At 43.9% G+C, this 57,671-nt stretch carries 59 protein-coding genes (2 of these 59 only partly in view); 26 read left to right on the top strand and 33 right to left on the bottom strand.

From position 1 onward, the window contains the following. Positions 1-814, bottom strand: the 5' portion of a protein-coding gene (locus L1D37_RS18430) for a M48 family metallopeptidase (RefSeq protein ID WP_017629429.1). Its footprint begins 641 nt before the window's first position; 814 of the gene's 1,455 nt are visible here — the first part of the coding sequence; the start codon lies at positions 812-814; its stop codon lies off the left edge, out of view. A gap of 178 nt (positions 815-992) precedes the next feature. On the opposite strand from L1D37_RS18430, the gene L1D37_RS18435 reads away from it, so the two are divergent. Together L1D37_RS18435 and L1D37_RS18440 are read left to right on the top strand one after the other, a co-directional pair. Further along, the gene (locus tag L1D37_RS18435; RefSeq protein ID WP_017629428.1) at positions 993-1,232 is read left to right on the top strand and encodes a sulfurtransferase TusA family protein; all 240 of its coding nucleotides are present in this window, start codon (positions 993-995) and stop codon (positions 1,230-1,232) included. Further along, entirely contained in the window at positions 1,225-2,301 is a 1,077-nt protein-coding gene (locus L1D37_RS18440) for an AI-2E family transporter (RefSeq protein ID WP_017629427.1), read from the top strand. The genes L1D37_RS18435 and L1D37_RS18440 overlap by 8 nt, the downstream gene beginning before the upstream one ends. A 146-nt stretch (positions 2,302-2,447) precedes the next feature. On the opposite strand, the gene bcp is transcribed toward L1D37_RS18440, so the two are convergent. Both bcp and L1D37_RS18450 read right to left on the bottom strand, forming a co-directional pair. Further along, positions 2,448-2,918, bottom strand: a complete 471-nt coding sequence (bcp, locus tag L1D37_RS18445; RefSeq protein WP_239848737.1) for a thioredoxin-dependent thiol peroxidase — start codon at positions 2,916-2,918, stop codon at positions 2,448-2,450. Positions 2,919-2,930: 12 nt separating this feature from the next. Further along, entirely contained in the window at positions 2,931-3,473 is a 543-nt protein-coding gene (locus L1D37_RS18450) for a glycine cleavage system protein R (RefSeq protein WP_017632494.1), read from the bottom strand. A gap of 374 nt (positions 3,474-3,847) precedes the next feature. Between L1D37_RS18450 and dapA the strand changes: the two genes are divergently transcribed. Then, the gene (dapA, locus tag L1D37_RS18455) at positions 3,848-4,726 is read left to right on the top strand and encodes a 4-hydroxy-tetrahydrodipicolinate synthase (RefSeq protein WP_017632493.1); all 879 of its coding nucleotides are present in this window, start codon (positions 3,848-3,850) and stop codon (positions 4,724-4,726) included. 48 nt (positions 4,727-4,774) lie between these two features. Then, positions 4,775-5,821 (top strand): outer membrane protein assembly factor BamC, encoded by a 1,047-nt coding sequence (gene bamC / locus L1D37_RS18460; protein WP_239848738.1) that lies wholly within the window; start codon positions 4,775-4,777, stop codon positions 5,819-5,821. 147 nt (positions 5,822-5,968) lie between these two features. Here the strand turns inward: bamC and L1D37_RS18465 are convergent, their stop codons facing one another. The 4 genes from L1D37_RS18465 to L1D37_RS18480 all read right to left on the bottom strand — a co-directional run bounded on the left by L1D37_RS18465 (position 5,969) and on the right by L1D37_RS18480 (position 8,488). Continuing rightward, complete coding sequence (locus L1D37_RS18465; protein WP_132941891.1) at positions 5,969-6,178, bottom strand: DUF2897 family protein; 210 nt, start codon at positions 6,176-6,178, stop codon at positions 5,969-5,971. Positions 6,179-6,186: 8 nt separating this feature from the next. Next, complete coding sequence (locus tag L1D37_RS18470; RefSeq protein WP_239848739.1) at positions 6,187-6,861, bottom strand: M15 family metallopeptidase; 675 nt, start codon at positions 6,859-6,861, stop codon at positions 6,187-6,189. Between the two features lie 45 nt (positions 6,862-6,906). Continuing rightward, complete coding sequence (gene dapE / locus L1D37_RS18475) at positions 6,907-8,043, bottom strand: succinyl-diaminopimelate desuccinylase (protein ID WP_239848740.1); 1,137 nt, start codon at positions 8,041-8,043, stop codon at positions 6,907-6,909. Between the two features lie 97 nt (positions 8,044-8,140). Next, the gene (locus L1D37_RS18480) at positions 8,141-8,488 is read right to left on the bottom strand and encodes an ArsC family reductase (RefSeq protein ID WP_017096839.1); all 348 of its coding nucleotides are present in this window, start codon (positions 8,486-8,488) and stop codon (positions 8,141-8,143) included. A gap of 205 nt (positions 8,489-8,693) precedes the next feature. Between L1D37_RS18480 and L1D37_RS18485 the strand changes: the two genes are divergently transcribed. Next, positions 8,694-8,981, top strand: a complete 288-nt coding sequence (locus tag L1D37_RS18485; RefSeq protein WP_004741665.1) for a helix-turn-helix domain-containing protein — start codon at positions 8,694-8,696, stop codon at positions 8,979-8,981. Between the two features lie 68 nt (positions 8,982-9,049). Here L1D37_RS18485 and L1D37_RS18490 read toward each other — a convergent pair whose 3' ends face one another. Beyond that, a complete protein-coding gene (locus L1D37_RS18490; protein ID WP_239848741.1) occupies positions 9,050-9,382 on the bottom strand; it encodes a DUF4156 domain-containing protein in 333 nt (110 codons plus the stop codon). Between the two features lie 12 nt (positions 9,383-9,394). Further along, entirely contained in the window at positions 9,395-9,739 is a 345-nt protein-coding gene (locus tag L1D37_RS18495; protein ID WP_239848743.1) for a DUF2956 domain-containing protein, read from the bottom strand. A gap of 109 nt (positions 9,740-9,848) precedes the next feature. Here L1D37_RS18495 and L1D37_RS18500 point away from each other — a divergent pair, with 109 nt between their 5' ends. From L1D37_RS18500 to L1D37_RS18515, 4 genes are all read left to right on the top strand, one after another. Further along, entirely contained in the window at positions 9,849-10,310 is a 462-nt protein-coding gene (locus L1D37_RS18500) for a DUF2919 domain-containing protein (protein WP_017632486.1), read from the top strand. A 65-nt stretch (positions 10,311-10,375) separates the two neighbouring features. Continuing rightward, entirely contained in the window at positions 10,376-11,299 is a 924-nt protein-coding gene (locus L1D37_RS18505; protein WP_210441524.1) for a Dyp-type peroxidase, read from the top strand. A gap of 121 nt (positions 11,300-11,420) precedes the next feature. Next, positions 11,421-12,554 (top strand): flagellin, encoded by a 1,134-nt coding sequence (locus L1D37_RS18510; RefSeq protein WP_239848744.1) that lies wholly within the window; start codon positions 11,421-11,423, stop codon positions 12,552-12,554. A 296-nt stretch (positions 12,555-12,850) separates the two neighbouring features. After that, positions 12,851-13,984, top strand: coding sequence for a flagellin (locus L1D37_RS18515; protein ID WP_102300543.1), 1,134 nt, complete (start codon positions 12,851-12,853; stop codon positions 13,982-13,984). A gap of 740 nt (positions 13,985-14,724) precedes the next feature. Here the strand turns inward: L1D37_RS18515 and crr are convergent. The 5 genes from crr to cysZ form a co-directional block, all read right to left on the bottom strand. Next, the gene (gene crr / locus L1D37_RS18520; protein WP_004737851.1) at positions 14,725-15,234 is read right to left on the bottom strand and encodes a PTS glucose transporter subunit IIA; all 510 of its coding nucleotides are present in this window, start codon (positions 15,232-15,234) and stop codon (positions 14,725-14,727) included. 106 nt (positions 15,235-15,340) lie between these two features. After that, on the bottom strand, positions 15,341-17,065 hold the full coding sequence (gene ptsI / locus L1D37_RS18525) for a phosphoenolpyruvate-protein phosphotransferase PtsI (protein ID WP_048660880.1): 1,725 nt from the start codon (positions 17,063-17,065) through the stop codon (positions 15,341-15,343). Between the two features lie 136 nt (positions 17,066-17,201). After that, entirely contained in the window at positions 17,202-17,459 is a 258-nt protein-coding gene (locus L1D37_RS18530) for an HPr family phosphocarrier protein (RefSeq protein ID WP_004734263.1), read from the bottom strand. A 302-nt stretch (positions 17,460-17,761) separates the two neighbouring features. After that, positions 17,762-18,730, bottom strand: coding sequence for a cysteine synthase A (gene cysK / locus L1D37_RS18535; RefSeq protein WP_017061934.1), 969 nt, complete (start codon positions 18,728-18,730; stop codon positions 17,762-17,764). Positions 18,731-18,968: 238 nt separating this feature from the next. Continuing rightward, positions 18,969-19,727: a sulfate transporter CysZ gene (gene cysZ / locus L1D37_RS18540; protein WP_132743161.1), complete on the bottom strand. Its 759-nt coding sequence runs from the start codon at positions 19,725-19,727 to the stop codon at positions 18,969-18,971. A 229-nt stretch (positions 19,728-19,956) separates the two neighbouring features. Between cysZ and zipA the strand changes: the two genes are divergently transcribed. The 5 genes from zipA to cueR all read left to right on the top strand — a co-directional run bounded on the left by zipA (position 19,957) and on the right by cueR (position 26,156). Then, positions 19,957-21,000: a cell division protein ZipA gene (gene zipA / locus L1D37_RS18545; protein ID WP_239848745.1), complete on the top strand. Its 1,044-nt coding sequence runs from the start codon at positions 19,957-19,959 to the stop codon at positions 20,998-21,000. A 92-nt stretch (positions 21,001-21,092) separates the two neighbouring features. Further along, positions 21,093-23,105: an NAD-dependent DNA ligase LigA gene (gene ligA, locus L1D37_RS18550; RefSeq protein WP_123301000.1), complete on the top strand. Its 2,013-nt coding sequence runs from the start codon at positions 21,093-21,095 to the stop codon at positions 23,103-23,105. Between the two features lie 523 nt (positions 23,106-23,628). Continuing rightward, positions 23,629-24,768: a porin gene (locus L1D37_RS18555; protein ID WP_239848746.1), complete on the top strand. Its 1,140-nt coding sequence runs from the start codon at positions 23,629-23,631 to the stop codon at positions 24,766-24,768. A 98-nt stretch (positions 24,769-24,866) separates the two neighbouring features. Further along, positions 24,867-25,670, top strand: a complete 804-nt coding sequence (locus L1D37_RS18560) for a DUF2057 domain-containing protein (RefSeq protein WP_239848747.1) — start codon at positions 24,867-24,869, stop codon at positions 25,668-25,670. A gap of 93 nt (positions 25,671-25,763) precedes the next feature. After that, positions 25,764-26,156: a Cu(I)-responsive transcriptional regulator gene (cueR, locus tag L1D37_RS18565; protein WP_061038747.1), complete on the top strand. Its 393-nt coding sequence runs from the start codon at positions 25,764-25,766 to the stop codon at positions 26,154-26,156. Positions 26,157-26,719: 563 nt separating this feature from the next. On the opposite strand, the gene L1D37_RS18570 is transcribed toward cueR, so the two are convergent. From L1D37_RS18570 to L1D37_RS18590, 5 genes are all read right to left on the bottom strand, one after another. Beyond that, positions 26,720-27,169: an NfeD family protein gene (locus L1D37_RS18570; protein ID WP_048660872.1), complete on the bottom strand. Its 450-nt coding sequence runs from the start codon at positions 27,167-27,169 to the stop codon at positions 26,720-26,722. A 3-nt stretch (positions 27,170-27,172) separates the two neighbouring features. Continuing rightward, positions 27,173-28,102 carry an SPFH domain-containing protein gene (locus L1D37_RS18575; RefSeq protein ID WP_017629595.1) on the bottom strand — a complete coding sequence of 310 codons (930 nt, stop codon included), beginning with the start codon at positions 28,100-28,102 and terminating at the stop codon, positions 27,173-27,175. A gap of 209 nt (positions 28,103-28,311) precedes the next feature. Further along, positions 28,312-29,166, bottom strand: coding sequence for a co-chaperone YbbN (locus L1D37_RS18580; protein ID WP_239848748.1), 855 nt, complete (start codon positions 29,164-29,166; stop codon positions 28,312-28,314). A gap of 398 nt (positions 29,167-29,564) precedes the next feature. Next, on the bottom strand, positions 29,565-30,392 hold the full coding sequence (locus tag L1D37_RS18585) for an SDR family oxidoreductase (protein WP_239848749.1): 828 nt from the start codon (positions 30,390-30,392) through the stop codon (positions 29,565-29,567). 43 nt (positions 30,393-30,435) lie between these two features. Further along, positions 30,436-31,350: a TIGR01777 family oxidoreductase gene (locus L1D37_RS18590; protein ID WP_239848750.1), complete on the bottom strand. Its 915-nt coding sequence runs from the start codon at positions 31,348-31,350 to the stop codon at positions 30,436-30,438. Between the two features lie 301 nt (positions 31,351-31,651). Between L1D37_RS18590 and L1D37_RS18595 the strand changes: the two genes are divergently transcribed. Genes L1D37_RS18595 through yfcE form a run of 5 tightly spaced genes read left to right on the top strand, consistent with a single transcriptional unit; the run spans position 31,652 to position 34,514 of the window. Then, the gene (locus L1D37_RS18595; protein WP_239848752.1) at positions 31,652-32,386 is read left to right on the top strand and encodes a DUF1538 domain-containing protein; all 735 of its coding nucleotides are present in this window, start codon (positions 31,652-31,654) and stop codon (positions 32,384-32,386) included. Further along, entirely contained in the window at positions 32,383-33,177 is a 795-nt protein-coding gene (locus tag L1D37_RS18600; protein ID WP_239848753.1) for a DUF1538 domain-containing protein, read from the top strand. The genes L1D37_RS18595 and L1D37_RS18600 overlap by 4 nt, the downstream gene beginning before the upstream one ends. Then, positions 33,167-33,517, top strand: a complete 351-nt coding sequence (locus tag L1D37_RS18605) for a P-II family nitrogen regulator (RefSeq protein ID WP_146490385.1) — start codon at positions 33,167-33,169, stop codon at positions 33,515-33,517. The genes L1D37_RS18600 and L1D37_RS18605 overlap by 11 nt, the downstream gene beginning before the upstream one ends. Further along, positions 33,514-33,921 (top strand): CBS domain-containing protein, encoded by a 408-nt coding sequence (locus L1D37_RS18610; protein WP_017629601.1) that lies wholly within the window; start codon positions 33,514-33,516, stop codon positions 33,919-33,921. Before L1D37_RS18605 ends, L1D37_RS18610 begins: the two co-directional genes overlap by 4 nt. A gap of 47 nt (positions 33,922-33,968) precedes the next feature. After that, positions 33,969-34,514 (top strand): phosphodiesterase, encoded by a 546-nt coding sequence (gene yfcE / locus L1D37_RS18615; RefSeq protein ID WP_161752329.1) that lies wholly within the window; start codon positions 33,969-33,971, stop codon positions 34,512-34,514. Between the two features lie 23 nt (positions 34,515-34,537). Here yfcE and L1D37_RS18620 read toward each other — a convergent pair whose 3' ends face one another. The 4 genes from L1D37_RS18620 to L1D37_RS18635 form a co-directional block, all read right to left on the bottom strand. Next, on the bottom strand, positions 34,538-34,849 hold the full coding sequence (locus tag L1D37_RS18620) for a SelT/SelW/SelH family protein (RefSeq protein ID WP_161752327.1): 312 nt from the start codon (positions 34,847-34,849) through the stop codon (positions 34,538-34,540). 18 nt (positions 34,850-34,867) lie between these two features. Further along, entirely contained in the window at positions 34,868-35,623 is a 756-nt protein-coding gene (locus L1D37_RS18625) for a sulfite exporter TauE/SafE family protein (protein WP_239848755.1), read from the bottom strand. Between the two features lie 114 nt (positions 35,624-35,737). After that, positions 35,738-36,253: a regulatory protein ToxS gene (locus L1D37_RS18630; RefSeq protein ID WP_017629605.1), complete on the bottom strand. Its 516-nt coding sequence runs from the start codon at positions 36,251-36,253 to the stop codon at positions 35,738-35,740. 1 nt (position 36,254) lies between these two features. Continuing rightward, positions 36,255-37,166, bottom strand: a complete 912-nt coding sequence (locus tag L1D37_RS18635) for a transcriptional regulator (protein WP_239848757.1) — start codon at positions 37,164-37,166, stop codon at positions 36,255-36,257. A gap of 271 nt (positions 37,167-37,437) precedes the next feature. Here L1D37_RS18635 and htpG point away from each other — a divergent pair, with 271 nt between their 5' ends. The 3 genes from htpG (at position 37,438) to hemH (ending at position 41,615) form a co-directional block, all read left to right on the top strand. Continuing rightward, positions 37,438-39,342 (top strand): molecular chaperone HtpG, encoded by a 1,905-nt coding sequence (gene htpG / locus L1D37_RS18640; RefSeq protein WP_019820241.1) that lies wholly within the window; start codon positions 37,438-37,440, stop codon positions 39,340-39,342. Between the two features lie 388 nt (positions 39,343-39,730). Continuing rightward, entirely contained in the window at positions 39,731-40,375 is a 645-nt protein-coding gene (gene adk / locus L1D37_RS18645; protein WP_048660860.1) for an adenylate kinase, read from the top strand. A gap of 277 nt (positions 40,376-40,652) precedes the next feature. Continuing rightward, positions 40,653-41,615 (top strand): ferrochelatase, encoded by a 963-nt coding sequence (gene hemH / locus L1D37_RS18650; RefSeq protein ID WP_239848758.1) that lies wholly within the window; start codon positions 40,653-40,655, stop codon positions 41,613-41,615. Between the two features lie 90 nt (positions 41,616-41,705). Here hemH and L1D37_RS18655 read toward each other — a convergent pair whose 3' ends face one another. Then, a complete protein-coding gene (locus L1D37_RS18655) occupies positions 41,706-43,100 on the bottom strand; it encodes a peptide MFS transporter (RefSeq protein ID WP_239848760.1) in 1,395 nt (464 codons plus the stop codon). A gap of 503 nt (positions 43,101-43,603) precedes the next feature. On the opposite strand from L1D37_RS18655, the gene rfaH reads away from it, so the two are divergent. Further along, a complete protein-coding gene (gene rfaH, locus L1D37_RS18660; protein WP_176680254.1) occupies positions 43,604-44,110 on the top strand; it encodes a transcription/translation regulatory transformer protein RfaH in 507 nt (168 codons plus the stop codon). An 80-nt stretch (positions 44,111-44,190) separates the two neighbouring features. Here rfaH and asnB read toward each other — a convergent pair whose 3' ends face one another. From asnB to nagA, 4 genes are all read right to left on the bottom strand, one after another. Beyond that, on the bottom strand, positions 44,191-45,861 hold the full coding sequence (gene asnB / locus L1D37_RS18665) for an asparagine synthase B (protein ID WP_017629612.1): 1,671 nt from the start codon (positions 45,859-45,861) through the stop codon (positions 44,191-44,193). A 233-nt stretch (positions 45,862-46,094) separates the two neighbouring features. Next, entirely contained in the window at positions 46,095-47,681 is a 1,587-nt protein-coding gene (locus L1D37_RS18670; protein WP_176680253.1) for a cation:proton antiporter family protein, read from the bottom strand. Positions 47,682-47,765: 84 nt separating this feature from the next. Next, positions 47,766-48,980, bottom strand: a complete 1,215-nt coding sequence (locus L1D37_RS18675; protein ID WP_017629614.1) for an ROK family protein — start codon at positions 48,978-48,980, stop codon at positions 47,766-47,768. A 2-nt stretch (positions 48,981-48,982) separates the two neighbouring features. Beyond that, positions 48,983-50,119, bottom strand: coding sequence for an N-acetylglucosamine-6-phosphate deacetylase (gene nagA, locus L1D37_RS18680; protein ID WP_239848762.1), 1,137 nt, complete (start codon positions 50,117-50,119; stop codon positions 48,983-48,985). A gap of 476 nt (positions 50,120-50,595) precedes the next feature. On the opposite strand from nagA, the gene nagE reads away from it, so the two are divergent. Together nagE and glnS are read left to right on the top strand one after the other, a co-directional pair. After that, complete coding sequence (nagE, locus tag L1D37_RS18685) at positions 50,596-52,155, top strand: N-acetylglucosamine-specific PTS transporter subunit IIBC (RefSeq protein WP_128644346.1); 1,560 nt, start codon at positions 50,596-50,598, stop codon at positions 52,153-52,155. A 301-nt stretch (positions 52,156-52,456) separates the two neighbouring features. After that, on the top strand, positions 52,457-54,124 hold the full coding sequence (gene glnS / locus L1D37_RS18690; RefSeq protein ID WP_176680251.1) for a glutamine--tRNA ligase: 1,668 nt from the start codon (positions 52,457-52,459) through the stop codon (positions 54,122-54,124). A gap of 118 nt (positions 54,125-54,242) precedes the next feature. Here glnS and L1D37_RS18695 read toward each other — a convergent pair whose 3' ends face one another. Beyond that, a complete protein-coding gene (locus L1D37_RS18695) occupies positions 54,243-54,860 on the bottom strand; it encodes a prepilin-type N-terminal cleavage/methylation domain-containing protein (RefSeq protein ID WP_239848763.1) in 618 nt (205 codons plus the stop codon). Between the two features lie 54 nt (positions 54,861-54,914). Next, the gene (gene fcrX / locus L1D37_RS18700; RefSeq protein ID WP_017630056.1) at positions 54,915-55,364 is read right to left on the bottom strand and encodes a ferric iron uptake transcriptional regulator FcrX; all 450 of its coding nucleotides are present in this window, start codon (positions 55,362-55,364) and stop codon (positions 54,915-54,917) included. Between the two features lie 207 nt (positions 55,365-55,571). Here fcrX and L1D37_RS18705 point away from each other — a divergent pair, with 207 nt between their 5' ends. Then, entirely contained in the window at positions 55,572-56,078 is a 507-nt protein-coding gene (locus L1D37_RS18705) for a DUF4442 domain-containing protein (RefSeq protein WP_004737898.1), read from the top strand. A gap of 96 nt (positions 56,079-56,174) precedes the next feature. Here L1D37_RS18705 and fldA read toward each other — a convergent pair whose 3' ends face one another. From fldA to L1D37_RS18720, 3 genes are all read right to left on the bottom strand, one after another. Beyond that, positions 56,175-56,708: a flavodoxin FldA gene (gene fldA / locus L1D37_RS18710; protein ID WP_004737899.1), complete on the bottom strand. Its 534-nt coding sequence runs from the start codon at positions 56,706-56,708 to the stop codon at positions 56,175-56,177. A gap of 58 nt (positions 56,709-56,766) precedes the next feature. Beyond that, on the bottom strand, positions 56,767-56,985 hold the full coding sequence (locus L1D37_RS18715) for a DUF2788 domain-containing protein (protein ID WP_004737900.1): 219 nt from the start codon (positions 56,983-56,985) through the stop codon (positions 56,767-56,769). Between the two features lie 108 nt (positions 56,986-57,093). After that, a protein-coding gene (locus L1D37_RS18720) for an alpha/beta fold hydrolase (RefSeq protein ID WP_239848764.1) crosses the window boundary here: on the bottom strand, positions 57,094-57,671 show its 3' portion. It continues 184 nt past the right edge of the window; only the last 578 of its 762 coding nucleotides appear in the window; the start codon falls outside the window, past its right edge; it ends in the stop codon at positions 57,094-57,096.

Raw genomic sequence — 57,671 nt, forward strand, 5'->3', positions numbered from 1 at the left:
GGTAATCCAGAGATGGAGCCAACTTCAATGGTGGATAGCTGCGTGCACGAGCTCGTGAATCTGTAATACGATCTTCAGGCAATGGGTGAGTTAGCAACATTGGTGGTGGTGTGCTTGCATAGCGGTATTCGTCTGCCAAACGGCCGAAGAAACGTGGCATTGCATTCACATCAAAGCCAGCTTTTGCCAGCGTGTTGATACCAAAGCGGTCAGCTTCTTTCTCGTTGCTACGCGTATAGTTGATTTGGCTTTGCATGTTACCCGCAGTTGTTGCGGTTAAGGCTGCAATACCTGCTTCAGGGGCTGCAATCGCCAGTAATACTGAAGCCGCAAGTGCAGCGATAGTCGCAGGAGAACGACGAGCTTGGTCTTCCATACTACGTGCTAAGTGACGTTGGGTAACGTGCGCGATTTCGTGCGCTAATACAGACGCGAGTTCACTCTCAGATTGCGCGTGCAGGAATAAACCTGAGTGCAAAGCAACGTAACCACCAAAGAATGCGAAGGCGTTGATGTTGCGATCACGGATCATAAAGAACTGGAAAGGTGTCTTTACATCATTTGCGTTGGCTACAAGGCGATGGCCCAGCGTGTCTATATAAAGGTTTAGAACCGGGTCATTAACAATAGGCTGGCTGCTTCTGATGATGCGCATGTAGGCATCACCATAGATAAGTTCTTGGTCAATAGAGAGTGTGCCGCCAGCAGCGGTACCGATATCTGGTAGCTCCAAACTGTTGGTATTCGCCAACGTTGGGGTGCTTAATGTAGCTGCGATGCATAAGCAAGCAATTGAGCGAGCGCGTTTAAACATATTAGTCAGTAATACTCCGTTTCTTCTGACAGTAAGACAAGTGCGATGCAAATTGGTTCTTTATCTGATTTAACCTTTGCCAAGTGCGTGCGCTATCATGAAGGAAGATGAATGAATGATGGCGCGTTTTCAAAAACAGATTACAATACGACCCTTATAATAAGCATCGAGCTCAAGAATGACACCTAATATTCTAGATTTACGCCAAGAGCGCTGTCCAATGGCGCTATTATTAGCCAAGCGTCACAGTGTAAAGTTAGAAGTAGGGCAAACATTGTCAATTTATGTCTCTGACATCAGCTCGATGAAAGATATTGTTACGTTTTTATCTAAGCAAGCCTATGTCGTCGTCACTGAGGTTTGTTCTAATTACCACCATCTCCTCGTCACTAAAAAGGAATTGCAGTCAAATGCTTGAAATGGTCAATCGTTGGTATAAACGACGTTTCTCTGATCCCCATGCTGTCAGTTTGGTTGCCATCATTCTATTCGGCTTTATTACCATCTACTTCTTTGGTCACCTTATAGCACCATTATTGGTGGCTATCGTGTTGGCTTACTTGCTTGAGTGGCCTGTTACCCAACTTCAAAGACTCGGTGTTCCAAGAACCCCATCTGTGATGTTGGTGATCATGATGTTCTTTAGCGTGATGTTACTTGCGCTGTTTGGTCTAGTACCAACGATTTGGGAACAAGTAGGTAACCTTATCAATGATATTCCAAGCATGTATGGTGGCTTACAGAAGTTCATCGCAACCATTCCTGAGCGTTACCCTGAGCTAGCAAACCTGCAGATCGTTGAGTCGATTGTGTCTAACGCGAAAAACAAAGCACTAGGCTTTGGTGAAAGCGTTGTGAAAGGCTCTTTAGCTTCATTAGTGAGCTTGGCAACGTTAGCGGTTTACCTAATTCTTGTACCACTGCTTATCTTCTTCCTTTTGAAAGACAAAGAAGAGATGATCAGAATGGCAAGTGGTGTTCTGCCTAAGAACCGTCGTCTGGCGACCAAGGTTTGGGTTGAGATGAACCAACAAATCTCGAACTACATTCGAGGAAAAGTGTTAGAAATTCTAATCGTTGGTGGTGTGAGCTACGTGACCTTTGCGATTTTGGATTTGCGTTATTCTGCACTATTGGCTGTCGCGGTGGGTTTCTCGGTTCTAATTCCGTATATCGGTGCTGCGGCCGTGACGGTTCCAGTGGCGATTGTAGGCCTGTTCCAATGGGGACTAGAGCCTCAGTTCTATTGGCTATTAGTTGCTTACGGCATCATTCAAGCTCTAGACGGCAACGTGTTAGTGCCGGTTCTGTTCTCAGAAGCTGTGAACCTGCACCCAGTCGCGATTATTGTTGCAGTATTGGTATTTGGCGGTCTGTGGGGATTCTGGGGCGTGTTCTTTGCTATCCCACTGGCAACGCTAGTGAAAGCGGTTTGGAATGCCTTACCGAGTCATGCATTAGACGATGACCCTGAGCACTCGCACTAATTAGTGTTTTCGTTTAAGCATTAACGAATACCCATTATCAAGAAGGCCGAATCTCAGTGAGATTCGGCCTTTTTAATTTGGGTGTTGCTGAGGTTTATTCAGTTAAAAAGCTTTCTTTAACTTAGTGCTTCAACCAGAATCGACGATTAAGCTTCTTGATTGAAGTAATCGAGAACCACTTCGTGGTGAGTCTTAGTTTTGAACTTGTTGAAGACGTGTTCAATCTGACCTTCTTCATCAATTAGGAAGCTAATACGGTGTAGACCATCGTATACCTTGCCCATGAATTTCTTCTCACCCCAAACGCCAAACTGCTCAGCAACGCTGTGGTCTTCGTCAGACAGCAGTGTGAAGTTTAGAGATTTCTTCGCAATGAAGTTTGGTAGGCGTTTTACTGGGTCAACACTCACACCTAAAACAACCACATTCAGGTCATCAAGCTGTGCTTTGATATCACGCAGGCCTTCTGCTTGCACAATACAACCTGGAGTCATTGCTTTTGGGTAGAAGTAGAAAAGTACTTTTTTACCTTTGAAGTCACCAAGAGATACGATATTGCCATCTTGATCTGGAAGAGAAAAAGCAGGTGCTGGAACACCAGCCGTTAGCGTATTCATGACATTTCCTTTTTAAAGACTGTTTTTGATAAAGTTGAGCGAGCCTTGGACTGATAGGCTCTGACACAGCGAATTGAATTCTTCTTGTAGCTGCATCAAATTACATTCTGATTGCACAGAAGCGGTAATAGAGATATGGAATTGGTCGTTATCGAGCTGAACCTTGGACTTATTGATGGTTTGCGCGCTAAGCGAATCGAGGCCGATGTTTCGGTCTGCGAAGAACTGAGTGAACTGCTCGGTTAGGCCGAGTTTGTCGTCTGACTCAACGAAAACTTCTAGCGTGTAGGAGTTCTCAATAACATCATGAGGCGAGGTTCGCTTCATAATCGTAATCAAGTCGTGCTCTTGGCCAAGCAAGGGCAGGGTGGTTTCAACGCGGGTAATGTTATTTGCCTTTCCAGACAGTAGCATGATAAGCGTAAATTCTTCGCCAAACAGAGCGATACGGCTATCAATAATGTTACAGCCTGATTGGGTGACTAAATGAACCACTTGGTTGCATACACCTGGGCGATCAGTGCCCACAGCTGTGATTACTAGATGTTGAGTCATAAAATCACGTCTCTATATATTCCATTGATGCTTGCATGTTAGCACAGTTAGCCTGAGGAATAAGCGTATGGACGGGGCTTTTTATGAGGCACCTTGCGTCTAGTTGGTAACAAATGATAGGAATATCGAGAGCGTTAAAAACAGAGATAGCAAAGTGAGGCGACAGCTTACTTGTTACTGACATCCGGTGATGCGCTATCCGCTAGATTGAGCGCAGGTTACCCAAATTACAGGTATAACGCCGTTAGAAGTCGTTTTACCTCAAACATACGACAATATTTACTGCAGATGTTGCCGCTAAGCCACTTTAATGTCTTGTGTTTATTGATGGGCTTACAGTAACATGCAAAAAGAATAAATTAAGGGAGATAGACATGTTTTCAGGAAGTATCGTTGCGCTAGTTACGCCATTTAACGCAGATGGCGAAGTGGATTTCGACAGCCTTAAAAAGTTGGTTGATCACCATGTTGCTGCAGGTAGTGATGGTCTGGTTGCGGTTGGCACAACAGGTGAGTCTTCAACACTCACAATTGAAGAGCATGTCAAAGTCGTCAATAAGATCGTTGAATTTGCTGATGGTCGTATTCCTGTTATCGCTGGTACGGGTGCAAACGCAACTCACGAGTCTGTGCTATTCAGCCGTTTACTTAATGGTTCTGGCATTGCTGGTTGCCTGAGCGTAACGCCTTACTACAACAAACCGACTCAAGAAGGTTTGTACCAACACTACAAAGCAATTGCTGAAGTAAGTGACGTTCCTCAAATCCTATACAATGTACCGGGTCGTACCGCTGTCGACTTGTTACCAGAGACAGTTGCTCGCCTTGCTGAGATCGAAAACATCGTTGCACTTAAAGATGCGACGGGTGATCTCGACAGAATTGCAATTCACCGTGAACTTTGTGGCGAAGACTTTATCTTACTAAGTGGTGATGACTTAACAGGTCTAGAATTTGTTAAGCGTGGTGGCGATGGCGTGATCTCTGTAACTAACAACGTTGCAGCCGCTGATATGGCAACCATGTTCAAACTAGCGAAAGAAGGTAAGTTTGAAGAAGCAGAAGCGATCAATGAGCGTTTGATGCCTCTACATAAGAATTTGTTCGTTGAGTCTAACCCTATTCCCGTAAAATGGGCGGTTCATAAAATGGGTCTGATTGCTGAAGGTGGCTTACGTCTACCGCTGACTGAACTGTCAGAACCAGCTCAACCTGTTGTTGCTCAAGCAATGACTGAAGCGTGCATTTACTAAAACGTATGAAGTGATGCCGAAGCGAACCTTCGGCATTTAGGAGTATAAATGAAGTATTCTCACCAGCTAGTGATTGGGTCACTGGCTGTTTTCGTTCTTACAGCATGTTCTGGTAGCCCGACTCAACGTCGCCAAGCCAAAGATGATTTCGAATACTTAGAAACACCTGAGTTTTCACAATGGCAGTTGCCTGAAGATGCTCAGCCTCAGTTCTACCCAAATTTTGACATCCCAAGCGGTGAATTCAGTGGTGGTACAGGTCGTGAAGTGGATATTCGTCCACCGCAACAAGTGCTTGAGCTGATCCCTGGAGCTCGTGCTGAGCGTCAAAATGGTGAAGTGACACTATGGCTTCTTCGTGCTGAAGAGGCAGACCGTGTATGGCAAACCGCTGTAGACATGCTAACTCAGCGTGGCATCGGCATTCGTGAGCAATCAGAGAATGAGATTGAGACTGATTGGGTAACTTGGGTTTCTGAAGATGAAGATGTAGAGATTGGCAGCCGCTACTCTATCTCTCGTTTCCAAGCGAATAACCGCCACGGCTTCAAGATTAACCTGATTGATTGGCGTGAAGGCTCTGAAGTGAAGCCGGTAACAGCTACTAATAAAGAGCGTTATAACGCGTTCCTAACTAACTTAGTAATGGCTAAGTACGATGAAAACCTTCGTGCTGAAGCGGCGCTGAAAGCGCAAGAGTTGGTGAAGCGTATTCCAATTTCAATGGGTGCTGACCGTAGTGGTTTCCCTGTGATTATTGCTCGAACACCATACAATGTATTCTGGCAGCGTCTGCCAAGCTTGTTGCCAGCTATGGGCTTTGAGCTTGAAGAGCGTAACCAGTCTCAAGGTACAGTGAAAGCTAAGTACGCCGCGCCAGATGATGAGTTCTGGGAAGAAATTGGCCTACAGCCTATCGATTTAGCGCCAGGCACTTACAACTTCCTATTTGGTGACCTTGGCAACCGTACGTCGATTAACGTAACGGATGCATCGGGTAAACCAGTAGAAGAAGAGCTACTTAAGTCAATGGTTCCGGTACTCGCGCATATCGCTGACCAAACCAAAGATGACAAAGAAGCGAAAGCTGAGTAGTCGAACTTAAGCCGTTTCAGAGCTGAGTAAAACCAGCTCTGTGATGAGCTAAAGCCAATAAAAAAGAGGACACACTGTGTCCTCTTTTTTTGTATTCGTTTTCAGCAGTCTATTGGTTAAGTCGGCGAGTTTACCAAAGTAAAAAGGCTAAACGTCTTTGCTGTCTTTAGACTCTTCTTTTTGAGCTTTCTCTTGATTCTGTTTATCCAAGCGATTGAGCTTATCTAAGTCTCGCTCTGTTTTACCACGACCAGTCAGATCCATATTGGCGGTCTGTTTAAGAGCTGCGATGTTACCCACCACAACGCTAACCACGATGATGATGATAACCCAAGGGTTTGTAAGCCACTCCAACATAAGCGCTCCTAATGACTGATATTCGCTACGAAGCGGGCGTAGATCTCGTCTAGCTGCTCCATAATAATCTCATACCCTAATATTGGCTTAGATTGGAGTTGCTTGCCAAGTAAAGTGGGAGATAACTGTGATAAACACGACTCCGAAACGTTACGATGGCTAATATGCCAAGGTTCTATCGCTACACCACCCAAATCTTGGCTGTAAGGAAAGAAGAACCCAAATTGCGCAGCATGAGCCGATAGCCATTGGTAAAACGCTTGCTGGTGGCCAGTAAAGTATTCCCATGGTTCTAATTGCAGCTGTATGCCTTCAGGTAAGTGGTTACGAGCAAAAACATCGAAGTCACAACCCCAATGATGACGACTCGCACCGGGAAGAGCAGACCATCTCAGAATAGCCGATAACTTTTGATGTTCAGTCAGTGTTGATTGATCAAGAGGTTGGCTTTCTGAATCTAATATCGGTGCTTCGCCAGAAAACTTACGGTTCCAAATCAGAGATTGCCTTTCATAGTCGCGAAAGCCACTGGCAATCTCCATTTTAAAACCAGCGAGTTGAGCAGCTTCAATCAAATTACTCAGGTCATTCTTAACCTCACTGTGGACCAAGAAGGTCTTGGTGCCGATCAGGCTAGGCTCTAGGTGAGAATCTGATTGTCCGGTAAGCTGCTCTGGTGTCATAACGAGTCTCTCAATAATTAGATGCTATGAATCGCTGATGAAAGACTATTTAGCGAATAGGTTCACTAATGTTCTTTCGTACATGTCAGTTAGCTTTTCTAAATCGGCTACCTTCACGCATTCGTTAACCTTGTGAATCGTTGCATTCACAGGGCCTAGTTCAACCACTTGTCCGCCCATACGCGCAATAAAGCGACCATCAGACGTACCGCCAGTCGTTAGCAGAGCTGGTTTCACATCATTGACGTGACCCACAGCATCAACAATAGCATCAAGCAGTGAACCTGCATCTGTTAAGAACGGGTCGCCATTGAATGTCCATTTTAGGTCGTATTCGAAATCATACTTGTCGAGTGTTGTTGTGATGCGCTCAACGATGATGTCGTTGCTTAACTCGGTGCTAAAACGCAGGTTAAACTGAACATTAAACTCACCAGGAATTACGTTTGACGCACCTGTTCCCGCACTCACATTTGGAATCTGGAAACTGGTTGGTGGGAAGTAATCATTACCTTTATCCCACTCAGTTGTTGCTAGCTCATTAATAGCAAGCAGAGAACTGTGTACTGGGTTGTTTGCTAGGTGAGGGTAGGCAACATGGCCTTGTGTACCTTTAATCGTTAGATCGCCTGTGATAGAGCCACGACGGCCGTTCTTCACAACATCGCCTACGAACTCAGTGCTTGATGGTTCACCAACAATACACATGTCGATGTTCTCACCACGTGCCATCAGAGTTTCAACAACACGTACGGTACCGTTGATGAACGGACCTTCTTCATCCGATGTGATAAGGAAACCGATTGAACCTGTGTGGTCTGGATGCTCCGCAATGAACTGCTCGACTGCAACAATCATCGAAGCCAGAGAGCCTTTCATATCCGCTGCGCCGCGGCCGTGTAGGAAACCGTCTACGATAGTCGGTTCGAATGGTTTAGTGTTCCACTGATCAATCGGACCAGCAGGAACAACATCAGTGTGGCCAGCAAAGGCAAACAGAGGCGCTTCAGTACCACGACGAGCCCAAAAGTTCGTTGTATCTTCAAATACCATTACTTCGATTTCAAAACCGAGTGCTTTTAAGCGATTAATCATCAGCTCTTGGCAGCCAGCATCTTCAGGGGTTACCGATTGGCGGCTAATGAGGTCTTTTGCCAGAGCCAAAGTTGGGCTATCTGTCATCCTTGAATTCCTTGTTTAAATAAAACGTCTAGTCATTAATTTCAGGCGTTGAACAGAGGGAAGTTCAACGCTTTGTTATCTGTTCTAATATTTCTTATTACGCAAAAATAGCAGCGTATTGGTCTGCTTTGAAGCCAATATGAAGCTTGCCATCGACTTTCAAGATAGGGCGCTTAATCATTGCTGGTTGTTCAACAAGCAGAGCGACGGCTTTTTCTTCCGTTAATGTGTCTTTTTGCTCTTGAGAAAGTTGGCGATAAGTCGTACCACGTTTGTTTAGCACAAGCTCCCAACCAAGCTCTGAACAGAAGCTTGTTACTAGCTCTTCAGTGATGCCTTGTTTGCGATAATCGTGAAATTCGAACTCGATACCTTCAGCTTCGAGCCATTTCTTTGCTTTTTTGATGGTGTCACAATTTGGGATACCAAACATAGTGATAGTCATTATTCTTCCTTTGGGTGATTTTATTTCATTGTTATGAGTTGAATCCTATCAGGAAGAGGCAATTCAGACAAAATAGAGTGAGGAATATTTCATTGAGCGAAAAAAAACAGTAAGAAAATGTCACTATTGGAGACTTATTGATCAGCCTCAACATGTTGTCAGCGAAAAAAGAAATAATTGAGTTGCACATATATAGGAGGTGTCAATGGAGTTGAGTCCTGTTTTTGCAAGGCGGCTATATTTAGCATTGTTAGTCGAAAGCCTTGATAGGCCAAATGTGCCTAAACTCATCGAAAAAACGGGTTGGCCTCGTCGTACTATTCAAGATGTACTCAAGGCGTTACCGGGGATCGGTATCGAACTTATGTTTGTTCAAGATGGGCGACGTCATAATGATGGTTATTACCAGTTATCCGACTGGGGACCATTTGACAGTCAGTGGGTTCTAGAACGTAAAGGCGATATAGCAACAAGCCTTGGATTTAGTGCATAAGCCAGCGAAAGCTGGCTTTCTTTTGGGCGTCATAAAATCAAAGCATATCGATATGCCGCTTTATTTGCTTACTCACATAGGTAGGCTGTGCCGAGCATAGTCACGGAAGTGCTGAAGTCTTGGGGAAGGGTAAAGATAACGGTGTCTGCGCCTAGCTCAATGGCATTCGACTTAAGCTCATTGATAGCACCTTGAATCAGGGTGTCATTGGGGAAGAACAAGTAGCTGTACCAGTGACCTTCGCTGCCAGTGACTTCCCCTTTATATTCACATTGCTCGATGTTAATCAGACCGTGGTAATCCATTTGTACCTTGTCCGCTTTACTATGAGGCGTTGATGTGGGCGTTGTACATCCCAGTAACATGCCACTCATAGCCAAAGCGACTAATTCCTTTTTCATACGTTTACCCTGCTATTGCATCAAATAAATCGCGAAGCCTATCCAGCTTGCAATCAGTAGTAACCACGGCAGTTTAGTGGCGTGATTTGATGGTGTTTCAACACTTGTTTCGATCGTGTCTTCTTGGTTTTGACTAGCTTGTTGAGTCTGCTTCTCTTTCTGTACGCGCTTCTTCGCTTTATCGGCTTGGCGGCTGCGCTCTTTTTGCTGCTTCTTATACAGTGCGATGCCTTTCTCGATACCCTGAGCAATCAGTTTAGTTTGTTCTTTGGTTTGAGCTGGCTTTTGAGTCGCTTTGGCTATCTTCAGTGCTTCTTGTTGAGATTCAACAGACGGCGTATTAGTTTTCTTTTTCATACTGAGTTCGATAATTAAAACGGATTGGCTACTAAGATAACGCAAAGCTAGTTAAGTATGAATGATTTGCGTTAAAGTGTTGGTTTGAAAATAAGTGAAAGTGAGATTTGTGCGGTACTCCATAGAACAATACGACAAGCACGGCTTTTTGAAAGCCCCAATCTTGCTCTGGTTAGGTTGGCTGTTCCTTGCGAAAGCCTTGGTCGTTTTCATTGTTGCAGGCGCAAGCCGAGAATCGGGAACCGATATTCTTGAGATAATCTACCCAGACCATCAGATGTTTTATGTTGGAATTGCGTTGAGTGTTCCTAGTTTGCTACTGATGTGGTTATTTGGGCTAAGATCTCCAGATAGAAAGCGCCTTAACAAAGTCGTGTCATGGGGGCGCGGGGTGACCATGATGGCTATCTTGGCACAAGGCTCCCATACGATTTATTTAATCTATTTGGATAACGGATGGTTCCGTTGGTCAAATGGCATCACCCTATTGTTGCTGCTTTGGTTAGCGCTTTATCTAACCAATAGCCATGCTGCAAGGGATTGCTTTAAAGTGGTTGAGCTCGAAGACTGATTCTCATCAAAACATTTGTCCCATTCACAATTATACTTAGAAGCTAAAACTGGAAGGAATAATCTATGCTTAATGTTTCAAATGAGCAGCCTAACGTTCAAAGTGCTATTTTGCCTGAAGCTGGGCCTTTCGCTCTTTACGTTCAACTTAAAGTGAACGCTAATACTGCTAATGTACTAGCAGAAATTCAAAAGCTTCCGACTCTAATCGACGAGCTAAACCAAACTCAACCTGATGCAAACCTAACGGCGTCGGTTGCGTTCTCAAAAGCTTTTTGGGATAAGTTCGAGCAAGCTGCTCCATCTGACCTAATTGATTTCCCTGCGCTTGGCGAAGGTGATGTGACAGCACCAAGCACACTGTCTGATGTTTTGATTCACTGTCACTCAAACCGACATGATCTGCACTTCTTCATCCTACGTAAATTGCTATCTGAAGTAGCTGCGGACGTGGAAGTGGTTGATGAAACTTACGGTTACCGCTTCCTAGACTCTCGTGACATGACTGATTTCGTTGATGGCACTGAAAACCCGAAAGACGCGCAGCGCGCTGAAGTGGCGATTGTGCCTGAAGGTGAATTCGCGGGTGGTAGCTACGTGATGGTGCAACGCTTTGTGCATAACCTACCTGCTTGGAACCGATTAAACGTATCGGCACAAGAGAAAGTGGTTGGCCGCACTAAGCCAGACTCTATCGAACTAGATGATGTTCCAGCGGCGTCTCACGTTGGCCGTGTGGATATCAAAGAAGAAGGCAAGGGCCTTAAAATCGTTCGTCACAGCCTGCCTTACGGCACAGCAACGGGCGATCACGGCTTACTGTTCATTGCTTACTGTAACGTTCGTCATAACTTTGATGCGATGTTAGAGAGCATGTATGGCGTAACCGATGGCAAAACAGACCAACTGCTTCGCTTTACTAAAGCCGTTACTGGCGCTTACTACTTTGCTCCTTCAACTGAGATGTTGAGTGCATTAACGATTAAGTAAGTCGTCTCAAATAGAATAAACAAAGGGAGCCTCAGGGCTCCCTTTTTATTAAAGCTTTATCTGAATTGGTCGATATAAGAGCAATCGTGAGTTTTATTCGTCTTTTTGTAAGTGAAGGTCTATGGCTATAACTGTTAATACAAATGTCTCAGCGCTGGTGGCTCAGAGAAACCTCTCTAATGCCAACAACATGCTGAACCAATCTTTGGAGCGCTTGGCTTCAGGGAGCCGTATTAACAGCGCTAAAGACGACGCTGCAGGCCTACAAATCTCGAATCGACTCGAAGTGCAGATGAGCGGTATTGATGTCGCAGTTCGAAATGCGAATGATGGCATCTCCATTATGCAGACCGCAGAAGGCGCGATGAATGAAACCACCAATATCATGCAACGCATGCGAGACCTGTCACTGCAAGCGAGCAATGGTTCAAATAGCCAGTCGGAAAGAACAGCGATTCAAGAAGAAATTACTGCCTTAAACGATGAGCTAAATCGTATTGCAGAGACTACTTCTTTTGGTGGCAAAAAACTCCTCAACGGTAGCTTTGGTAGCACGTCATTTCAGATTGGTGGCAGTTCTGGTGAAGCAGTGCAGATTGGCCTGAAAAGCATGCGTACTGATGACATCAACATGGGCGGTTTTAGTTATGTCGCGAATGGCATGGCCAATGACTCGTGGGAAGTGAAATCCAATCAGAATGATATGACGATGTCGTTTACCGACCGTTTTGGTCAGCCTCAAGAGATCACCATTAATGCGAAAGCAGGCGATGACATTGAAGAGCTGGCGACTTACATCAATGGTCAAACGGATCTGGTTTCGGCTTCCGTCAATGATGACGGTCAGCTTCAGATTTATATGTCTGGTGAAGATACCGCGGGCACTATCTCTTTCTCAGGTTCTTTAGCCAGTGAGCTTTCGATGTCGGCGGGTTATTACGAATCAGTCGATGACATCAATGTGGCCGATGTGGGTGGTGCGCAACGTGCTGTTTCTATCTTAGACACAGCCATGAAGTATGTGGACAGTCATCGTTCTGAATTAGGCGCAATGCAAAACCGCTTCGATCATGCGATTAATAATCTCGAAAATGTTCATGAGAACTTGGCGACATCAAATAGCAGAATCAAAGATACTGATTACGCCAAGGAAACCACTCAAATGCTTAAGCAGCAAATACTGCAGCAGGTGAGCACCACAATACTGGCTCAAGCAAAGCAGGCGCCGAACCTTGCCTTAACCTTGTTAGGCTAATAAATTAGCTCAAATCTTATAAAGTTATTTCAGCTTAATCAGTCTATTTGGTTAATTAAAATACAAATTATCGCTCGACTGACTTCTCGGCAACTTTAGCGTTTTTCTCATCTTTTTTTGATAATTTTACTGCCAGTCACGCTTTCTTCTCCTTTATCGCTATTTCTTTAATTTTGTTGTTTTTTTCCTAAAGGTTTCGTCAATCACGCCGTTATTAAAAGTAACTTAGAGATAACTACTTGGTTTTCCGAGACGTCGGAAACCGCTATATCGGAAAATCAATTGGAGAAATCACCATGGCAGTGAATGTAAATACAAACGTTTCAGCGATGACAGCGCAACGTTACTTAAACAACGCAAACAGCGCACAACAAACATCAATGGAGCGTCTAGCTTCAGGTTCTAAAATCAACAGCGCAAAAGATGACGCTGCAGGCCTACAAATCTCGAACCGTTTGAACGTTCAGAGCCGTGGTCTTGATGTTGCTGTACGTAACGCGAACGATGGTATCTCTATCGCACAAACTGCTGAAGGTGCAATGAATGAGACAACGAACATCCTGCAACGTATGCGTGATTTGTCACTACAATCTTCAAACGGCTCAAACTCAAAATCTGAGCGTGTAGCGATTCAAGAAGAAGTGACCGCACTGAACGACGAACTAAACCGTATCGCGGAAACGACGTCTTTTGGTGGTAACAAACTGCTTAACGGTACTCACGGTACTAAATCATTCCAAATCGGTGCAGACAACGGTGAAGCGGTAATGCTTCAACTGAAAGACATGCGCTCTGATAACGCTCAGATGGGTGGTAAGAGCTACCAAACTGAGAACGCGAAAGACAAAGACTGGAACGTTCAAGCGGGTTCTAACGACCTAAAATTGTCGTTCACTGACAACTTCGGTCAAGCACAAGAAATCGACATCAGCGCAAAAGCGGGTGACGATATCGAAGAGCTAGCGACTTACATCAACGGTCAACAAGATTCTGTTAAAGCATCTGTTACTGAAGACGGCAAGCTACAAATGTTCACAGGTAACAACAAAGTGAGCGGCGATGTGTCTTTCTCTGGCGGTCTTGCGGGTGAGCTAGGTATTCAAGCAGCTAAAGACGTAACGGTTGATACTATCGACGTAACATCTGTTGGCGGCGCACAAGAGTCTGTAGCAGTAATCGATGCGGCACTTAAGTACGTAGACAGCCACCGTGCTGAACTGGGTGCTTTCCAAAACCGTTTCGACCACGCTATCAGCAACTTAGACAACATTAACGAAAACGTTAATGCATCTAAGAGCCGTATTAAAGATACCGACTTCGCGAAAGAAACGACTCAGATGACTAAGTCTCAGATCCTTTCTCAAGCTTCAAGCTCGATTCTTGCTCAAGCGAAGCAAGCTCCGAACTCGGCACTTAGCCTACTAGGTTAATCGATTAAAAAGCCACGTTGACTATAAGCGTTGTTGAGACAAAGCGTTGACGTAAGGCTTCCACAAATTAGCTCGTGGTGAGAGATGAGCGCTAAACAGACCCAGCTTCGGCTGGGTTTTTTATTGCCTGTTATTTGGCAAAGTTAAGAATTTAGGTCAGTGGTAAAGGTTAAAAGCGAGATTCCCTATCACGTTCGTTCCTCACTGTAGGGAATGACGGGAATAGGGCGATGATGATCCTATTGCTTTGCAATAGTAAGTGCGATGGTCGTCGTAAGTAACGACTCAGCTAGAATAAAGACTTTTACCGTCATTCCAGAACCGAGTAGAACAAGGTATCAGGAATCTGTTCTCTTGGGGGGAGCTTCTCGCGAACCGATGTTTGTCATGAAGGAAAAAAATGACTATCTGCAAACCAGAGCGAGCGCTTAGCGTCATCCCAGAATCGAGTAGAACGAGATATCAGGGATCTATATCTGCTGAAATTCACACAGAGCACTCAATATGCAGGGTTAGTGTCTGGAATGGATTCTAACACCACTTAACTAGAAGTTAGCTAGAGACAGACATCCGTTATTTTTACGTTTGTGTAGGCAGTTTTGTGAGGATTAATAGTGGGGTTGTAGTATCTTACGGAAGAAGCACTGAGAAAGGGTAAGCCGTGAATAGAACAAATACAGCAGGCACAAAAAACGCCACCCTTAGGTAGCGTTTTAATTAAAGCAGATAAGTAATCGAGATTACTTAGTTACTTTAAGAACTGGAGTTTCGCCAACAGTTACAGAACCAGAAAGCTTGTTCAGCTCTTTGATTTCGTCCATGTTAGAGATAACAACTGGAGTAAGCGTAGATTTCGCTTTCTCTTCTAGAAGCGCTAGGTCGAAAGTGATGATAGTGTCACCAGCTTTAACAGATTGACCTTCTTCAGCTACACGAGTGAAGCCTTCGCCTTTAAGTTCAACAGTATCGATACCGAAGTGAACGAAAAGCTCAACACCGTCGTCAGACTCGATAGAGAATGCGTGGTTAGTTTCGAAGATCTTACCGATAGTACCGTTAACTGGAGCTACCATTTTGTCGCCAGCTGGTTTGATCGCGATGCCGTCACCAACGATTTTTTCAGCGAAAACTACATCTGGCACATCTTCGATGTTTACGATTTCACCAGAAAGAGGTGCGATGATTTCGATTGCACCAGCATCAGCGCTGTCATCAGATACAAGCTTTTTCAGTTTGTCAAACAGACCCATTGTGTCATGCTCCTAACGTTTAGTTTTATTCTGTAGAATATACTATACCAATCTAACAAATTAGACGACTATTTTTAGCCGTCTAACGTTATTAAGCGATTGGCGATTACTGAGTTTTCTCAGCGATGAACTTTTCTACGCAAGCTTCAATTTCAGCAGCTGTTGGTAGAGATAGTGCTTCGTCAGCCATAGCTTTAACTTCAGCGAAGTTAGAGTTACGGATTACTTTCTTAACTTTAGGGATAGAGATACCGCTCATAGAGAACTCATCTAGACCCATACCAAGAAGAAGTAGCGTTGCACGCTCATCACCAGCAAGCTCACCACACATACCAGTCCACTTACCTTCAGCGTGTGATGCATCGATCACTTGCTTAATTACTGTAAGAACAGCAGGAGATAGCGGGTTGTATAGGTGAGAAATCATTTCGTTACCACGGTCTACCGCAAGAGTGTATTGCGTTAGGTCGTTAGTACCGATAGAGAAGAAAGATACTTCTTTCGCTAGGTGGTGTGCGATTGCAGCAGCTGCTGGAGTCTCAACCATTACGCCGATTTCGATTTCTTCATCGAAAGCTAGGCCTTCAGCGCGAAGTTCAACTTTGTACTCTTCGATTGCTTTTTTCAGTTCACGGATCTCTTCAACAGAAATGATCATTGGGAACATGATACGTAGTTTACCGTGTGCAGACGCACGTAGGATGCCACGTAGTTGGTCACGTAGGATTTCACGACGATCCAAGCTGATACGTACTGCACGCCAGCCTAGGAACGGGTTCATCTCTTGTGGAAGGTCCATGTATGGTAGGTCTTTGTCGCCACCGATATCCATAGTACGGATAATCACTGACTCGCCCTCCATTGCTTCTGCTACTTCTTTGTAAGCAACGTATTGCTCTTCTTCAGTAGGAAGCGCGTCACGGTCCATAAATAGGAATTCAGTACGGTACAGACCAACGCCTTCACCGCCGTTACGCAGGATACCGTCACAGTCTTTTACTGTACCGATGTTGCCGCAAACTTCTACACGGTGACCGTCTAGAGTTTCAGCATGCAAATCTTTTAGTTTTGCTAGTTCAGCCGCTTCTGCTTCGAAATCTGCTTTGATTTTCTTAGCTTCTGCTAGTTCAGCTTCAGAAGGGTTGATGATGATCTTGTTGTTCATCGCGTCTAGCACAAGCATGTCGCCGTTCTTAACTTGCTTAGTGATATCGTTAGTACCAACGATAGCAGGAAGCTCAAGAGAGCGTGCCATGATTGAAGTATGAGATGTACGACCGCCGATGTCACAAGCAAAACCAAGAACGTAGTCTAGGTTGATTTGTGCAGTTTCAGATGGCGTTAGGTCGTAAGCAACTAGGATAACTTCTTCATTGATGTCTGCTAGAGAAACAATGTTGATGCCTAGTGCATTTTTAACGAAACGAGTACCGATATCACGGATATCAGTTGCACGTTCTTTTAGGTACTCATCATCAAGAGACTCTAGTGCAACAGCTTGCTCTTCGATCACAGTGTGGATCGCGTTGTCTGCGTGCATCTTGTCTTTCTTGATGAGTGCTAAAATCTCTTCTTCTAGCTCTTCATCTTCAAGCAGCATGATGTGGCCTTCAAAGATTGCTTCTTTTTCTTCGCCAAAAGTTTCAAGTGCTTTTTGCTTAACAACTTCAAGTTGTTGAGAAGATTTGTTACGAGCGTCAAAGAAACGCTGTACTTCTGCTTCAACTTGGTCGTCAGAGATAGATTGAGTGTTTAGGACAATTTCATCTTCTTGAAGTAGTAGTGCTTTACCGAAAGCAATACCAGGAGATGCTAGGATGCCTGAAATCATAGCCTTACCTTAGTTGTTCAACTGTAAACGGGAGAGTGTGTGACTTTAAGTCGTCGACTAATGTCGCGCTTATTCCTATCTATTTCGAACAAAGCCACTTTGCTATGCAAAATGGCTTTGAAAGAAGGAGACCGTATTAGTGTAGTTGATCCATAAGAGCAACTAGGTGGTCTACTGCTTGCTGAGCTTGAGGACCTTCAGCTGAAATAGTAACGTTAGTACCTTTTACTAGGCCTAAAGTTTGTAGTTTGAACAGGCTTTTCGCGCTAGCGCTTTTGCCGTTAGAAGTCACTGTGATGTCAGCGTCGAAAGATTTTGCTTCTTTAACGAACTGTGCAGCTGGACGAGTGTGAAGACCGTTTTCTGCTGTGATTTCTACTTGCTTCTCGTACATTTTATATACCCCAATTAATTTATTTTTTGTAAGTTTGTAACCAGATTAGCTTAACTGCTTTAGCCCAAATGCGCTAGAGGCTAGTACGCCATGTTCGTGTTAGAACTTAGACTGGTTATAAATTTTTATCCAGCCATGGTCGTCTTTTGTTGAGTACTCATGACTTTCAGAATTTGTTTATTGCTTCTTTTATTTTGAAGCGAAAAATAAAACAGACCCGATATTACCAAAGGTGGGGCAGGGATCAACAAAAAAGCCCCTAAACGGGGCTTTTTTGGACGAAAAATTGATTTGACCACATATTATTGTTGGTTCTCTTTTTCCGTAAAGATGCCAGCAAACAGGGCGGTACTTAGGTAACGTTCACCAGAACTTGGTAGTACCGTTACGATAGTTTTCCCTGCAAATTCAGGGAGTTCTGCGATTCTGTTTGCAGCTACTACAGCTGCACCAGATGAGATGCCAGCAAGGATACCTTCTTCTTTCATTAGGCGTTGAGCCATCTCAATCGCTTCTTCAGAAGTTACCGATTCTACGCGGTCAATAATCTCTAAATCTAGGTTGCCAGGGATGAAACCTGCGCCGATACCTTGAATTTTGTGCGGAGCTGGCTTGATTTCTTCACCTGCAAGCGCTTGTGCAATAACTGGAGACTCAGCCGGCTCAACCGCTACTGAAGTGATCGCTTTGCCTTTTTCGCCTTTAATGTAACGACTTGTACCAGTGATCGTACCGCCCGTACCAACACCCGCTACAAACACGTCGATTTCGCCGTCTGTTGCTTCCCAAATTTCTGGACCAGTCGTCTGCTCGTGAATCTGTGGGTTAGCTGGGTTGTTGAACTGTTGAAGTAGTAGGTACTTGTCTGGGTCTGAAGCAACAATCTCTTCTGCTTTAGCAATCGCGCCGTTCATGCCTTTTGGTGCTTCAGTCAGTACTAGGTTTGCGCCAAGTGCTTTAAGTAGCTTACGACGTTCTAGGCTCATTGACTCAGGCATAGTTAGCGTTAGCTTGTAACCGCGTGCCGCAGCTACGAATGCAAGAGCAACACCAGTGTTACCACTAGTAGGTTCAACAAGCTCGATACCTGGCTTTAGCGTACCTGCTTTTTCTGCTTCCCAGATCATGTTTGAACCGATACGACACTTAACACTGAAGCTTGGGTTACGAGCTTCGATCTTAGCTAGGACGTTACCTTTGCTTACTTTGTTAAGGCGGACTAGAGGTGTGTTACCAATCGTTAGGGTGTTGTCTTCGTAGATCTTGCTCATGCGATATTCCTTCATTTAATGACAGAACTAAACGTAGTATATCAATCACTTTACCGTCTAGTGTCTTTCGATGTTTGTTCAGCTTGAATTTAGATTAAACAAGTTGAAAAAAAGGTAAAAGGATTAAAAAGTTATATCATATAGATATGTAGCAGAATTGACGCCTATCTTTATTGAAATCAGAACTTCAAAAAGATAGGCGAAACTAGGGAGTATAGGCAGGGTTAGAGACGAGAACTTATAGACGTGAGCGTAGAGCTTGGTCTTTAAACTCAGCAACCCACATTGCCGTTGCGCCACAAACGGCAACGGGCATAACAATTAGGTTTAAAATTGGAATGGTAGTGAAAACAGAAACAAGCGCACCGAAGCTGTAGCTCTTACCTTGTTTTTGTTTCAAATTGTTTCTCATGTCATCGAACTTGATTTTATGATTATCGAACGGGTAGTCAGCGTATTGAATCGCTAACATCCATGCTGTGAAGATGAACCATAAAAACGGTGCAACGGTTTGTCCTAGTGCTGGAATTAACAAAAGTAGGAATAGACCGATCGCTTTTGGCAGAACGTAGACAAGCTTGCGCCATTCTCTCGCTAATATACGTGGGGTATCTTTGAGAACATCAAGTAAACCATCGTCATTGACTTTTTTACCACTCAGCAACTCTTCCACTTTTTCAGCGAGTAAACCGTTGAACGGCGCGGCAATGAAGTTAGCGAGTGTACTAAAGAAATACGAGAACGTGGCCAAGACGGTTAAGACAAGCAACGGCCATAAAATGTATGACAACCAAGACAAGAAGCTTGGCAATGCACCAATCCAACCTTCAATCCAAGTGTTTAGATTGGAGAAGATATAAAACAAGGCACCACCAACAAGCAACACGTTAGCGATCAGAGGAAGTAGTACAAACTTACGAATGCTCGGTGATAAAGCGATTTTTATTCCGAAAATAAAATAGCCAAAGCCTGAGCGTGGAACAGATTCAATAGTCATATTTAAATTAGGTCACATGTGAATTTGATTAAATAGCAAACATGTCTAGTGTACTCGACCGAAATTAAGAAAAAAAGCGTGGCGAAAATCACACCATGTAAGGAACTAATTGTATTAAGTTGTTCTAAAACAGTGGCTACTTTTGATAGAGTAGTGTGATTGGCCAAATTAACCCAACTTAGTGACAGCGTCTTTATCGCTAGTTGACTAAGAAAGCTGAGAGCGAAAAATGCAGGAATTGCGATTTGTACTCATTATTGTTGGCGCACTAGCTATCGCCGCATTATTGTTCCACGGTCTGTGGACGAGTAAAAAAGAAGGGAAAGCAAAGTTTGGTGATAAGCCGCTTGGTAAGCTTGATAACGATAGCTTAGATGAAGCAGAAACTATCCCAAATCGTTCATTCGCCCCAGAAGATGATTTTGAGATAATCCGAAAAGAACGCAAAGAACCGGATTTTGCTGTTTCGCCATCGGCGACTGATCCTCTTATCGATTCAGATCCACTTACAGCGCCACAAGTGAAAGAAGCTCGCGAAGACGATATCGAATTGAATGACCTTCCTTCTTTTAGTGTTGAAGATCCAATTAAGGTTGAAAGTGAACCGGAAGAGCTTGAGGAAGAGAAGGTTATTGAGCCTGAAGTTCCAAGCTTTGAGTTGACCGACGAACAAAAAGAAAACCATGCAGGCTTTAAAGAGCAGTACGGTTCGTTTGAAGAAACTTCTGAGACGGTTAATGATCCACTTGTTCCAAACGAAACGTTCACTCAAAGTGAGCCTGTTGTTTCGAAAGAAGTGGTTACTCCACAAAGCGCACCTGTTGAAGAAGTGAAGCCAGATGAAGAACTTGGTTTAGATGTGATCGTTCTTAATGTTCACTGTGCTGGAGAGATCCCATTCGTGGGGACTGAGCTGTTCCGCAGCATGGAAAACAACGGGTTAACTTATGGTGAGATGTCTATCTACCATTGCTTTGCACAATCGAGTGACGAACCAAAAGTTATTTTCAGCGTAGCGAACATGATGCAGCCAGGCACTCTAGAACATGACGACCCTGCTGACTTTACCACTAAAGGTATTTCGTTCTTTATGACGTTGCCTTGTTACGGTCAAGCTGATCAAAACTTCAATGTAATGTTGAGTGCGGCGCAGAAAATTGCTGATGATATGGGCGGAAACGTATTGGATGAGTCACGTAACTTAATGACACCAAACCGTTTGTCTGACTACCGTAAGCAAATCAGAGACTTTATGACGGCATCGAATGCCTAGCCGTATTGTTTAGCCTTGTAAATAATCTATATTTATAGAAAAGGGCTCCTAAGGGAGCCCTTTTTGATATTTCAATCACGACAGAGAATGATATGAAAGAATCGATTCAAGTTACCTTAGAGCAGTTAAGAGAAACTCTGCATTATCACGCCGTTCGTTATTACGTAGAAGATAGCCCTGAGATCCCTGATGTCGAGTACGATCGATTAATGCAGCAATTGCTAAAGATTGAAGAAGAGAACCCAGAGCTTGTGACGGTGGATTCACCAAGCCAGCGTGTTGGCGGTCAGCCTTTAGATGGCTTCACGCAAGTAACTCACGAAATCCCAATGCTTTCTCTAGATAATGCATTCTCTGACGAAGACTTGGATGCGTTTAATAAGCGTATGTCGGATAGAGCACCAACCGCGAACCTTAAAACTTTCTGTTGTGAGCCTAAGCTCGATGGTCTTGCTGTGAGCTTGCTCTATGTTAATGGCACCTTAGTTCAAGCTGCGACTCGTGGTGACGGTGCGACTGGCGAAAACATTACAGAAAACGTACGAACGATCAGTTCGATTCCACTTAAGCTGCAAGGCGAAGGTTGGCCCGAGCGTATCGAAGTTCGTGGTGAAGTGTTCATGCCAAAAGCAGGTTTCGATAAGTTAAACGAAATGGCGTTGAAGAAAGGCGAAAAAGTCTTTGTTAACCCACGTAATGCCGCTGCAGGTAGCTTACGTCAGCTGGATTCTCGTATTACAGCGAAACGCCCGCTGGCTTTCTATGCCTACAGTGTTGGTGTTGTAGAGGGCGCTGAGCTTTCTAATAGCCACTATCAACGCTTCTTACAGCTGAAAGGTTGGGGTTTACCTATGTGTCCTGAGACTAAGCAGCTTAGCTCACTTGAGGACGTAAAGGCTTATTACCAAGATATCATGACTCGTCGTGATGCTCTGGCTTATGAGATTGATGGTGTGGTTATCAAAGTCGACGATATTGCCGCACAAGAGGTGCTTGGCTTTGTTGCTAGAGCTCCTCGCTGGGCGATTGCTTACAAATTCCCAGCGCAAGAAGAGATCACTCTGCTTAACGATGTTGAGTTTCAGGTAGGACGTACAGGCGCTATTACGCCTGTTGCTAAACTGGAACCTATCTTTGTTGGTGGCGTGACGGTGAGTAATGCCACACTCCACAACGCAGACGAGATTGCTCGTCTAGGTGTTAAGGTAGGCGATAGCGTTATTATTCGACGAGCTGGTGACGTGATTCCACAGATCGTCGCGGTTGTACAAGATCGTCGTCCTGAGACAGCGAAAGACATAGTTTTCCCTGATGCTTGCCCTGTATGTAGTTCTGCCGTTGAGCGTGTTGAAGGCGAAGCGGTAGCGCGTTGTACTGGCGGTCTCGTGTGTCAGGCGCAGCGTAAAGAAGCACTTAAACACTTTGTTTCTAGAAAGGCGCTAGACGTTGATGGATTGGGCGTTAAAGTAATTGAGCAGCTTGTGGACCGTGAAATGGTAGAAACGCCTGCTGACTTATTTAAGCTTAGTGCTGGCGTGATTACTGTCCTTGACCGAATGGGGCCTAAATCGGCACAAAACGTCGTGAGTGCGCTGAATAAAGCTAAAGACACGACATTAGCGCGTTTCCTTTATTCACTCGGTATTCGTGAAGTCGGTGAAGCGACAGCGATGAACTTGGCGCAACACTTTAAAACGCTAGAACTGGTTCAAGCAGCCACTCATGAACAGTTAGTAGAAGTGTCAGATATTGGTGATATCGTTGCTAGCCACATCACCAGCTTCTTCTCACAAGAGAAAAACAGAGCGGTTGTCGATCAGTTGATAGAGCTTGGTGTGAATTGGCCAATCATCGAAGAAGCTGCCGATGACCAAGAGTTACCATTAGAAGGCAAAGTCGTTGTGTTAACAGGTTCACTGTCGCAATTAGGTCGAAGTGAAGCGAAAGCAGCTTTGCAAGCATTAGGTGCGAAAGTGACGGGTAGCGTATCGAAGAAAACTGATATCTTATTTGCTGGTGAAGCTGCGGGTTCTAAACTAACTAAAGCACAAGATTTAGGAATCGAAATAAGAACCGAAGAAGATCTAATTGCCCTTATATCGTAAGTAAATTCAGATAAAAAAAGCTCAAAGGCACTCCTTTCAAAGGAGTGCCTTTTTTGTGTTTGTTATAAATTCGCAATCTTTTTGTTTGTTGAGAATTTTGTGCCTATACGAAGTCTCAAATCAGGACAGTGATGGTGCTCAACATTAATGAAATGCTGTTCTAGTTGTACTTAAAATGCGAGTCATATCTATTTTTATAAAAGGTGTTTTTGTTTAAATTGTTGTTTTTATTTGGAATTACTGTTTTGGGTTGTGAGGTTTTCATTTTATCGATCTGGATCACTAAGTACCTACTAAATTTGCACCAACTCATATTTTTTTAGATGAAAATTAAGTTCTCATTGATCTTTTTGAGGGCGAAGTTAGTCTTAATGCCATGGATGCACGATGTGTATACCCAGAAAGGAAATAGAGAATTCAGCGTTAAGGGTTCTCAAACAAGAAAAGGTATTTCTCTCTACGGCGGCCAACTTTAGGCGGGAAATATTCAAACAGCTATATCCATTTTTAGGAGTTTTATTCCATGGAAAACAAAATTTTCAAACGTACTCTACTAGGTGCATCCGTTGCACTTTTATCGACAGGCGTAATGGCGAAAGAAGTTGGTATCAACTCTGACTTCAACGTTGACGTATACGGTGTTGCAGCTATCTCTCTAGTGAACTACAACACAACTGACAACAATGACTCTAGCTCTGGCTATGCTGTAGAGAATGAATCTCGTATCGGCTTCCGTGCTCACAAAGATATGTTTGAAGACGTTACTATCACAATGCAGATCGAATCTGGCTACGTAGATAGCACAGACTGGTCTCACGGTGGCGTTTCAGGTGGTGTTCTAGGTTTCCGTGATACGTTCGTTGGTGCTTCAGGCTCTTGGGGTAACCTTCGTGTGGGTCGTGTTCTTACACCACTATACGAAATCGTCGACTGGCCATTCTCTAACCCTGGTCTAGGTTCTGTATTCGATTGGGGCGGCATCAACGGTCACTACGATCGTCAATCTAACCAAGTACGTTACGATTCAGCTAAATTTGGTGGTTTCTCTTTTGCAGCTTCTGTTGGTCGTGATGATAACGACAACGGTGGTGGTGCAGCTACTCGTGATGCAAACTTTGTTGGCGCAAGTGCTAAGTACAGCTTCGAAAAAGTAACATTCATGGGTGCGGTTGAATCTGGTACTCGTGTAGTTGCGGAGACTGGTGGTGAGTATGTTGTAGCTCAAGAAGACATTAAAGATGCAAACGGCAACGTAACTACGCCTAAAGGTGAAATTTACCTAACTGATACTGTAGCTGGTTACGATGACGACACATTCGCATACATCGTTGGTTTTGAAGCTAGCCTACCAGCAGGTTTCGGTTTCGCTGCAGCATATAAAGGCGAAGAGCTAGACAACGGTATCCGTAAAGTGACTCAAGATTCTTACTCTATCATCGGTCAATACTGGAATGGTCCAATCGGTTTCAAACTAGGTTACGCAGCTAACCTTGAGTCTGAAACAAATGGTTCTAAAGATGCTAACTCAGACAGCAACACTATTTCTGGTCAGCTGATGGCTGTTCATAACGGTTTCGTACCTTACCTACGTGTAGCGGGTCGTACTGTTGGTGACGCTGATACAGATATCGTAACTCGCGTTGGTCTTGAATACGGTTTCTAAGCTAGAATCTTTAGCTTAAACAGTTAGATAAAAACCAAAACGCTGGTAAATTTTGTTTGCCAGCGTTTTTCCATAGTGAACATAAGGAATTAGTCATAATGAATAAAGTTAGTGTAGTTGTATTATCATTATTTTTGGGAGCTTGTAGTTCACTCGATTCACAAAGTAATTTTGCAGACTCAGTTGCAGATGTACAGCCAAAAGGTGGTTACATTCAAGTGACTGGACAATCTTATGTAGCGGAAAGTAAAGCGAACGTCGGTGCTGATATCCTGAAATCGTCACTCTACTTTACATACAACAAAGAAGTAACACAGAACTCGGCTCCAGAATCTTCAATTATCATGGATGTGAGTTACTTCCAGAGCTATAAAGAATACGAAACCGTAAGCTTTTTTGGAAAGACGATAGACCTTGAAGAGAGACAGGTTCCAAGAGAGAGCTGCAGCGAACACTGCACAAAGACTCAATATATTGAATTTCCATTGAGCGAAGCTGACATTCAGCAAGCAAGAGAAAAGAACTTAGAATTTACACTTGATGGACAAAACTCAGTAATGAGTACAACTTTCATTGTGCCGAAAGCGTATATCGACACAATCTATAATGGCGCAAATAATCATACAGCTATGGCTGTTGCGCCAGTAGCGGTGCCTGTTGCGGCTGTAGTTGCTGAAGAACCAAAAGCGTCTCAAGCTCAAGAGATGGTTAATTATTGGTACGGTGAAGCAACAAAAGAAGAGCAAGCTGCAGTAACAGATTGGGCATTCAAGAACCGTAAGAACGCGAACCCAGCATCATTAGAAGGCTCAAAAGAGATCGAAATGGTTTCATACTGGTTCAACAAGCTAGACAGTGAAGAAAAATCTCAAACTATGATTTGGTTGTTAGAGCAAGAGTAAGCCTTTAACGTTACGCCCTAACTATGTTTTTCAACCGCAGTATTGTATAACAGCAGTACTGCGGTTTTTCATTTTAGGCTTACAGGTAAGATTGTGAATATTGGTGAAGTAGCGAAGCGTGTTGGTACAACAGCGAAATCCATTCGTTTTTACGAAAGTAAAGGCATGATGAGTCCTCCACATCGTTCAGAAAATGGCTATAGGCAATACGGTGAGATTCACATCGAACAGTTAGAGTTTGTACTAAGAGCTAAAATGGTTGGGTTTACCCTTGATGAGTGTAAATCACTGGTTGAGTTGGCAATGAATCCCAATAGAGAAAGCTACGAGGTAAAAAAGAAGGCAACGCAGAAGTTAGATGAAATAGAGTTGAAGCTTGCTGAGTTAAATAAGATGAAAGCTCAACTGCAATCTTGGGTCCATGACTGCCCTGGTGATGCTTCAACGGAATGTCCTATCTTAAACAATCTATCTGGCCGCAGTTAGGTTGTGTCAGTTATAAATAATCGTCAGGCTGCAATTACATTACTAGCCTGACTTTAGTCTCCTATCACAGCACTTTTCCGCCGTAATGTTTACAAATCAGTAATGGCACGTGAGTGACTGCATTACCATCTGAACATTTTACAATAGGCCCCATGTTTCCGTTACCAGGAGACTGGCTGCTCGCGAGAGCGCTTCCGAATGATAAGCTGAAAATAGCCGTTAGAATTATTAAAAAATGTCTCATACAAACTCCATTAGGTTTATCTCTGATTGAGATAAATGAAAGTATGGACAAGGAAAATAAAATTTCAAAAATTGGACGGACTTAACATTTTTAATAATTATAATTAAGCGAGAGTCAGGCTAATCATTCATATATATCTTGGGTAAGAAATCTGGCTTTCTTATACCTTTTTAGCTTAATCAAACTTTTTAGCTTTACGAAATAAGAACTTATTTTTTTTTCAATTCAATCTATCGCAATGATAATTCTAATATTATTAAGGTTCAAAAATAGAAAAAGCCTGCATTTATTGAAAACACAGGCTCTATATAGCACTTGATTATAAAGGTTCTATTATTAGAACTATTCCGTCTAAAGCGACAATCTTAATTTCGGTGCCAGATGGAATATCTTGACTCGCCTTTGCAGACCAAGAAGAGTCACCGAACTTAATTCGGCAGCTACCTTTCTTTACGTCTTCACTTAGAATAACGGTTTGACCTACCAGTTGCTTTTCTCTTTGGTTTAACTCTCGCCCTGCATCCGATTGTTTGTCATTCGAGAGTTGTCTTCTCCACCACAACCAAGTCGTGATAAGTGAAAAGCTTGCAAAGGATAGCCATTGCATCTGCCAACCAATTGGTAGAGCACCCAAAAGTGCACCGACCAACATGGCAGATATGCCTATCCATAAAAAGTAACCAGCGGTTCCAACCAGTTCAAGTGCAAGCAGCGCTAGACCAAATGCGAGCCAGTGCCAGTGGTTTACTTGTTCTAGTAATTCGACCATAAGTTAGTCCTTACTACCTTTGTCATTCTTATGCGCAAACATCTCTGCAATACCCGCGACAGAACCCATTAGGCCTGTGGCTTCAAGTGGTAACATGATGATCTTACCGTTTTCTGCTTGACCTATTGATTTCAGTGCGTCGGTGTAGCCTTGTGCAATAAAGTAGTTTACGGCTTGCATGTCACCTTGAGCAATCGCCGTTGATACCATTTCTGTTGCTTTCGCTTCTGCTTCTGCAGCACGTTCACGAGCTTCTGCTTGAAGTATCGCGGCTTGTTTTTCACCTTCTGCTTTCAGGATCTCTGACTGCTTGTGACCTTCTGCTTTTAGGATCTCTGCTTGTCTTACGCCTTCTGCTTCTAAGATATCAGCACGTTTGTTTCGTTCTGCCTTCATTTGAGCATTCATCGCGGCGGTAAGATCGGCTGGCGGTTGTACGTCTTTAATCTCAATACGCGTAACTTTTACGCCCCAAGGGTTAGTTGCTTCATCGACGATGTTAAGCAATTTGGTATTGATCATGTCACGCTGGCTGAGCATTTCATCCAGTTCCATAGAACCCAGTACAGTACGGATATTGGTGAGGGTTAAGTTACGGATCGCGTGCTCAAGATCGTTCACTTCATAGGCCGCTTTAGGGGCATCGATAACCTGAACAAAACACACCGCATCAATAACTACGTTCGCGTTGTCTTTAGAGATGACCTCTTGAGCTGGGATGTCGAGAACACGCTCCATCATGCTGATGCGTTGTCCTACTTTATCAATAAACGGAATGATTAAGTTTAAGCCCGGTCTTAGGGTATGTGTGTAGCGACCGAAGCGTTCTACCGTCCAGTTATTGCCTTGCGGAACGGTTTTGACTCCGGCGAAAATAAATAGCAGTGCGACGACGGTAAAGACGCCGATAGTAATTAATGTATCAATAGCCATACAAAATCCTTTGCAAGTTTAAGTTTTTGATAGTTCATTATTGATACTGGCTCATATTTAAAATCGGAGCAAATTTATAAACGAAAAATGGGCCATAAAATATTGATTTTATGGCCCATTTGGCATTCTTACATTCGATAAACTAATTGATTAAATTGTTAGTTTTCGAAGTGTTTTACAACGCTTAACTTAACTGGCGTCGACGATTGCTAATAAAGCAGAGAGTACAACTGTCGACGGTATTTACTCGCAACTGGGTTGCCTTGTCCAAGCGCACTTAAGATATCCATGAATTCTTTCTTCATGTCACCATCTAGAGTATTCAGGTCTTTTGCTAGGAAAGACCACAGTAGCTCCATTGCTTCTTCGCTACGGTTCACTTGGTGGTATTGCAGTGCCAATTCAGAGGCCGTTTTAGCATCGCTTGGGTTTTGCTGAAGAGCGGATTCTAGTGCTTGAATCTCAGGGCTGTCTGCTGCCTGTTTATGAAGTTCAAGCTTCGCAACTAAGCCTTTGTAGTAGTTGTCTTGGTACTCAAGTGGGATGGTTGCTAGCTGAGTTTCAGCAAGGTCAAACTGTTGTGTTTCTAACAAACACTCTGCTATCGCCAGTTTTACTTCACCTTTGTTTGTAAGTTCAGCAGGAAGCTGTTGCATTGCCGCTAGAGCTTGAGTGTGATCGCCTGCTTGCATTAACTCAAGAGCTTGGCGCAGTGCGAGTTCATCTTGACTAGGAAGGTGTTTGCTTAGCATCTCTACAATCGCGTCTAAGCTTTGAGGACCACCCAATCCGTCGACAGGTTGACCGTTAACAAACAGTGCAATCGTAGGCAATGCTTGAACACCAAATTGACTAGCAATCGCTTGTTCTTGCTCGCAATTCAAGAGTGCTAACGTGAAAGCACCGTTGTATTGCTGAGTTAATGTTTGGAGTTCAGGAATGACTTGGGCGCTCTCTTGGCTCATTGGTGCCCAAAAATGGATGAGTACAGGGGTCTGCATCGAACCTTCTAATACTTGACGAAAGTTCTGCTCATTAAGTTCAACAATATGCGGAGATTGCATTTACGTTCCTTGAGGTTTGTTTTGTGGATACGTTGCAAATATGGGGTGAGAAGTCGGTAACTTCAAGATCTAACTCAGTTATCTCAGATAAAAAGCGCCAAAAATAGAAAAACGCCATGCTTCGATGTTGATAGAGTTGTTATCTCAACACGGAAGACACAGCGTTCTCATTGAGGTGGTCAGTGAGGTATTACTTAAGATATTCAAAACAGAATAAACAACGTAATAGCCAAACTCACACCTACCCAATTAAGGCGGTTTAAAGTCATGAAATATCCAGAAGTCGCGTCATCAATTGGGAATAATTGATGAGATAGGCTAAATCATGACATCTTATTGTTACGAATAAATTACATCGTTACATTAAAGTTTGCGACTATGCATTCAAAGTTAGTAATTTATGCTGCTTTTCTCAAAATAGGGTCTAGCAAGCGGCTTGGTAGTAGCCTTTTTAACACTGCGAACACCTTAGTTGGTGTCGTCACTCGGTATCTTAACTTAGGTTTATCGGCTGTCAGCGCGTGAAAAACGGGTTCAATGCAGCTTTCTGCAGGCAAAACAAAAGCGTTATTCGACGACTCTTTTTCAAGTCGGTCTTTTTGCTGCTGGTAAGCTTCTTGATGGACACTGCCCTCGATGCGTATCCACTTATTAAAGGCCTTTAGGGCGTTGGTTCTAAACTGGGTTTCGATAGGGCCGGGTTGAAGTAATGAAATGTGTATGCCGCTGCCATGCAGTTCTAATCGCACTGTATCCGTCCAACCTTCAATCGCAAACTTTGAAGCGTTGTAGGCACCGCGATATTTCATAGCGGCGAAGCCTAATACTGAACTGTTTTGTACGATTCGTCCTTCGCCACGTTCACGCATGTGCGGGAGGATCTGGCAAACGAGATGGTGCCAGCCGAAAAAGTTGGTTTCGAATTGCTCTCTGAGTCCTTGAGTCGGTAAGTCTTCTAGCGCACCTGCTTGGCCGTAAGCGCCGTTGTTGAATAATCCATATAGTCCGTTAGGTGCGAGTTCAATTGCAAGCTTGGCGCCATGTTCAATACTTTCTTGGTTGGAAAGATCGAGTTGAATGCAGGTGAGACCTTCATCTTGAAGGCGTTGAACATCTTGTGATTCACGACAAGATGCAATGACATGAAAACCGCGTTTTTGCAGTGCATGAGCACATGTATAGCCAATACCCGTTGAGCAACCGGTGATAAGAATCGACTTGTTCACGCTTAATCCTTTATTAGAGTCTCTATGACTCTAGAGTAAAGAATTAGTCTTGATGTTGTAACAAGTTTTTTAGTGCAGGCTCGATTCTTGAGTAACTAAAGATGAACCCCATTTCAGTGAGCTTTTTTGGTTTGGATCGGATGCTATCAAACAGCAAACAAGATGATTCTCCCATCAGAAGTGACATTGCCCATTTCGGTGTGAACAAGAAATGCGGACGGCCTAATTGTTTGGCTAACGTGCTACTGAATAGCTTGTTAGTCACAGGGTGTGGCGCGCACATATTAAACTCGCCTTGAGCGTGAGGAATAGACAACAAGTGGTTAATGGCTCGCACCATATCTAGCATGTGAATCCATGGCATGTACTGTTTGCCAGAACCTAGAGGCCCACCTACGCCGAGTTTGTAGGGCATTAGCATTTTCTTTAGCGCGCCGCCATTTTCTCCCAATACAATCCCAGTTCTGAGTAGTATCACTCGCGTGTTATCTGATTGAGCTCGTTTAGCTATCTCTTCCCAGTGAGCACAAACTTTATGAGGGAAGCTCTCATCCTCCACTTGTAATGATTCATCAAACGGATGCTGTTGTTGATCGCCATAATAACCGACGGCTGAACCACTAATGAAAACCTCAGGCGGATTGCTGCTGGCATGAATTAACTCGACCAACTTTTCTGTGATGTGCCAGCGGCTACTGCAGATTCTCTCTTTTTGTTCTTCGCTCCAACGCTTGTCGGCTATCGGTTCGCCAGCAAGGTTAACCACCACATCGAAGTCATTAAGGTTGCTCAGTTCGTCAAGGGATTGAATGTAATGAAGGTTGTTCTGGTTCAGGTGATTTAGATTTTGCTTTGCTTTTTCAGGGCTCCGCGTCAGCAATGTCACATCGTCAGTGTTCCAGCTTTTAACCAATTCAGAGCCAATAAATCCCGTACCACCAGTTAACAATATCTTCATACCAATCTCCTTATTAAACATAATTATAGACATGGCTTGTTTTTAATCGCCAATCAATACGAAAAAATCACTATAACGATCAGTTGGTTTCAATCGTGTGATACCCAAATTACGCCTTTTAAAATTAAAGAATGAGTGAAATAAAATTCATTTGGCCAAGATGTGTACCGTTATCACACTTATGGATTTTACTCGGATATGTTACCAACTGCGTAATATTTATCACATAAGGAATGATAAGGATTTGCCATGATTATTAGTAACTAATAACCCGACACAATTTCAGCGATAAGGAGTGGTGATGGCAGCAGTACTTGCTTTGTTTCGAGCCATGCTAGGCAGCCTCCGAGATCTATTGCCGATTGTCGCGGTGATCGCCTTTTTCCAGCTGGCTGTGTTGCAAGAGCCGCTTCCTCATCTGTTATCAATTCTAACTGGCTTAGTGCTGGTGGTCTTTGGGTTAACCTTCTTCATATTCGGCCTAGAAATGGGCCTATTCCCAATCGGTGAGTCTATGGCTCAAGCCTTTGCTCGCAAAGGGAGTGTGTTCTGGTTACTGACATTTGCTTTTTGTTTGGGCTTTGGAACAACCATTGCAGAACCTGCGTTAACTGCGGTGGCGGCTGAGGCAGCAGAAGTGGCCGCCGAGGGAGGTGTTATCCCCAATACTCTTGATGAAATGGAAGAATATGCAGATGGTCTGCGTTTTACCGTAGCATTGTCGGTCGGTATTGCCATCTTACTTGGGGTATTGCGAATATTAAAAGGGTGGCCAATTCAATACATGATCGTCGGTGGGTATATTGGCGTGGTGGTGCTTACTGCTTTCGCCCCTGAAAATATCATTGGGATAGCGTATGACTCTGGTGGAGTGACAACATCAACCATCACCGTTCCGTTGGTGACAGCATTAGGAGTGGGTTTAGCTTCAGCAATCAAGGGCCGTAATCCAATGATCGATGGCTTTGGGTTGATCGCCTTTGCGTCACTGTTGCCGATGATGTTTGTCATGGTCTATGGGATGGTGGTGACATGATCAGTGCACAGCAGTTTATCGATACCTTTTTAGGTACCGTGATGGATGTGATTCCGATTGCGGTGATCATTTTTGGTTTTCAGCTGGCGGTGTTACGTAAGCCTGTGAACAATTTAGCCAAGGTGCTGATTGGTTTTTTCTACGTCATCCTTGGGTTGTCCCTTTTCTTGATGGGACTGGAACTCGCACTGTTTCCCTTAGGGGAGACCATGGCCATGCAGTTGACCGAACCAAGTTTCCTGACTGAGTTTAAAGTCAGCTCTGGCCTGACATTAGCTTGGTTTGATTATTATTGGGTTTATCTTTTTGCATTCTGCATTGGTTTTAGTACCACGATCGCTGAGCCTTCATTGATTGCGGTGGCTATTAAGGCAAATCAAGTATCCGGCGGCAGTATCAGCGTGAATGGATTGAGAATCGCCGTGGCGCTAGGAGTCGCTATCGGTATCTCGCTCGGAAGCTATCGGATCGTTGCGGGTGACCCAATCCATTACTACATCATTTTTGGCTATGTTGTCGTGGTCATTCAAACCTTTTACGCCCCCAAATTGATCATCCCATTGGCCTATGATTCTGGCGGAGTGACAACATCCACCGTGACCGTTCCATTAGTGACGGCGTTAGGGCTAGGCCTCGCTTCAACTGTACCTGGACGAAACCCTGTGATTGATGGCTTCGGCTTAATTGCTTTTGCCAGCTTATTTCCGATTATTTCAGTGATGGGCTATGCCCAAATAACACAATGGTTAAACCGTTTACACACCTCTAAGGAGAGCAAAGATGCGCTTTAAACTTATCTTAGCGTTTGTAGAAGAGAGCAAGACAGACAGTGTGCTCGATGCCGCGCGTGATGCGGGCGCAACTGGAGCAACGGTGATCAACAATGCCAGAGGGCAAGGTCTAAACCAAAAAACCACCTTCTTTGGTTTAACCTTGGAGGTGCAAAAAGATGTGTTGTTGTTTGTCGTCGAGGAGCATTTGGCGAGACATATTTTAGAAACCATCGGTGAAGTCGGAGAGTTCGACCAAGAGTCAGGGCAAGGCATTGCTGTTCAGATCGATGTTGAAGATGCGGTCGGGGTCGCGCACCAAGTCGAGACATTAACCAAAGTTGTGGAGGATGAGCTATGAATACGGGTGAGACAATTCGAGTCAGCGATGTAATGGCTAACACTTATGTGATTATTGACGGGCTAACGACGGTGTTAGAAGCGATTGAGATGGCAAAAAAGCACAAAGTAAAAGCCATCATCGTCGATAAACGTCATGAGGATGATGAATACGGCATCGTGTTGATGAATGACATAGCTAAGAAAGTGTTAGCGAAGAACCGATCGCCTAAGCGTACTAACGTTTATGAAATCATGACTAAACCGGCTTTGAGCGTGTCTGCCGATATGAATGTGAAGTATTGTGCACGCTTATTTGAGCGTTTTGGTATCAGTCGTGCTCCAGTGGTCAGTGACCATAAGATAGTCGGTATGGTTAGTTACAATAATATCGTGATCAACGGTATGGCGAGAGATGACGTGTAGCCGTTAGATACGTACAATAGGCTCATAAATTTTATGGAGAAGTACGTGTGAAATTATTTTTTGCTTCAGACCTACACGGTTCGCTGCCAGCAACAGAAAAAGTATTAGAGCTATACCAAGCATCTGGTGCGCAATATTTGGTTCTATTGGGTGACATTCTGAATCATGGTCCAAGAAACCCGATTCCAGAGGGATACAACCCGCCGGCGGTTGCAGAGAAGTTGAATGCGTTTTCTCAAGAGATCATTGCCGTTCGTGGTAACTGCGACAGCGAAGTGGATCAGATGCTGTTGTCTTTCCCAATGATGATGGATTACTCATGGGTACTGCTTGAGTCAGGTCAGCGTATCTTCTTAACTCATGGTCACCTGTACAACACAACGAAGCGACCAGCACTGAAAGCGGGCGATATTATTGCTCACGGTCATACTCATATCCCAGTTGCTGAATACCAAGATGACATCTTCATTTTCAACCCTAGCTCGGTGACATTCCCACGAGAAGGGCACGCAGCAAGCTATGGCCTATATGAAGACAACACCTTCAAAGTGATCAGCCTTGAAGGTGACCTGATTGTGAGCGGTCAGCTTTAATTAATAAAATCGGTCGCGTAGCTTTACTTTGAATCCACGTGGCCGAGGTCTTTGTCTGGAGCAATGATGTTTCGTACTCTTTGTTTCAGAACTTTAGCCTCAGGAAAGCCGCCATCTGCTTTTCTTTCCCAAATCTGTGTCCCATTACAAAAGATCTCGAATCGTCCGCCCGTATCAGGGTGTAGACTGACTTGTTCTATCTCCTCACTGAAAGTGTGCAGCAATTCTTGGCACAACCAGCTTGAGCGAAGCATCCAATTGCATTGACGGCAATAGTGTATTGCTATCGTCGCTTTCAATACTGTTGTCGTGGTTGGATTCGATTCCGTATTCATAGTTAATCCTTTAAAATTTTAAATCAATAGCTTGATACCGACGGCAAACGTCAATATTTCGAAGGCCGTTTTGACGAGCTGATTGCTTGAACGGTTGGCAAGAAATGCGCCTAGGCTTCCACCTATAAATGAGCTAAGTAGAAGTATGGGTAGCCACAACCAGTATATGGGTGCGCCAGCTTGTACGATTGCGATACCGCCGATGCCATTCCAGAACAGGCCAACACATATCATGGTGAGCGCCACGGCTTGTTTATAAGTGAAACCAAACCAGCGAACAAGAAACAAGGTCACCAACAGTCCTGAGCCAGCAGTCAGAGAGCCATTGATGACGCCAATCAGCGCAAGCCCAATGCCACCAATAATCCAACCTTTAGTATCTCTATTCTTGGGTTGTTCCTCTTGCCCTAATTGTTTCTTGAGTCGTGAGTAGATGCCAAGCGCTAGGATCATCGCCCCAAGCAGTTTTTGTGCAATATCATCTGGAATCAGTAACACGATATTTGCCCCAATAACAACGCCGACGCTGCCAACAAGGATCAGATAACAACAAATTCTCCAACTGAGCGTGCCGCCTTTAATATGTGTATAAGCTGCGCCCAAACCTAAAGCGACACTGGCGACTTTGTGTGTTGCTAAGGCGACTGAGAAGGGGAGGCCAAGAAAGATAAGCAGTGGGAATTGAAGTAGCCCAGCACCACCACCCGATAAGGAAGCGAGGGTATTGGCGATCAATGAACCAAAAAAGAGGGCAAGTGAGTTTATCCAATCCATAGAATTTCGTACTTGTAAGTTTTAGATAACAAAAAGGGGCATCATGCCCCTTTTCTATTGGTTTACCGTTTCATGGTATTCAGCTATTGATACACAGTAAATAGCTTTCCAATGTTAGTTTGAAAACAATACGGTTGAACCGTGATTTAAGCTAGTCAGTAGCAGTGCTTTCGGGTTAACGATGTCGATGCGTCGGCTTTGCTCTGCATCCATCTTAATAACCTGAGTGATCAATTCGAGCTGCCCTTCCGAAAAATCTTGGCGTTGAGCTGAAGTCACATCTTTAAACTCTGTTGGAGAAACTAATAGGTAGTTGTCGTTGATATCCCACTGACCCGTTTCCGAAATGTTGATGACATTCGCAGGCTCAGTTTGAGTACCATATAGTCTAACCACTGACATTCTCAGGTATGTACCATTTGGTAGGTATTTCGCATTCGAAGACAGCTCAACTTTACGAAGCGGGCCGATTGAGTCCGCTTGCTTGTTGTCGCTGATCAGAGTGACCATCTTAGATTGCCATTCATGTGCAGTAAGTAGGCGCTCTACTTTTGCATCGCTTCCCCAATATAGCCAACCACTCAAAAATGCAGATAGAACCAGTAAAATAATCGATACTTTTAATTTCATGTTACTGACCACCGTTACAAATGTCGTTTACATCCGACTGGTTTGCGTAAATTCTTAGGGTTACATTCTCGCTCGAGTAATCTTGCGGGTGAATGTAGTTGAGGGCAAGGTTGTTGGTTTGTCCACCTGTTGCGATCACTTCAGTCGGCTTAAGCATGCCAGTGTGATTGGTGTTGTAACGTAATACACACTTCTCTATCGCTGGTAGCCAACTGCTGAGGTCTGGGTGGTTAACTGGTGATTGAACCTTTACGCCATCCACTTCAGCCAATGTTTTGAACTCGGATTCTGCCGGGTTAGTAAACGTTAAAACGAGAATCGGCATGATGAAAGCAATAAGTAGCAACCAAAACGTTAACCCCTTATTTGTGCTTTTAGCTGGAGTTGCAGCAGGAGCTCGTGTTGGTTCAGCTTCGACATTGGTTTCTTGAACCTTTGCTACTGGCTCTGACTCAACCGTTTCAGTAACCGTTTCTTCAGTCGCTGCAGGCGTTGCAAACGTCAAGATAGGTTCTACGTCATTTTCGGCAATTTCAGCAGCTACTGGCTGATCATTTGATGAAAGTGGTGCAGAGCGCTCAACGGTCGCAATGAATTGATAACCGCGTTTAGGCACTGTCTTTACGAATTCTGGGGATTTGGTCGAATCTTTCAGCATCTTTCTTAGTGTTGATACAGCTTGCGTTAAGCTAGAGTCATCAACCTCAAAGCCTTGGTCTCGCCAAACATACTCGTGTAATTCATTACGAGTGATAACTTCATTGGGTCTTTCCGACAGCATAAGGAGAATGCGGCTTTCATTGCTGCCAAGGCGTACGACTTCGCCGTCGCTCATTTGGTCAACAAGTGAGTTGCTGTTTGGATCGAAGACGAACCGCTGCGCGAGAATAAACTTTGTGCCGATATTGCTCATTGAATTCTTCTACTTTTGGATGATTTGGGGTGCGAAATAGACAAATCTCAGGTGAAGTTCAGTTAATTCTTCACCAAATCATGGCTTCTTTTATGTTCTTTTATATTTATCAGACTCAAGGATAATAAAAACAGATCAAAAAAACAGTGTTTTTATGATTTTTGACCTTGAATTTACATTTGTCATCCTCATGTTAATGAACATAAGAGTGGCATCAAGTGTTACGCCCCTATGGTTATTCAACATAAAGTATAGATGTTTTGGAGTAAAAATGAGCGAAACGGCAACGCAAAATAAAGAGACTCGTGGCTTTCAATCTGAAGTAAAACAACTACTTCATCTAATGATTCACTCACTGTATTCAAATAAAGAAATCTTCCTACGTGAGCTGATCTCTAACGCATCTGACGCGGCTGACAAGCTTCGTTTTCAAGCCCTATCTAATGGTGACCTTTACCAAGGCGATGCTGATTTAGGTGTAAAACTTTCATTTAACGCTGAAGCAAACACTTTAACTATTTCTGATAACGGTATCGGCATGAGCCGCGACAACGTTATTGAGCATTTAGGTACGATTGCTAAATCAGGCACTGCAGACTTCTTCTCAAAACTGTCTGAAGACCAAAGCAAAGACTCTCAATTGATTGGTCAATTTGGTGTTGGTTTCTACTCAGCATTCATCGTTGCAGACGCGGTAACCGTTCGCACTCGTGCGGCTGGCCTAGCAAACAATGAAGCCGTTCAATGGCACTCTGCTGGTGAAGGCGATTACACAATCGAAGACATCACAAAAGAATCTCGCGGTACTGACATCATTCTGCACATGCGTGAAGACGGTAAAGAGTTCTTAAATGAATGGCGTCTGCGTGAAGTGATTGGTAAGTACTCTGATCACATCGGTATCCCTGTTTCTATCTTCACAGCTGTGAAAGATGACGAAGGTAAAGACACCGAAGAGAAGCACTGGGAACAGATTAACAAGGCGCAAGCGCTTTGGACTCGTAACAAATCTGATATCGAAAAAGAAGAGTATCAAGAGTTCTACAAGCACGTATCTCACGACTTTGCTGATCCACTGACGTGGAGTCACAACAAGGTTGAAGGTAAGAACGACTACACAAGCCTGCTTTACATCCCAGCTAAAGCACCTTGGGACATGATGAACCGTGACCATAAGAGCGGCTTAAAGCTTTATGTACAGCGTGTATTCATCATGGACGATGCTGAACAGTTCATGCCATCTTACATGCGTTTCGTTCGCGGCTTGATTGATTCAAATGATCTGCCTCTGAACGTGTCGCGTGAAATTCTTCAAGATAACAAGGTGACTCAGTCTCTTCGTGGCGCATGTACTAAGCGTGTTCTAACTATGCTTGAGCGCATGGCGAAGAACGACAACGACAAGTACTTAGAGTTTTGGAAAGAGTTTGGCCTAGTAATGAAAGAAGGCCCAGCTGAAGACATGGCGAACAAAGAGAAGATCGCGGGTCTACTTCGTTTTTCATCAACGGAAGTGGATTCAGCTGAACAAACTATCAGCCTAGAATCTTACGTTGAGCGCATGAAAGAAGGTCAAGATAAGATCTATTACCTAACAGCAGATAGCTACGCTGCAGCTAAGAACAGCCCGCACTTGGAGCAGTTCAAAGCAAAAGGTATTGAAGTGGTTCTAATGTACGATCGCATTGATGAGTACGTAATGAACTACCTAACTGACTTTGATGGCAAACAGTTCCAATCGATCACAAAAGCGGGCTTAGACTTAAGCAAGTTTGAAGGTGAAGAAGAGAAAGAGAAGCAGAAAGAGACTGAAGAAGAGTTCAAGTCTGTTGTAGAGCGCACTCAATCTTACCTAGGTAGTCGTGTAAAAGAAGTTCGCACAACATTTAAGTTAGCAACAACACCGGCTGTGGTTGTAACTGACGACTTCGAAATGGGTACGCAAATGGCTAAGCTTCTTGAAGCTGCAGGTCAAGCGGCACCTGAAGTGAAGTACATCTTCGAGATTAACCCTGAGCACGCTCTGGTTAAACAGATGGCCGACGAAGCAGACGAGCAAGCGTTTGGTCGTTGGGTTGAGTTGCTACTTGGTCAAGCGATGCTGGCTGAAAAGGGCTCAATGGAAGATCCGTCACAATTCTTGGGTGCAATCAACGAGCTACTGACAAAGCGTTAGTCTTTCGACTTTAGGTTAAGCCAACAATTGTAATAAAAAGCTCGCAAATGCGGGCTTTTTTTATGAACGTCGCTGAAAATCTATTAAACGTGGTCAACGTCACCGTTATCGTAACAACAAATGTTGCCGATACATTCTTTAGTCGTAAATTCAGCCAAATTGAATATTAATGTGATAGAATGCTCGACCTAATCAGCTGGAGCTAGGAACTCATTCCTTCCAGTTGTATGATTTTTAAACGTTATACCGAAACTTACCGTTTTGCTTCTGTTTACAGTTTTGCTTAACCTCAGCTGTTACCTAACTTTTCCTGTTTATCTTAAATATGAACGAGGAAGGTGGGATAGTGAGCTTCGGTATAAATCATAATTTTATAAGAGGATTAAACATGCGCATCATTCTTCTAGGTGCTCCTGGCGCGGGTAAAGGTACTCAAGCTAACTTCATCATGAACAAATTTGGTATCCCTCAAATTTCAACTGGTGACATGCTACGTGCTGCTATCAAAGCGGGTACTGAGCTTGGTAAGCAAGCAAAATCAGTAATCGACGCTGGTCAGCTAGTTTCTGATGAAATTATCCTTGGTCTTATCAAAGAGCGTATCGCTCAAGATGACTGTGAGAAAGGTTTCCTACTAGACGGTTTCCCACGCACAATCCCACAAGCTGATGGCCTCAAAGAAATGGGCATCGCTGTTGATTACGTTGTTGAATTCGACGTAGCTGACGATGTGATTGTTGAGCGTATGGCTGGTCGTCGTGCTCACCTTCCTTCAGGCCGTACATACCACACTGTGTACAACCCGCCTAAAGAAGAAGGTAAAGATGACGTAACTGGCGAAGAGCTAGTTGTACGTGATGACGACAAAGAAGAAACAGTTCGTGCACGTCTAGGCGTATACCACGATCAAACAGCTCCGCTTATCTCTTACTACGGTAAAGAAGCTGAAGCAGGCAACACTCAGTACCTTAAGTTTGACGGTACTAAGCAAGTTGCTGAAGTTAGTGCAGAACTTGAGAAAGCACTAGCATAATTGGCTAACAGCCAGTTTTAGAATTTGATATATTGGAAGCGACCTTAAGGGTCGCTTTTTTTGTTTCAATTTTTAGTACGATACCAATCTAGATAATTCGATTACACATCGTTCAAAACGAAACCGTTTTTGATGAAGATGGCTCATAATCGAGAGTAGATGTTGCGATCCCATTTAAAGAATGATTATTCAGACATTTAGTGGGAAGCAATGATCTTAAACTTATGCAGATTAGTATATTACTTTCCAGAAAATCACATATTGGTCTCAGGTATCTATGGAAAATAATAAAAAGCAGGGCGTTTTACTGGTGAACTTAGGTACGCCAGATTCTGCGACCCCAGCTGGCGTTCGTCGATTTTTGAGTGAGTTCTTGCATGACAAGCGAGTAGTGAACCTAACTCGTTGGCTTTGGTGTCCTATTCTGCATGGGGTGATTCTTCCTATTCGTTCACCTAAGGTCGCGAAGCTATATCAATCGGTTTGGATGGATGATGGCTCACCACTGCTTGTTTACTCGCAAAGACAAGCGGAAAAGCTAGAGAAAAAATTAGAGATGCCGGTTGCATTGGGAATGACCTATGGTAACCCAAGCCTTAAGACGGGTATCGAGCAACTGATGGAGCAGGGCGTAGAAGACATTATCGTACTACCTTTGTACCCTCAGTACTCTGGCACAACGACAGCGGCTGTTTCTGATGGCTTAACCAAAGCTTTTAAGCAGATGCCTGTAATCCCGAGTTATCGCTTTGTTCGTGACTACTATTCACACCCGAGCTATGCCAAAGCACTGGCTGAAAGCGTTCGTAGCCATTGGGATCAAAATGGTAAAGCCGATCATTTGGTTTGTTCGTTCCACGGCATTCCGAAGCGCTTAGCTGATGAAGGCGATATCTACCCACAGCATTGTGAAGCAACGACAAAACTGCTTGCAGCAGAGCTAGGTTTATCTGAAGAAGACATTACCATGACCTACCAATCTCGATTTGGTCGAGAGGAGTGGTTGAAGCCTTACACAGACGAAACACTAGAGTCATTGCCAGGAAAGGGTATTAAGAAGATTGATATCATGGCTCCTGCATTCTCGGTGGATTGCTTGGAAACATTGGAAGAGATTTCAGACCAGTGTAAAGAGACTTTCATCGAAGCTGGTGGCTCAGACTTTAGCTACATTATGTGTCTTAACGATAGAGACTCGCATATCGACATGATGGCTGAACTGGTAGCGCTTCATCGCTAATTGATGTGTCGATTGAATAGATAACAAAAGGGCTGCTCATTGAGCAGCCCTTTTTGATCTTGATGTTTCTTCTCGAAATAGAGCTAGATATTAAGCCACAGAGGTTTCTGCTGTTTCAGCTTTTGGCTCTGCTTCAAGCGTCATGTTGGTTTCTACACCGTGCATCCATGATACAAGCTTACCAGCACAAAGAAGTAGTAATACGCCACTAACTGTTGCTGTAATCGCGATACCACCAAAGATAGACATCGCGCCAAGTTCACCAACGTGAGAACCCACTAGGCCTGCTACGTAGTTTGCAACCGCATTGAAGCCGAACCAAGCACCCATCATTAGTGATGCTAAACGAAGTGGAGCTAGCTTAGTGACCAACGACAGGCCAATAGGCGATAGACAAAGCTCACCAAGTGTATGGAAGAAGAATGCACCTACTAGCCATAACATCGATGTTTTCACTGTTAGGTCGCCACCTTGCTCCATTACCGCACCCATCATGCACACAAAGCCAAGTGCTAAGAAGAACAACGCCATCGCAAATTTAACAGGTGAGTTTGGTTCACGCTTACCTAATTTCACCCAAAATGCAGCGATGATCGGTGCAAGTGTAATGATGAAGAATGGGTTTAGAGATTGGAACCAAGCCGCTGGAACTTCAAAACCACCAATCATACGGTCAGTATATTGTTGAGTGTAGATGTTCATTAGGCCGCCAGCTTGTTCAAAGCCAGCCCAGAAAACGATCACGAACAGACCCATAATCAGAATAACTTTTAGTCTGTCGAACTCTTCTTTGGTGAGTGGCGCTTTCTCTTTTGATTTGTTCAGCTCTTTTGCTCGAGCAGCCGCAGGTACAGAACCGATGTTGCCTAACCAAGATTGAGCCATCGTCATTTGCATGATCAAGCTAATAACCATACCAATACCAGCTGCCAAGAAGCCTGCTTTCCAACCGAATGAATCCACTGCTGCACCCGAAATCAAGCCACCAAGTAGTGCGCCTAAGTTGATGCCCATGTAGAAAATGGTGAAAGCACCATCACGGCGGTTATCGCCTTCTTGGTACAAGTCGCCAACCATGGTCGAGATGTTTGGCTTAAACATACCGTTACCGCTGATAAGCAGTGCTAAACCAAGGTATAGAGCGTTGACTTGGTCTAAGCCAATGAAGCCGTTAGGTAGAGCAAGTGTAAATTGGCCTAGAGCCATTAATACACCACCAATTAGGATCGACTTACGTTGTCCTAGGTAGTTATCGGCAATCCAGCCACCAATTAATGGTGTGATGTAGACTAAACCGGTGTAGATCCCGTAGAGATCGAGTGCGTCTTTTGTTGACCAACCAAGGCCACCATTAAGAGTGGTATCAGTTAAGAATAAAACAAGAATTGCACGCATTGCATAGTAGGAGAAACGTTCCCATAGCTCTGTGCTAAATAGTAGAAATAGGCCTCTAGGGTGGCCAAAGATGTTGTGAGTGCTTGGCATAAGTTTTACTAATTTTAGGTATTAAAAGATTTTATAGTCACTTATGTATACAGAGTGGAATAACCATCTGCAATAGGCGTCTTTTATGGTTACGATAACTAATTTTTTATAAGCTTATGAAAGTAAGGGGTTTTTTATGCAATGTCACCCAGACAATGCGTGCTGCAAACTAATTTTCCAGTTTTGAGCTGGATGCATAGTGAGCGTTTTAAAAGAATTACCGAATAATAAAAGTGAAATGTATTGGTTGGTTGTATCATTTTGAACTTCATATGGTATGGTGTGTTTTATTTGTCTGGCATACATACGCTTACAAGAATGCGCCTTTTTATCTGTAAATGATCCCTGTACAATGCTTAACCACTTTTCGGACCTATGACTTTTTGTTGATAAGTTGGTCTGTTACGCATAATTTCTTGCTTATCAGTCTTCATTTTATTAACGGTGATTAAACCGTTTTAGGCTTGTGGTAAAATGTCCAAAAATAGAAAATGGCTAGTAAAATGAAACGTTGGTATTTGCTCTACTGTAAGCGTGGTGATCAAAAACGCGCTCAACAGCACCTAGAAAATCAGGGGGTAGAGTGCTTTTACCCTCAAATAGAAGTCGAAAAGGTGGTTAGAGGGAAAGAGAAGCAGGTCAAAGAGCCGCTGTTCCCGTCTTACATCTTTGTTCGCTTTGACTATGAACAAGGCCCTAGCTTTACGACAGTTCGTTCAACGCGCGGTGTGGTCGACTTTATTAAGTTCGGCGCAAGACCGCATGAAGTCCAAGGTGACTTAGTTTTCGAACTCAAAGAGTTTGAGAAGTGTTGCAGTAACGAAACTGAAGATTGTTGTGTTGAGTTTGAGTCTGGGCAGGTGGTTAAGATTAAGAGTGGCCAGTTCGCTGGTATTGAAGCGATTTTCCATCAGAAAGATGGTGAAGCTCGTTCTATCATGCTCGTAAAAATGATCAGCCAAGTGGTTCCTATCAGTATTGAGAACGAAGCACTACAAGCTCACGCATAAATGCAACAATAAAAAAATCGGCTTAAAAATAAAAAGGCGCATCATGCGCCTTTTTTAGTATTTAGAATTTACCAATCGCTTTAAGCGTTGTAAGCATCGTTGTGAACGGCTTGTACTGCACGGCCAGATGGGTCAACACAGTTTTGGAAAGACTCATCCCATTCGATAGCTTTTGCTGATGAACAAGCTACAGACGGACCACCAGGTACACATTCTGCTGCTGACTCTAGCGGGAACAACTCTTCAAAGATTTCACGGTAAGCGTAGCCTTCTTTGGTCGTAGGTGTGTTGTAAGGGAAACGGAACTGAGCTGTTTCCATTTGCTTATCTGTTACTTTCGCTTCAGCTGTTGCCTTCAATGTATCAATCCAATCGTAGCCAACGCCGTCAGAGAATTGTTCTTTTTGACGCCATGCGATTGAGTCTGGTAGGTAGTCTTCAAAACACTCACGTAGGATGTGTTTCTCCATCTTACCGTTACCACACATCTTATCTTCAGGGTTCAAACGCATTGCCACATCGATGAACTCTTTGTCCAAGAATGGTACGCGACCCTCAACGCCCCATGCTGCTAATGATTTGTTTGCACGAGCACAGTCAAACATGTTCAGAGCCAGTAGTTTACGTACTGTTTCTTCGTGGAACTCTTTCGCGTTTGGCGCTTTGTGGAAATACAGGTAACCGCCGAAGATTTCATCCGCACCTTCGCCAGAAAGTACCATCTTGATGCCCATCGCTTTGATCTTACGAGCCAGCAAGTACATCGGAGTTGATGCACGAATCGTCGTTACATCGTAAGTCTCGATGTGGTAGATAACGTCGCGGATCGCGTCTAGGCCTTCCTGAATCGTGTACGTCATCTCGTGGTGTACAGTACCGATCTTGTCAGCCACTTCACGAGCAGCGATAAGATCTGGTGCGCCTTCTAAGCCAACAGCAAACGAGTGCAGTTGTGGCCACCAAGCTTCAGATTGCTCATCATCTTCAATACGCATTGCGGCATAACGTTTCGCTACTGCTGAAGTAATTGATGAATCTAGGCCACCTGATAGAAGTACACCATAAGGTACGTCAGTCATTAGTTGGCGTTTAACCGCTGCTTCTAGTGCTTCAGTAAGCTCTTCTTTGCTTGTGCTGTTGCCTTGAACCGCTGCATATTCGTTCCAATCACGAATGTAGTAACGCTGAGGCTCTGCATCTTTAGAAGAGTAGAAGCTACCAGGAGGGAACTCACTGATTGTTTTACATACTGGAACCAGTGCTTTCATTTCTGAAGCAACGTAGTAGTTACCGTGTTCATCGTAGCCTTGGTAAAGAGGGATGATACCGATGTGGTCACGGCCGACTAGATATTCGTCTTTCTCTTCATCGTATAAAACGAAGGCGAAAATACCGTTAAGTTCTTCTAGTAGGTCAGCACCCATTTCTTGGTATAGCGCAAGAATCACTTCACAGTCAGAGTCTGTCTGGAATTGGTACTTGTCTTCGTAGCGTGCACGAAGTTCTTTGTGGTTATAGATTTCGCCGTTTACTGCAAGAATATGCTTTTTGTCTTGGCTGTATAGTGGTTGAGCACCACTGTTTAAACCAACGATAGCTAAACGCTCGTGAGCAAGGATTGCTTTTTCACCAGCATAAATGCCAGACCAGTCAGGACCGCGGTGACGAAGCTTTTTAGACATTTCTAAAGCAATTGGGCGAAGTGCTGCGGCATCACTTTTAATGTCGAGAATGCCAAATACTGAACACATAGAACTTCCTTTTAAATAATTTCTAAATCAACTGTATTCAATTTGCCATTCTGGCTAAAAAAAGCAACCGGATGTAAGCAAAAAAATAATATAAAGGGGGTTATGTTAGAAAATATCTAATTATTGATTGGTTTTGGTGTTTGATATCTAATTGCAGTTGGTTTTTTATACGAAAACCTCTCAAAAGTGCAAAAATTCGCAATTTTGAGAGGCTTTGAAGAGGGCGTTTTAGGCTAGATTTTATTGATGTTTGGGTTTAACTGTTCACATACGTGGCGAGCAAAACCACTACCGGCTTCGCTATAAATGTTAAATGCCGCATCAACACCGTTTTCTTTGAGCGTTTCGAGTTGATCTGGATATTCAGCAATCGCCGCAATTTGGCCTTTGAAGTTTCGAGATTTTAACTGGTCTAATGCGGTTTGATTACCTTGGTGGTGAGGCATAGCCAAGATCACCAATTTCACATTGGCGGTATCTAAGATACGTTCCCAGAAGTCCGGGTCAGTCGCGTCGCCAGAAATCACGTTTCTGCCATGACTTCTGTGGTTGTGTGCTGCTTCTTCACGAACTTCGACACCTAGGCTGACTTTGCCATAGCGAGAGCGCAATTCGTCATAAGCACCAGTGCCAATTCGGCCCATACCAAGAATAAGTACTTGTGCACGACCCGGGTCAATTCGCTTATCACGTCGGTGAAGCTTTTCTGACGCATGCTCTTTCAGCCATTTACCTGACTGCTGATAAAGCTTGTGACCAGCTCGGTTTAAAGGTGCAGCGATTAAGAACGACAGTGAAACTGCAATGGCTACGGCAACCAAGATATCACCCGACATCCAACCCATCTTGAAGGCGAGGCCACCAACGATGAGGCCAAATTCGCTGTAGTTAAACAGTGATAATGAGGCGAGTAGAGAGGTTCGAACACGGAACTTGAAACGGTTGAGCACCAAGAAGTAGAGAACACCTTTCACTGGCAGCATCAGCAAGAACAAGATTGCAAGCATAAAGCCTTGAATGGTTGGTTGCTCTGACAAACCAATGTTCAAGAAGAAACAGACAAGGAAAAGCTCTTTAAGATTAAACAGCGATTTTGATAACTCTGAGGCTTTTGGGTGACCAGCAAGTAACATACCTAGAACAAGAGCCCCTAGGTCTGGTTTCACACCAACCAAATGGAATAAACCAGCACCGACGACTAATGCGAAGAAGATGCCGGACAGAACTAGCATCTCGCCGTGACCTACCCAATCGAGCACTTTGTAGAACAGTGGGCGTAGTAAGGGCAGGGCAAACAGAGCAATCGCATACCACTCAGGTATTTTGCCTGTAGAAGCCGTTAGGAATACTACGGCGAAGATATCCTGCATGACCAAGATACCAATCGCCAACGTTCCGTAGGTCGCATTCATTTCACCTTTCTCTTGCAGAGTCTTAACCGCAAATACCGTACTAGAGAATGAAAGAGCAAAACCGAGCAGAACGATCTGTTCTACCGACATGGCGGCCAGCGATGAAATACCTAAGAACTTAAAGCCAAACAGGGCGACGGCGAAAAACAGAGTGGACAAAAGGTTGTGGATTGTCGCGCCAGCCCAGATCTCTTTAGAGAGCAGGGTTTTGATGTCGAGCTTTAAGCCGATAGTAAATAGAAGCAGTGTGACACCAAGGTCAGCTAAAGTAATGATGGTGTCATTGGTTTCAAAGCCAAAGGCAAAAAGCCCAAAGCCCGCAACCAAAAAACCAACTAATGGGGGAAGGTGACACTTTAAAGCAATAAATCCTGCGATAAACGCAGTGGATATTAATATAAGTTCCATAACTTGTTGTTGTAGTTCCCTAGCTTAAAAAAACGGGCCGTGTTTATACAAACACGGCCCGCGGAAAATCAGAATTGTTTTTCTCTAGTCTTCGAGAAGCTTCTGCAGCAACACACCGTTGAGCATGGCGCGCTTAATCATGGCAAAAGCTCCCATTGTAGGATGTTTATCGATCTGTGATGCTACAATAGGCAAGCCGCTATGGAAAGTCGTTAACGACTGATTCTCTACATTGCGCTTAATTGCAGGGAAAACAATCTCTTGTGCCTTCGTAATATCACCCGCGATGATAACTTTTTGAGGGTTAAATAAGTTAATCGTCATAGCGATCGCCTTACCTAATTGGTTTCCTACTCGAACTAAGCTTTGTTTCGCCAGTTCGTCACCATTGATTGCATGGTCACACACATCTTGAATCGTAATACGGTCAAGCTCTGTTAAAGAAGACTCATAGCCTTGTTTAATCAGTTTTTGAACTCGTTCAACGATAGCTGGGTTTGCTGCTACGGTTTCAAGACAACCGAAGTTACCACACTGGCATTGCTCGCCTAGTGGATCGATTTGGATATGACCAATCTCACCTACGTTGCGGTTGTGACCTAAGAAGACCTGACCATTCACGATAATACCTGCGCCGGTACCGCGGTGAACACTCACTAAAATAGAGTCTTGGCTGTCTTTACTTGCGCCGAAGTAGTGTTCAGCAAGCGCCATTCCTCGAACATCGTTACCCACAAAACAAGCGACATGGAATGTGTCGCGAATAATGTCGCTTAAAGCTAGGTTATCGATGTCTGTGTTTGGCATGTACTCAACAACACCAGTCGTTGGGTTAACCAAGCCTGGAAGAGTAACGCCAATAGCAATCAGCTGGTCAATCTTTGGCTGGTGCTCAGCAATGAAAGCCTTCAAATTATTAACCAAGCCTTGGGTAAGGTCTGATTGGTCTGAATAATTCAGGTCTTGCTGTTGGAAAGCCAACTCACGACCGCCAAGGTCATGAAGGCTTATTTGAATATAGTCTCGGCCTAAGCGCACAGCGACAGAATGAAAAGGTTCTACTTCTGTGGTTAGGGAGATAGCGCGTCTACCGCCAGTAGACGCTTGCTGCGCAACCTCTTTGATTAGGCCGCGCTCTAAAAGTTGGCGGGTAATTTTTGTAACACTTGCCGGTGCGAGTTGGCTTACATCAGCCACTTGTATACGACTGATAGGCCCTTGTTGGTCTATTAGTCGGTATACCGCCGCACTGTTTAGTTGTTTAACTAAGTCTACGTTACCTATTTGTCCGCCATTCATACTTAATTGTGCTCGTATTGTCCATTAACAACAGTCGCTTTAACGTTAAAGTCTCGGTCAAATACAGCAAGGTTTGCAACCATGCCTTTTTTGATTCGACCTAGCTTGCTTTCTACACCGATAGCCGTAGCTGGGTATAGCGTAGCCATGCGAAGAGCTTCGTCTAAAGCGATACCAGCGTGCTCAACTGTATTCTGAACTGCTTCAATCATAGTCAGAGCTGAGCCGCCCAGTGTGCCGTTTTCATCAACACACTTACCATCTCGGTAATATACTTTCTTACCGACAAAAATAAAGTATTCCATGTCAGCACCTGCAGGAGCTGTGGCGTCCGTCACTAATACGAGCTTTTCTCCCTTGATTTTGTGCGCAATTCGAATGTTTGCGTAATCAACGTGGAAGCCATCGGCGATGATACCTGCATATACTTCAGGCGTATCGTAAATCGCGCCAACAACGCCTGGCTCGCGGCCAACCATAGGTGTCATCGCATTGAATAGGTGAGTTGCGAAAGTAATGCCAGACTCGAAACCTTGACGTGCTTCTGCATAAGTTGCGTTTGTGTGGCCGATAGAAACCACCACGCCCGCTTTCTGAAGACGTTCGATGTGTTCAGGATCGTTCAGCTCAGGCGCTAAAGTTACTTTTGCAACAAGGTCGCTGTTTTCACAGATAAGCTCAATCATCTCGTTATCAGATTTACGAATGTGATCGACGCTGTGAATGCCTTTTTTCGCAACGTTTAGGTACGGACCTTCAAGGTGAAGACCTAAAGACTGGTTTTGGTACTGATTGTGGTATTCACGAGCTGCCGTGATAACCGCACGCATGTCTTCGTCTGAAGAGGTGATAAGCGTAGGTAGGAAGCTAGTACAACCAGATTTCAGGTTTGCTTTGTGCATGATCTGCATAGTGTCTGCAGTGATCTCATCGTTCAGCATTACACCACCACAACCGTTCAGTTGTAGGTCAATGAAACCTGGGCTTAGGTTTGCTCCGTCTAGGTCGCGAAGCTCAATTCCTTCTGGCAATTCAGAGATAGGGCAGACTTTTTTGATCAGTTCGTTTTCGATTACTACTGCATGATCGGTCAGAACATCACTACCAGTGTAAATTTTACAGTTACTTAGCGCGTACATAGTCAGCTAATCCTTATTTCGTGAGATCTTTAAAAATTCTTCGTTACCTAAATGGGTACTTAGTTTGCGAGCATCATTTACGTAACGATTTATCTTTTATGGGCAAACGGCTTCAAAATGGGAAGCGATTTTAAGTGTTTGAAAAATATGTGAACAATTCATTTTATTTATAAGTTCAGGCTAAGTGTTATCAGTGGTTTATCTGGCATTGCTTGCCTCAAATAACCCGTTGTTAGCCCAAACATTAGATCTAGATTTTATCTATAAATGTTCATTTTTTTGAATGATAAAATAAGTTTTATGATCTCGCTAGCAAAAACCTCTGGATTTGGTAAAAACTGGTGATTACGATCACAAATGGTAAGGTTTTAATTTGCGGAGCAAAATTAATTGAATACACTGAATAGGACTAAATTGAGCGACTAAAATAAGTTTCTCAAACGAATTCTAAAAAATCCTATAGGGGGAAACAACTGGTGAATATTCTAGGATATGCACAGAAGCTGGGTAAGGCATTAATGCTACCTATCGCAACGCTTCCGATTGCGGCGCTTCTATTACGTTTAGGTCAAGGCGATCTACTTGATATTCCATTTATGGCGCAAGCTGGTGGTGCTATCTTCGGTAACCTACCATTGCTATTTGGTCTAGGTATCGCGATTGGTCTTTCTAAAGACGGTAACGGCGCAGCAGGTCTTGCTGGTGCAGTTGCTTACTTCGTACTAACAGCTACAGCAACGACAATTAACGCAGACGTTAACATGTCATTCTTCGGCGGTATCTTCGCAGGTATCATCGCAGGTCACTCTTACAACGCTTTCCACGCTACACGCCTTCCTGAGTGGCTGGCATTCTTCGCGGGTAAACGTTTAGTACCTATCATGGCCGGTCTATTTGCACTTGTTGCAGGTGCTGTGTCTGGTGTGGTTTGGCCTGGTGTTCAATCTGGTCTAGACGCACTGGCTCACGCAGTATCAACGTCTGGCGCTATCGGTCAATTCGTTTACGGTACTCTTAACCGTGCACTTATCCCTGTAGGTCTACACCACGTATTGAACTCATACTTCTGGTTCGGTATGGGTACATGTCAAGAAATCATCGTTGCTGGTCAAGGCGCATTCGCTAACATCACTCAACTTTGTGTTGACCCATCACTAGCTAAAACTCTAGTTGTTGGCCAAGAGCACACATTCACATTCGCTAACTCTGTAACTCCAGAAATCACTACTGTAGTTAAAGAAGTGACTGAAACTGTTAAATCTGGCGACCTACACCGTTTCTTCGGTGGCGATAAAGGCGCTGGCGTATTCATGAACGGTTTCTTCCCTGTAATGATGTTCGGTCTACCAGGTGCTGCACTTGCAATGTACCTAGCTGCTCCTGCTGAAAAACGCAGCCAAGTTGGTGGCGCACTATTCTCAGTAGCATTCTGTTCATTCCTAACAGGTATCACAGAGCCGCTAGAATTCATGTTCGTATTCCTAGCTCCTGCTCTATACGCAATGCACGCTGTATTTACTGGTCTGTCTCTAGTAGTTGCAAACATGTTTGGTACTCTGCACGGTTTCGGTTTCTCTGCTGGTCTAATCGACTTCGTATTGAACTGGGGTCTAGCAACTAAACCATTCGTACTACTACTAATCGGTCTAGGCTTCGGTGCTCTATACTTCTTCACTTTCTCTTTCGCAATCCGCGCTTTCAACCTGAAATCGCCAGGTCGTGAAGATGATGACGAAGCTGCTGCAGCTCCTGCTGGTGAAGCTCCAAAAGGCGACCTTGCACGTCAATACCTGAAAGCTCTAGGTGGTCACGACAACCTAACTTCAATCGACGCTTGTATCACTCGTCTACGTCTAACTCTTAAAGACCGCTCTGTTGCAGATGAAGTTGTTCTTAAGAAACTAGGTGCTAAAGGTGTGGTTAAACTAGGTGAAAACAACCTACAGGTTATCCTAGGCCCACTAGCTGAAATCGTAGCTGGCGAAATGAAAGCTATCGGTGCAGGTGAAGACCTATCTGATGTAAAACTTCCATAGTAAGGGAAGTACTTAACTGAGACGTAAAGTTCTCTTAAATAAGTTTCAAATTGAAAGCCTCCCACATGGGAGGCTTTTTTGTGCCTGCCGTTTAAGGCCAGCGAACACGGTTCGTTCTATTCTTCATCGAATAGCAGAAATAATCGCAATTAACGGACGGTTCTTATTGTGCAAAGGCGAAGAATTGTGGATGATTAGCAACAATGATCTTTCTATCTTTGACTTGCGCTTCAAGCGTCCGTTTTCTTGGAGATGAAAGATAACTTTCTCTGACAATACTAAATACATAGAGGTGCTATAGATGAGTGAAGCTGAGGCTCGTCCATCGAATTTCATTCGCCAAATTATCGATAAAGATTTAGCGGATGGTACACACAGTAGCGTGCATACTCGTTTCCCGCCGGAGCCGAACGGTTACCTGCACATTGGTCACGCTAAATCTATTTGCTTGAATTTTGGTATTGCTCAGGACTACCAGGGACAATGTAATCTTCGTTTCGATGATACAAACCCTGAAAAAGAAGACGTTGAATACGTTGAGTCAATTAAGAATGATGTAAGCTGGTTAGGCTTTGAATGGTCTGGTGACATTTGTTACTCATCAAACTACTTCGATACGCTTTACGCTTATGCTGTGGAATTAATTAATAAAGGCTTAGCGTACGTTGACGAGCTAAGTCCTGAGCAGATCCGTGAATACCGTGGCACGCTAAAAGAGCCAGGTAAAGCGAGCCCGTACCGTGACCGTAGCCCAGAAGAGAACCTAGCGTTATTTGAAAAAATGCGTGACGGTGGCTTTGAAGAAGGTAAAGCGTGTCTACGTGCTAAGATCGACATGAGCTCTTCATTCATGGTAATGCGCGATCCTGTTATCTACCGTGTTCGTTTTGCTCACCACCATCAGACGGGTGACAAGTGGTGTATTTACCCAATGTACGACTTCACTCACTGTATCTCTGATGCGTTAGAGGGTATTACGCACTCTATCTGTACGCTTGAATTCCAAGACAACCGTCGTTTGTACGATTGGGTTCTAGATAACATCACGATCGATTGCCAACCTCGTCAGTACGAGTTTAGCCGTCTGAATCTTGAATACACAGTGATGTCTAAGCGTAAGCTGAACCAACTTGTGGTTGAAAACCTAGTTCAAGGTTGGGATGACCCACGTATGCCTACTATTTCTGGCCTACGTCGTCGTGGTTTCACTTCTGCGTCTATCCGTGAATTCTGTAAGCGTATCGGTGTGACTAAACAAGAGAACATGATTGAATTCGGTTCACTTGAATCTTGTATCCGTGACGATCTAAACGAAAATGCACCTCGTGCAATGGCCGTTCTGGATCCAGTTAAGATCGTGATTGAAAACTACGATGCGGATAAAGTAGAGACACTAACGGTTGCTAACCACCCGAACAAACCTGAAATGGGCACTCGTGAAGTACCATTTACTCGTGAAGTGTGGATTGAGCGTGATGACTTCCGTGAAGAAGCAAACAAGAAGTACAAGCGTTTGGTTCTAGGTAAAGAAGTTCGTCTGCGTGGTGCTTACGTGATTAAAGCTGAACGTATCGAGAAAGATGCGGAAGGCAACATTACGACTATCTTCTGTTCTTACGACAATGAAACACTAGGTAAGAACCCTGCTGATGGCCGTAAAGTAAAAGGTGTTATCCACTGGGTATCTGCTGATAAAGCACTACCTGCTGAGATTCGTCTTTACGATCGTCTATTTACTGTGGCAAATCCAGCCGCAGCTGACGACTTTGCAGCAACGCTTAACCCTGAGTCGCTTGTTACGCTAAACGGTTTTGTTGAGCCTAGCTTAGCGGAAGGTGCAGCTGAGCAAGCGTACCAGTTTGAACGTACAGGTTACTTCTGCGTAGATTCGAAAGACTCTAAAGCAGACGCGCTAGTGTTCAACCGTACGGTTGGTCTACGTGACACTTGGGGTAAAACTGAAGCTTAATGCTTGAGTGTTTAGCTTGTTAAAAGCAACCCAATAAAAAAACCGGCCTAGAGCCGGTTTTTTGTGTTTGGGGATCTGTATCTGGCGAGGGCGTTGTTAATTCTCCTCCTCGTTGAGGTTAGATATCACTTGGTCGAGAGTTTGTGATTTCACCGGTGCGGGAGTTATACCAAAATACGTATTCAGCTCTGTCTGGGTTTCTATGGTGACCTTCAGCTGTGAAGATGTAATAGCAGAGCGCTTGAGCAGTAACAGGATTACCTTCTTTAGTTAAAAAAGTAAGATTTTGGCGGCGAGATACAAAGTCAAATCCATCAAAATTGTCTCGATCTGTTGTAACCGTAAGATCGGTATTCATGATGGCATCCCAGATAGACACACATCCTTGATGCCCTTGGCCTATATTATAAGGCGCACCCATTGGTGAGTTTTTATCCACACCTAAAGGATAGCCTTCATCATTGATGTCTAGTTGCGGGTTGCCATTCTGGTCTTCACCGAAGCCGGGTAGGTCGTTCATTTCTGAATTTCCGCCCCCATTCACAAGCCATTTGCTGTGCGCGAAGGTTATTGCACTTTGAAATTGAGATTGAGCAGCCTCAAACTGAGCGATACGACCATCAGTTTGAATGTTAAGGAAGCGAGGAAGGGCAACAACAGCAAGTACTGCAATAATCACCACAACAACTAACATCTCAATTAAAGTAAAAGCCTTAACTAACGGTATTCTTCTCATGGATACTTTATGATGCCCTATATAAAAAACGCCGGCCTAAGCCAGCGTTTAGTATTACTTCTTCGGTTTGTGTGCGTCAGGGTTACCTTTGCAATCACCGGTAATACTTTTTCCGTACAAGTATAAACTGTGGTTAGTCAGTTTCACGTTGTAACGTTCTGCGATTTCTTTCTGTCTCTCTTCGATGATGTCATCAGAGAATTCAATAACTTCGCCACAATCTAGACATACTAGATGATCGTGGTGGTGTTGTGTTGAAAGTTCAAATACAGACTTACCGCCTTCGAAGTGGTGGCGAGTTACAATGCCAGCGTCATCGAATTGGTTTAATACTCGATAAACGGTCGCAAGTCCGATCTCTTCACCTAAGTCGATCAGCTTTTTATATAAATCTTCAGCACTAATATGTTGGCAGTCTGGTTGTTGTAATACTTCTAAAATTTTGAGCCTTGGGAGGGTCACTTTAAGCCCAGCATCTTTTAGCGCTTGATTATTGTCTGACATATACTTTCCTGTTGATGATCTGCAGCAATTAACAGAATTCAATATTAATACCATTATAGTTTAGTCAGGCATAACAATAAACCACGAACTTCAAAGGGTTACTAATCGACATCACAATCTGTTTTGTAAATTGGAAGTATCTCACTTATAGTGGAGGTACGACCAGTCAAGGTGGCGGTAATTCTAATATGAACACGGAATGTTGTTATGAATAAGCAACTTGCAAAAATATACAAACCAAACATCGTAAAATTCGCTCTTAATATTTGGCCTCCGTTCTGGGGAGCGGGCATTAAGATAGCGCATATAAGTTCAGACTTCAGGGTAGTAAAGACAGTGCTCAAGCTACGTTGGTGGAATAAAAATGCCAATCGTACTCAATATGGCGGCAGCATATTTTCCCTGACGGATCCGGTTTACTCATTGATGTTAATGGGAATTTTGGGTGAGCGATATTATGTTTGGGACAAGGAAGCGAGCATCAACTTTATCAAACCTGGTCAATCTGACTTGTATGCCGATTTCGAAATAAGCCAAGGGCAACTGGATGAGATTTATCGTCAAACACAACTCGGTGAGAAGTGTTTTCCTGAGTTTATTATCTATGTCAAAGATAAGCAGGGGAATGTGGTATCAGAAATTCAGCGTACGCTTTATGTAAGAAAGAAGCCGCAATTTAGAGATGATGACGAAGCACTAGAAGCTGAGTGCTAATTGGTCACCATTGAATAGCAAAAAACCTCCCAAAAGGAGGTTTTTTCATATCTACATAGTAGTCATTAATTGTAACAATTAACGACCGCTAGAGAGTTAGTCTTCTAGCTCTGCTAGGCACATTTCTTCGTGGATTTGTTTAACCCAGTTAGATACACGCTCATCAGTTAGCTCAGGTTGACGATCTTCATCGATACATAGACCAACGAATTGGCTGTCATCGCCTTCAACTAAACCTTTCGATGCTTCGAATTCGTAGCCTTCAGTTGATGTATAACCTAGGATAGTACCGCCTTTCGCTTCAACGATGTCACGGATAGTACCCATAGCATCACAGAAGTATTCTGCGTAATCTTCTTGGTCGCCACAACCAAAGATAGCAACAAGCTTAGTTGAGAAATCAATAGCTTCTAGCTCAGGGAAGAAATCATCCCAATCACATTGTGCTTCGCCGTAGTACCACGTAGGGATACCAAGCAGCAGTAGATCGAAGTTATCGATATCTTCTTTGCTACTTTTTGCAATGTCTTGAACGTGAACGAGCTGCTTGCTCAATTGCTTTTGAATCATCTTAGCAACAGCTTCAGTGTTACCTGTATCGCTACCAAAGAAGAGACCTACACTTGCCATAGAATCATTACCTTTCATTTTGTCTGTTGTCGGTGTAATAAAGTTCGGAAGGGAATCGTTAGATCCCGGTTCCTTCCCAGCTTAGTTGGATTATCCCTTTGGCGATAAAACCTGCACAGCCAAGGAAAAGTACTAACCACACAATGCGACGACCAAATGGAGGAACATTTCCTTGTTTTAGAACGTCCTTAATTGCCATACCGATTAAAAAGAAAATCGCGGCAAATAGGAGATCTAAACCAACAGATTCAATGATGTTCATGTAGTCGTAAAGCATGGGAACCTTATATACCAATTTTGCTTGGGCGCACTATATCACTGTTGCGAGATAAAGTTAATGTGCAGTGATTACTCAGCTCTCATTTATCTGCATGAAAAAGCGCGCTTAAGCGATGAATTTTCGAATTGCTCTGAGTACTTCTGCTGGCTTTTCTGCGTGTAGCCAGTGACCCGTATTCGCAATGACGTGCGCCTTTGCGTTAGAAAATTGCTGCTGAACCGCGGTTTGGTGTTCAGCCGTGAGATAGTCAGAGTCCCCACCTTTTATTAGCAAGGTTTTGACCGAGGTTTTGTCGATCGGTTCCCAGCCAATGATGTGCGCGTAATTGGCGAGCAGGGATGCGACGTTAAAGCGCCACTCCATGATGCCTTGCTCTGATTTGAACAAAGATTTGGTCAAGAACTGGCGAACCCCATCAATCTCGATATGTTTTGCGAGAACCTTTAGCGCCTCTGAGCGAGAGGTTGGTTGTTCTGCGATCACGGCTTGCAGGCCAGCGAATACGTTATCGTGACGGCTCTGAGTGTAGGCGACCGGAGCCATGTCCAGTACAACCAACTTACGCAGTTCGAGATGTTGGGTGAGTGCCATCGCGACTTTGCCACCCATAGAGTGACCAATCACAGTCACATCTTCTAACTCAAGATCATTCAGCAGTTGAGCCACATCTTGTGCCATCGCTT

The sequence above is a fragment of the Vibrio sp. Isolate33 genome, assembly GCF_022397895.1.
Classification (GTDB): domain Bacteria; phylum Pseudomonadota; class Gammaproteobacteria; order Enterobacterales; family Vibrionaceae; genus Vibrio; species Vibrio pomeroyi.

Coding starts and splice junctions, on each gene's coding strand:
- ligA (WP_123301000.1), top strand. CDS start 21,093: ATGAAAGAATCGATTCAAGTTACCTTAGAGCAGTTAAGAGAAACTCTG.
- ptsI (WP_048660880.1), bottom strand. CDS start 17,065: ATGATTTCAGGCATCCTAGCATCTCCTGGTATTGCTTTCGGTAAAGCA.
- nagA (WP_239848762.1), bottom strand. CDS start 50,119: ATGTACGCGCTAAGTAACTGTAAAATTTACACTGGTAGTGATGTTCTG.
- cysZ (WP_132743161.1), bottom strand. CDS start 19,727: ATGACTATTGAATCTGTTCCACGCTCAGGCTTTGGCTATTTTATTTTC.
- L1D37_RS18560 (WP_239848747.1), top strand. CDS start 24,867: ATGAATAAAGTTAGTGTAGTTGTATTATCATTATTTTTGGGAGCTTGT.
- L1D37_RS18715 (WP_004737900.1), bottom strand. CDS start 56,985: ATGCTTTACGACTACATGAACATCATTGAATCTGTTGGTTTAGATCTC.
- L1D37_RS18605 (WP_146490385.1), top strand. CDS start 33,167: ATGCGCTTTAAACTTATCTTAGCGTTTGTAGAAGAGAGCAAGACAGAC.
- L1D37_RS18570 (WP_048660872.1), bottom strand. CDS start 27,169: ATGGTCGAATTACTAGAACAAGTAAACCACTGGCACTGGCTCGCATTT.
- L1D37_RS18600 (WP_239848753.1), top strand. CDS start 32,383: ATGATCAGTGCACAGCAGTTTATCGATACCTTTTTAGGTACCGTGATG.
- L1D37_RS18670 (WP_176680253.1), bottom strand. CDS start 47,681: ATGGAACTTATATTAATATCCACTGCGTTTATCGCAGGATTTATTGCT.
- L1D37_RS18695 (WP_239848763.1), bottom strand. CDS start 54,860: ATGAGAAGAATACCGTTAGTTAAGGCTTTTACTTTAATTGAGATGTTA.
- asnB (WP_017629612.1), bottom strand. CDS start 45,861: ATGTGTTCAGTATTTGGCATTCTCGACATTAAAAGTGATGCCGCAGCA.
- dapE (WP_239848740.1), bottom strand. CDS start 8,043: ATGACAGATAGCCCAACTTTGGCTCTGGCAAAAGACCTCATTAGCCGC.
- L1D37_RS18620 (WP_161752327.1), bottom strand. CDS start 34,849: ATGAATACGGAATCGAATCCAACCACGACAACAGTATTGAAAGCGACG.
- L1D37_RS18655 (WP_239848760.1), bottom strand. CDS start 43,100: ATGCCAAGCACTCACAACATCTTTGGCCACCCTAGAGGCCTATTTCTA.
- L1D37_RS18485 (WP_004741665.1), top strand. CDS start 8,694: ATGGAGTTGAGTCCTGTTTTTGCAAGGCGGCTATATTTAGCATTGTTA.
- bcp (WP_239848737.1), bottom strand. CDS start 2,918: ATGAATACGCTAACGGCTGGTGTTCCAGCACCTGCTTTTTCTCTTCCA.
- L1D37_RS18495 (WP_239848743.1), bottom strand. CDS start 9,739: ATGAAAAAGAAAACTAATACGCCGTCTGTTGAATCTCAACAAGAAGCA.
- L1D37_RS18555 (WP_239848746.1), top strand. CDS start 23,629: ATGGAAAACAAAATTTTCAAACGTACTCTACTAGGTGCATCCGTTGCA.
- glnS (WP_176680251.1), top strand. CDS start 52,457: ATGAGTGAAGCTGAGGCTCGTCCATCGAATTTCATTCGCCAAATTATC.
- hemH (WP_239848758.1), top strand. CDS start 40,653: ATGGAAAATAATAAAAAGCAGGGCGTTTTACTGGTGAACTTAGGTACG.
- L1D37_RS18675 (WP_017629614.1), bottom strand. CDS start 48,980: ATGAATGGCGGACAAATAGGTAACGTAGACTTAGTTAAACAACTAAAC.
- L1D37_RS18490 (WP_239848741.1), bottom strand. CDS start 9,382: ATGAAAAAGGAATTAGTCGCTTTGGCTATGAGTGGCATGTTACTGGGA.
- L1D37_RS18595 (WP_239848752.1), top strand. CDS start 31,652: ATGGCAGCAGTACTTGCTTTGTTTCGAGCCATGCTAGGCAGCCTCCGA.
- L1D37_RS18575 (WP_017629595.1), bottom strand. CDS start 28,102: ATGGCTATTGATACATTAATTACTATCGGCGTCTTTACCGTCGTCGCA.
- L1D37_RS18440 (WP_017629427.1), top strand. CDS start 1,225: ATGCTTGAAATGGTCAATCGTTGGTATAAACGACGTTTCTCTGATCCC.
- dapA (WP_017632493.1), top strand. CDS start 3,848: ATGTTTTCAGGAAGTATCGTTGCGCTAGTTACGCCATTTAACGCAGAT.
- adk (WP_048660860.1), top strand. CDS start 39,731: ATGCGCATCATTCTTCTAGGTGCTCCTGGCGCGGGTAAAGGTACTCAA.
- L1D37_RS18505 (WP_210441524.1), top strand. CDS start 10,376: ATGCTTAATGTTTCAAATGAGCAGCCTAACGTTCAAAGTGCTATTTTG.
- L1D37_RS18435 (WP_017629428.1), top strand. CDS start 993: ATGACACCTAATATTCTAGATTTACGCCAAGAGCGCTGTCCAATGGCG.
- L1D37_RS18635 (WP_239848757.1), bottom strand. CDS start 37,166: ATGAGCAATATCGGCACAAAGTTTATTCTCGCGCAGCGGTTCGTCTTC.
- cysK (WP_017061934.1), bottom strand. CDS start 18,730: ATGAGCAAGATCTACGAAGACAACACCCTAACGATTGGTAACACACCT.
- zipA (WP_239848745.1), top strand. CDS start 19,957: ATGCAGGAATTGCGATTTGTACTCATTATTGTTGGCGCACTAGCTATC.
- L1D37_RS18630 (WP_017629605.1), bottom strand. CDS start 36,253: ATGAAATTAAAAGTATCGATTATTTTACTGGTTCTATCTGCATTTTTG.
- L1D37_RS18580 (WP_239848748.1), bottom strand. CDS start 29,166: ATGCAATCTCCGCATATTGTTGAACTTAATGAGCAGAACTTTCGTCAA.
- fcrX (WP_017630056.1), bottom strand. CDS start 55,364: ATGTCAGACAATAATCAAGCGCTAAAAGATGCTGGGCTTAAAGTGACC.
- fldA (WP_004737899.1), bottom strand. CDS start 56,708: ATGGCAAGTGTAGGTCTCTTCTTTGGTAGCGATACAGGTAACACTGAA.
- L1D37_RS18480 (WP_017096839.1), bottom strand. CDS start 8,488: ATGACTATCACTATGTTTGGTATCCCAAATTGTGACACCATCAAAAAA.
- L1D37_RS18705 (WP_004737898.1), top strand. CDS start 55,572: ATGAATAAGCAACTTGCAAAAATATACAAACCAAACATCGTAAAATTC.
- htpG (WP_019820241.1), top strand. CDS start 37,438: ATGAGCGAAACGGCAACGCAAAATAAAGAGACTCGTGGCTTTCAATCT.
- rfaH (WP_176680254.1), top strand. CDS start 43,604: ATGAAACGTTGGTATTTGCTCTACTGTAAGCGTGGTGATCAAAAACGC.
- L1D37_RS18515 (WP_102300543.1), top strand. CDS start 12,851: ATGGCAGTGAATGTAAATACAAACGTTTCAGCGATGACAGCGCAACGT.
- L1D37_RS18510 (WP_239848744.1), top strand. CDS start 11,421: ATGGCTATAACTGTTAATACAAATGTCTCAGCGCTGGTGGCTCAGAGA.
- L1D37_RS18590 (WP_239848750.1), bottom strand. CDS start 31,350: ATGAAGATATTGTTAACTGGTGGTACGGGATTTATTGGCTCTGAATTG.
- L1D37_RS18625 (WP_239848755.1), bottom strand. CDS start 35,623: ATGGATTGGATAAACTCACTTGCCCTCTTTTTTGGTTCATTGATCGCC.
- L1D37_RS18465 (WP_132941891.1), bottom strand. CDS start 6,178: ATGTTGGAGTGGCTTACAAACCCTTGGGTTATCATCATCATCGTGGTT.
- L1D37_RS18450 (WP_017632494.1), bottom strand. CDS start 3,473: ATGACTCAACATCTAGTAATCACAGCTGTGGGCACTGATCGCCCAGGT.
- L1D37_RS18610 (WP_017629601.1), top strand. CDS start 33,514: ATGAATACGGGTGAGACAATTCGAGTCAGCGATGTAATGGCTAACACT.
- L1D37_RS18470 (WP_239848739.1), bottom strand. CDS start 6,861: ATGACACCAGAGCAGCTTACCGGACAATCAGATTCTCACCTAGAGCCT.
- bamC (WP_239848738.1), top strand. CDS start 4,775: ATGAAGTATTCTCACCAGCTAGTGATTGGGTCACTGGCTGTTTTCGTT.
- L1D37_RS18530 (WP_004734263.1), bottom strand. CDS start 17,459: ATGTACGAGAAGCAAGTAGAAATCACAGCAGAAAACGGTCTTCACACT.
- crr (WP_004737851.1), bottom strand. CDS start 15,234: ATGGGTCTGTTTGACAAACTGAAAAAGCTTGTATCTGATGACAGCGCT.